Below are 57,671 nucleotides of genomic sequence, written 5' to 3' on the forward strand. Positions count from 1 at the left end.
GCGCAGCATACGTTTTGTCTCGTCAGTGATTAAGGCATAGCATTTCTCTTTCTCTTCTGCTGACACATCCGCAGTGTTCAGCCATTCCACCAGTCCTCGAATGGTGGTCAGCGGTGTTTTCAATTCGTGAGACACATCTGCGATGAATTGGCGTCTGCGCTTTTCGAGCCGATCAATTTCCTCTCTTGATTGCTGAAGACGCTTGGCCATCATATTAAAATCCTCACCAAGTGTGCCAATTTCATCAAGGTGTTTGTTTTCAAGCTTGATGTTGTAATCACCTTGCGCAATCTTTTCAGTCGCCTCTCTCAGCTTTTTGATACGGTTCACATGAAATTTAGACAGGAACAGGCTGAGAATAAAGGTGATCGTCAGCGCCACAAATACGATGATATACAGATAACGATTCATTTGGGCGATGAGCTGTTCAGCGCCTTGAATCGGGGCAATAAGGACAACTCCGCCCTTTAGCTTTCCATCCTCCATGACAGGGAGCGCCACAAGTGATGCCTCTTGATCAAGGCGGCGTGAATCACTTCGCTTCACAATGATTTGCTCTCCTTTTGAGAGTTTGGCCCATAAATCCTTTGTCAATAATACTTCATGCGGCGGCATCACTTGCTGCTGAGACAGAATATCTCCTTTTTCATCAAACACGAAAAAACGAATTTGCCTCGTCGAAAGAATATCTTCAAATGGCCGCAGACGAAAGGTCATCTCGCTTTTAGGGAGTCGTTTATAATCTTGCAAGATTTCATTCCCATAGGAGCTCATTTCATTCACTCTGTTTTGATAGGCAATATCTTTCACAAAATGAGATAAAAGGGTGCTGATAATGACAATGGCGATGAGCAATAACCCAAGGTGGCTGATCAGCAGCTGATAAAAATATTTAATCTTCATCGAACTTATACCCTACGCCCCATACTGTATACAAGAAGGGCTTAGGCCCGTCCCCAATTTTTTGGCGCAGCCGTTTAATATGAACATCTACCGTTCGTTCATCTCCATAAAATTGGTATCCCCAAATTTGCTCAAGCAATTGTTCTCGTGAAAATACTTGCCGAGGATGCTGAATAAAAAAGCACAGCAGATCGTATTCTTTCGGTGTGAGGTTCTCTATTCGCTCTCCATCCAGGAAAACTTCCCTCGTTTTCTTATCCAACTGAAAATGTGCTGTCTCCAGCCGTTCGCCCTCATTCACCTTTTCTTGAGTCTTTGTATGAGCAAAGCGTCGTTTCACCGCTTTAATTCTTGCCATCAAGGTTAGTGGACTAAAGGGCTTGGTCACATAATCATCTGCCCCAAGATCAAAACCAAGTACCTGATCAGATTCGGTTTCCTTGGCTGTCAGCATGATAATCGGAATGTCACTGATCTGGCGCACCTTTTGACAAATGGTCAGACCATCCATCGAAGGAAGCATGACATCTAAAATGAGTAGATCCCAATTCTCCTCTTGCTTAAAACGATTCAATCCTTCTAATCCATCATGAACGAATTCCGCTTGAAATCCCTCTCGTTGAAAAAACATTTCCGTCATTGTACAAACGCTCTGATTATCTTCAATCATTAATATTTTCATGATCAGCCTCCGCTGCTACCATTGTTTTTCTTTATTTTACATGTTCCCTTTCAAATCTCAATTGGATTCCACTGTTTTTATGAACTTATCATCGTTTGGTCATCTTTTATTCATACTTTTTGAAAGAACTAATACTGCGGTGAATCACATGAGGTTTTTTATATGATGGCATTGCAGAAGATGGTAAGATGTTAGTTGAAGATATGATTCAACATGACGTTACAAAATATCAAGAGAAGGACAGTGTCATTTATGGTTTTTAAACTCATGTGTCACGCATCCTGACAGTTAAAAGATGGATTAAAAAAGCTCATCTTTTGGGGTCAGTCCCCTATCGATGAGCTTTTTTATCATGCCAGCAACTTCAAATAAGCAGTGTCGTTTTCCTCTTCAACCGCCTGTAAAATCTGCTGTGCCTGTGATGCGCTTGTGACGCTGCTTAACTTTTGTATGATGTCTTCTTTCGATAACGCACAGCCTGGTGCTCCCTGCGGAATATCAACCCGCTTGCTAATGGTGGTGCCGTCAGATAAGGTGAGTTTCACAATCGTAAAGCGTCCTTTTGGAACAGCATCGGGATGGGGTTCTGTCGTTTGATCATATCCTCTGCTTACCCGCTTCATCCATGTCCGCATGTCTGATGGAATGGTTTTTTTCGTAAAGGCATCCAGCGTAAGCGTCTGTCCAAACACTGCAAGTGCGATGACGTATTCGACACTGAATCGTCCTTCTTCCCCGGTTAAAGGTGTCCGCTCAATAAGCGCTGCATCTCCGCCTGGCGGGAATATGACATCGACCTGTTTTACCTGCTCCGGCAAGAAAGACCGCTCTTTCATTAAGGATTGGATTGCATCTGCTGCATGGTGGGCAGCTGAGCAAAATGGATATACTTTGAACCACAGCCCCGGCGAAACGATACGCCATGCAGAACCATAGCCCTCTAGTAAACGGCTTTTCGCAAGTTCCAGATCTCCATAGAGTGAAAAGAATCCAAGCGCGCCATCAAGAACCGAGTCATTCCCGCTAAAACCTGAACAAGCTAAATCCATAGACCAAACGGCTGTTTTAGCAGCTAAGCCGGCTTGTAATGGTTTCATATCAGAGCCAAATTGCTTTCGCATTCCGGCTGATTGCGCTCCGGCAAAGCCGATTGCTTTCGTCAGTTCTTCCTGCGAGACTTGTTTCAAATAGCCAATCGCACACACTGCCGCAATGGCTCCGAGTGTTCCTGTATTATGCCAGCCCCGCTCATAATGCGCCTTGCCGATGGATTCGCCAAGTCTTGCCATCACTTCAACACCTGTGATGTAGGCAGCTAAAAACCGCTCGCCATACCCTTTGCCTTCTGTCAGCTGTGATAGCAGCGCTGGAATGATGACCGCGCTTGGATGTCCTCTCACATCTGAGTGCACATCATCATAATCCAGGGCATGGATGAGGTAGCCGTTCAGCATTGCTGCAGATTGGCGGCTCACCTTCTTTCCTTGTCCAATGACAGGAATCTGAGCGGCTCCGCCTTCCTGTTCAACAAGCTGCATCAGCTTTTGGATCCCTTCATCCTCTTTCGCAGCAAACGCTGATGCCGCAGCGTCTAACAGGCCATTGCTAGCCATTTGAATGGCCCGCTCATCTAGCAGTGGATCAGCAGAAAGCACTGCTTCTGCCAGATGTTTTGTTAATTCCATGATCGAGACTCCAATGCCCGAACGGCAAGCTCAGCAAAGAAAGCAGCGGCAGCTGGAAGTGCGTCTTCATTTAATGTAAACGCAGGGTGATGCCACTCCTTTGTACCACTAGTCCCCATCCATACAAAAAAGCCTGGAATGCGTTCTTGATAAAGGGCAAAATCTTCTCCGCCCGGTGACTGCTCTGCCTGCACGACATGTAAGTCAAGCGAGCCAGCCGTTTCTTCTACCACCTTTGTCAGACGCTCATCATTCATGACAGAAGGCAAATAAGGATGCCATCTCACTTCAGCCTCTGCTCCAAATCCTTCAGCAATCCCGCTGACGATTTGTTTCATAAGCTCTGGAATCATCGCTCTTACTTCAGGCTCAAACGTCCGAACGGTTCCTTCCATCTCAACACGGTCGGGAATCACATTCCATGATGTACCGCCTTGGATGCGTGTGATACTGACAACTGCATGATGCAAGGAGCTGATGCGGCGGCTGACGATTTGCTGAAGGGCGCTTGTGATCTGCCCGCTGATGGCAATCGGGTCTACCGTGTGATTTGGAATACCGGCGTGGCCACCCGTTCCTTTAATATCGATTTCAAAACGGTCCACACTCGCCATCAATGCTTTTTCTCTAATGCCAATCGTGCCAACTGGCAGGTCAGGCTTGTTGTGCATACCGAAAATCGCATCGACTCCATCTAAAACGCCTGCCTCTATGACGTGTTTCGCCCCTTGAGCAACTTCCTCAGCCGGCTGGAACAAAATACGGACCGTTCCTTTGATCTCATGTTTCCGCTCCTTTAATAAAAGAGCCGCACCAAAAATAGAAGCTGTATGGAAATCGTGACCGCACGCATGCATTTTGCCCGGTACCTTCGAAGAAAATGGTTCGCCAGATGCCTCTTCAATCGGAAGTGCATCAATATCGGCTCTCAAAGCAATTGTCGGCCCCTTTTGTTCTCCTTTGATTTCACAGACAACGCCTGTTTGAAGGGCTGGGATATCAAGTACAGTGATCCCTTCCTCTTCTAACCAGTGGCGCAGTTTCTTTGTCGTTTCAAATTCTTCAAACGCCAGCTCTGGATGCTCATGAAGCGCTCGGCGAATTTTGATCAAACGTTTGTTTAAAGCTTCATTTCCTATTGATTTCACTAGACACTCACCCCTCTAAAGAATAAAAAGCAGCTTATGCTTCTTCAGCCGCTGCTTCTTTTTGGATAAATCGTTTCGTCCGTTCATTCTTCGTTTCATCAAATAACTCAGTTGGCGTCCCCTGCTCGATAATATGACCATCCGCCATGAAAATCACATGGTCTGCCACTTCTCTTGCAAACGCCATTTCATGTGTGACGATGATCATCGTTGTTTCTTGAATCGCAATGGATTTAATGACATGAAGCACACCTGAGACAAGCTCTGGATCAAGCGCTGACGTTGGTTCATCCAGTAAAATCGCATGTGGATCAACCGCTAACGCGCGGGCAATCCCAATCCGCTGCTGCTGTCCGCCAGATAACGTGACTGGATAGCTGTCAGCCTTTTGCTCTAACCCTACCTGCTTCAGCAGTTTCATACCGATTTCATTCGCCTGCTGCTTCGTCATTTTTTTCGTCACAAGCAGTGATTCTGTTATGTTTTGCAGTGCCGTCTTGTTTTTAAATAAATTATAGTTTTGAAACACCATGGCCGTTTGTTGACGCAGGTGATGGGCTTCTTTACGTGAATATTTAGACGCATCGAGCTTCGCATCGCCAATTTCAATCGTGCCTTCATCTGGTGTTTCTAATAAATTTAAGCAGCGCAGCAAGGTGGATTTACCGGAGCCAGAAGGTCCGATAATGGCCACAACCTGCCCTTTTTGCACGTCGAGATTGATTCCGTCTAAGACGACAAGGTCGCCGAATGATTTCTTCAAATTGGTGAGCTTGATCATGTCCACACCTCCTTAATTCCGGTAAGGTTTGCTGATTTTTCGTTCAAACAGGTCTTGCAGGAAGCTATAAATAATCGTCAGCACCCAATACACAATCCCTACGGCTAAATAGGTTTCAAAGTATTTATAGTTCGCCGATGCAATCATCTTCCCTTGTGCAAACATTTCTGCCACGCCAATCGTAAAGGCAAGAGATGTTTCTTTTAAAAGACCAATAAAGGTATTCCCCGTCGCTGGAATCGCATTTCTGATGGCCTGCGGGAAAATAATTCTGACGTAAGACTGCCATCTTGTCATGCCGACAGATAAGCATGCCTCAAGCTGCCCTTCATCCACTGAGTTCAGAGCCGCTCTGAAAATTTCTGCTAAGTATGCTGAGTTTTTAATACTTAATCCGATAATGACCGCTGTTAAAGCATCCATTGAGGTCATCGCAGGGAATAGCTGCGGGAGACCAAAATAAATGAGAAAGAGCTGAACCAAGGTTGGAACCGCTCTGAAGAAAGAAATATACAGCTTGGCAAATTGGTATAAAACAGGTATCCGGTTTTTCGTAATAAGAGCGAATACCACACCAATGATAATGGCAAATACCATGGAGACAATCGCCATGAAGATCGTTATCGGCAAGTATTGAAGCAGTGTCGGAAAAACCGTCACCATATACTGCCAATCAATTTTGTTCATGTCTGCTCTTCACCGCCGCTGCTGTTATTTTTTAATTGGCACTGTGACATCGTCTTTGAAATATTTCTCAGACAATTTCTTAAGTGTCCCGTCTTCTCTTAATTCTTTGATGGCTTTGTTAAATTCTTCTCTTAGTTTGTCATGCTTTTTATCTTTCGCAAATGGGTAGCCTACTTCTTCATACACAATTGGGTTGCCTACGATTTTCAGCGGCAGACCTGTTTTTTCAATTTGAGCAAGTAATACACTGCGTCCATTGACATAAGCATCTACGCGGCCATTTGCCACTTCATTTAATACGCCGTCTTGCGTTTCATATGTTTTAATCTTGATTTTCTTATCTGGGTCTTTGCTCTCTAAGTTTTTAGCATGGTTAGAGCCAAGAACCGCCGCCACTGTTTTTCCTTTTAAATCATCAAGACCTTTGATGTCGTTGTTGTCTTTTTTCACGATGATTTGTGTTCCTGCGTATGCGTACGTATCAGTAAAGTTAAATGTTTGTTTACGCTCGTCTGTAATGGCAACTTGGTTTGACACCGTATCGAGCTTACCAGATGTCAGCTGTCCCATTAGTCCGCTGAATTCACTCAGCTGCCAGTCTAGTTTGTAGCCAAGCTTTTTCGCAATGGCTTCTGTTACTTCAACATCGAATCCGACAAGCTTGCCATTGTCTTTATAAGCAAATGGATAGCTTTGTCCAGTAGCGCCTACTTTTAATACTTTTTCGTCTTTGCCTTCACTTTGATTGTTACCGCCGCAAGCTGCTAAAACTGCCAGCATTGCTGCAAAAAGAACGACTAGCCACTTTTTGTGTTTCATGTTCGAAACCCTTCTTTCGTCTTATGGTTGTGTGATATCTGATCTTAATTGTTTTTTTAAATAAACCGTGATATGACCTTTGCCTAAATCCTTTTCTCCTGCTCTGACATAGCCTTTGCGCTCATACATTTCTACGAGCCACGGGTGCTTATCAGCTGTACCGAGTGACACGTACGGTACCTTTAGTGTATCCCTTAGCACTTCGGTTTCAACCCATTCCAGCAAGGCAGAGCCTGTCCCTTTTTTGGCGGCTGGTTCTGAGGCAAACCACCAGATGTGAGGGACGCCGAACGGTCCTGGCTGCTCTCCCCAAGGCATACGGAGTGATAAGGTGGATAGAAGCTCTCCGTTCTCTTCCATCACATAGCAAAGATTCTTTTGTACATTATTCTGAACGAGAGCGAAATCGGCATGTGCTACTTGGAACTGAATGCCGAGCTCACGAATTGGCTCATAGGCTCTTGTTGTTAGTTCAAGCAGCGCCTCTATATCTGCCTCTGTTGCCAGACGAAACGTGTATCCCAACGTTAGTCACCTCACCTTATGTCGTGTAGCGATTTTTTGGCTCTGTTAGTCCGAGATTTTCTCGTAAGGTTTGTCCTGTGTAATCGGTTTTGAATAAGCCTCGTTCCTGAAGGATTGGGACGACGCGGTCTACAAACACATCCAGCCCTTCTGGCAAGAGCGGCGGCATCACATTAAAGCCGTCTGCTGCTTCTTCAACCAGCCATGTTTCCATGACATCTGCCAGCTGCTCCGGCGTTCCAATGAAAATATTATGACCGCGTGAGCCGGCAACTGATTGATAGAGCTGGCGAATGGTCAGGTTATCCTTTCTCGCCATATTCATCACGAGATCAAAACGGCTTTTTACCGCATTTGACGTGCTCGGGTCAATCTCTGGAAGCGGTCCGTCTAACGGATACTGAGACAGATCAATCCCGCCTAAGTAATTTTGCAGAATGCTCAGTCCAATCTCAGGAACAATCAGCTCCTGTAATTCTTCATATTTCGCTCGGGCTTCTTCCTCTGTCTCAGCAATGATCGGGAAGATACCCGGCATGATGCTGACGTCCTCTCTAGCACGGCCAGCAGCCTCTACTTTCCCCTTCAAGCTTTGATAAAATTCCTTCGCTTTTTCGAGATCGTTTTGTGCAGTGAAAATGAGCTCTGCTGTTTTTGCTGCAAGCTTTTGACCATCTTCGGAAGATCCTGCTTGAATGATCACGGGCTGCCCTTGCGGCGTGCGTGATACGTTGAGAGGCCCCCTGACTGAGAAGAACTCACCTTTATGCTGGAGCTCATGAAGCTTACTAGATTCGAAGAATTCTCCTGTTTCCTTGTTTCTGACAAGGGCGTCTTCCTCCCAAGAATCCCAGAGACCTTTGACGACTTCGACGAACTCCTCTGCCCGCTCATAACGTTTATGGTGTGCTAAATGCTCTTCTCCGCTAAAATTTTTCGCTGTTTCTTCAATAGAAGATGTGACCACATTCCATGCCGCTCTTCCGCCTGATAAATGATCAAGGGAGGCAAACTGTCTTGCAATATGGAAAGGCTCACTGTATGTAGTGGATGCTGTTGCTGCTAAACCAATGGTTGAAGTAGACTCAGCAATCGATGAAAGCAGCGTAAGCGGTTCAAATCTCGTTAATACGTTCGGATGAGAGGTTTGATTAATGGATAAACTGTCAGCTAAAAAGAGCAAATCCAGCTTTCCTTCCTCTGCCTTTTTCGCTAATTGTTTAAAATAATCTAGGTTCATGGCTGCGTCTGGTACTGCATTCGGATGTCTCCAAGAGGCAACGTGATGTCCAGTTCCTGCGATGAATACGCCTAGCTTGAGCTCCCTTTTCGGCTGTGACACTTGTTCTTCATCCTTTCTATATCCTACATGTATCAAACTGAAGTCCTTAAAAGATACATTTTTCTGATTGAATTAATCGGTTTTATTAATAAAAAAAGGGCAAATGTTGCGAAAAATGAAAAATAATTATTACTATATGCCCTTTTTACAGGATTGTCAACCGCCTTCTGAACCTCCAAAATAAGGGATTTCAAACGCTCATGATGGCGTATCAATCTCAATATTTCCGATGAGCCGGTCTGTGGTATGTGTCAACAATTGACTGCGCTCCAGCATGTTGTGAGCGATGACAGAATGAGTGGAATTTGCGGTGCGGACGGCAATCGCTTTTTGAGGAGATAGATTGATGATGTTATTGCGTAGCACACGAGCTGACGAAGCCTGGTCAATAAAGATCGCTGTCGGCTGTCCGATCGATCGATTCAAATAGAAGCGGTTATCTCCAATTTGTGGTGAACCATTTTTAATATACATCACCACATATAAGGATGTTTCTTCAAAGGAATTGTCTTTAATTTCTAATGCCCCTGTCGTGCTGCTGTATACAGCGTAGTTTTGATAGTTTTTAAAGCGATTCTGCCAGATGAAAGCCTTTGCATTTCCGGTGACACTGATCGTATAGGAAGAATCTAGCTCCGGGTGTCCTTCTTGAATAAAGTGGTTGCCGTTGATCCCCGCTTCCCCTTCCTGCACCCAGATTCCTCTGCTGAATTCTTTGAATTGATTGTGCTGGATGAGGATATTCGTTCCTCTCACCACGGCCGCATCGATAACAGAATAGACCGTATTGTTTGAAAAGACGACACTATCCGATTGATAGATACGCAGCGAGGCGCTCCTTTTTCCGGTATTCGTTCCTGATTCAATATGGTTTCCTTCTATTAGAATACGATTCGCCATATAAACGGACACAGCCGCATCTTCAAAAAGACTAATTTTATTACCCGTAATGTGTACGCTGTCTCCCCTCACGTCAATCCCTTTTTCAAACCCCTCAATCATATTGCCAATAATAATCACATTGTTTTCCGTTTGACCAAGTGAGACACCTAAGCTCGTAATCCCTGCTTTTGTAACACCTCCTCCTACTGCACGAATCAAATTGTTGGCAATGATCGTTTCGGTGGAGAAGCCGTAGGAGATACTGCTATCTGTATGATTGCCTTCAATGATCACACCATAACCGTTAAAGTTATAGATGGAGCTCGCAGCACCTCCTCTGACGATGTTGTTTCGAATCTGAATATTCAGCGGTTCTTCCATATTAACGGCATTTTCTCCATAGCCTTCAATATCAATGCCCATTCTTGGCTCGACCCCATTTACTCCTGCTCTTTCCAAGAGACAGTCCTCCACAATGACCCCATCACAGCCTGTAATCGAAATATTGTTGCGTCTCGAATCTGTGATGGTGCAGCCAGAAATATCAATAGATGCAGCAGGCGAGTACGGTTCACCCTCTGTCAACAAACCGTGGGGACTGACAATAATGCCGTCTCCCGTACAATTTTTGATTTGGACATGATTCACCTCGACATGGGAGGCACCTTCAATGCACACCCCAAAGCCCCATTCATGGGTTTTTCGTTCAGAGGGGAGCGGCTTGTATACATGCTCATGACGATCCCCTTCAATACGTCCGCCTCGGATGGTCACATTCTGAACCTTTCCTATATAAAAGGCTGCATACCCCCATGAATCATTTGGTTTTACCTTTATCACAGCGTCTGACGCCATCTCAATGCATATATGACTTGGCACCCGTATACCTGCACCTCGGAAAGGAAAAAATGAATCACCTCTGTACACTGCATCTATTAAATATGTGCCGCTCGGCAGCCAGACATGGGAATACCCTTGTGCTTTTGTCCATTCTAAACATTCATTGAGCTTGGCCGTGCAATCCGTTTTCCCGTCAGCAATCACGCCAAAATCTAGTACATTGACAACAGGTTTTTTTAGATCAGCTTCATTCAATTCCCCCAACCTAAATCACTCCTTTTCACACATGTTCTCTCGTCATCCTATGCATGTGGTAAAGGTTTGCTTGTACATTGCTTCAAATTTTAAATAAATTCTTCCGGAATAACTTTCCGATAATTTTTACTTCAATGAATTTTTCATTTTTTTGAGTCTTTAAGCCTATTGAACTAACATTTTCCTGTTTTAGAATAGTTTTATATTGACACAAGAACTATACAAGAATATCATTTTTCTCATATCTCTTTTTTTAAGAAAGGATCTATGCCATGTCTACAATTGACCACGATAAAATTGTTAAAAGTGTTCCTCAAAAAGGGTTTTTTGGGCATCCAAAAGGACTTTACACACTGTTTTTCACTGAATTTTGGGAGCGTTTCTCCTATTATGGCATGCGTGCACTGCTTATTTATTATATGTACACAGAGGTGACAAAAGGCGGTCTAGGCTTTGACCAGACAACAGCCAATTCGATCATGTCTGTCTACGGTGCGCTTGTCTATATGTCAGGAGTTATTGGCGGATGGCTCGCCGACCGGGTATTTGGTTCGTCCAGTACGGTGTTTTATGGCGGAGTTTTCATTATGCTTGGCCACGTGATTTTGGCTTTGCCAAGCGGAGCAACAGCGCTCTTTATTAGTATGGGACTGATTATTATTGGGACAGGTCTTCTTAAGCCAAACGTTTCAAACATTGTTGGTGACCTGTATACAAAAACAGATCCACGTAGGGACTCTGGATTTAGTATTTTCTACATGGGGATCAACATGGGTGGCTTTATCTCCCCATTAATTGTCGGAACACTCGGTCAAAAAGTGAATTTCCACCTCGGGTTCTCACTCGCTGCCGTTGGGATGCTTGTTGGACTCATTACATTTGTAGTCACAAAAAAACCGAACCTTGGTCTTGCCGGCACTTATGTGACAAATCCATTATCAGCTGCCGAACGTAAGAACTTCAAAATTTACGGATCATTGGTTGTGATTTTGCTCGCAGTTTTTGCTGTCATTGGCATTCAAACAGGCGCGCTCACAATTAATCTATTCACTTGGTTTGTCAGTGCCCTTGGTGTACTCATTCCGATTGTTTATTTCATTGTCATGTATTTCAGTAAAAAGACGAGTGCAGTGGAGCAATCCAGGGTTCTCGCTTATATTCCATTGTTCCTTGCTGCCGTGATGTTCTGGGCGATTCAAGAACAAGGCTCAAACATTTTAGCGACATATGCAGATCAACGAACAAACTTGAATTTCCTTGGGATGACACTAGCGTCTTCATGGTTCCAATCATTGAACCCAATCTTTATTGTGCTGCTGTCTCCAGTCTTTGCTTGGTTATGGGTCAGACTTGGGAAGAAACAGCCGTCTACCCCGATTAAATTCTCACTCGGCCTTCTGTTTGCAGGGTTATCCTTCATCATCATGATCATTCCTGCATACATGTCCGGTCCGAACACACTTGTGAGCCCATTATGGCTCGTTCTGAGCTTCTTCCTCGTCGTGATCGGAGAGCTCTGCCTATCACCAGTTGGACTGTCAGCGACAACAAAGCTCGCACCTGCTGCCTTCTCAGCGCAAACGATGAGCCTTTGGTTCCTTTCAAATGCGATGGCACAGGCGATCAATGCGCAAGTAGTCAAACTGTTTGATAAAGTGCCAGAAACCGTCTATTTCGGTATCATCGGATTGCTGGCCATCGTTTTATGCGTTGTGATGCTATTACTGACACCAGTGATTAAGAAAGCGATGAAAGGCGTTCATTAATAAAAAACTGGACATGAGTACATCATGTCCAGTTTTTCACTTTATTGATAATCATCCTTCATATAGAAATTTTATATCTTACTGCATGATTCATTCGTTTTCATTGGTACTGTCTCATTTATTTCAATATTAAAATAATTCACGGCATTGTGATAACAAATATCTTTGACTATTTTCCCTATAAATTCGTAATCCCTTGGAAGCTCCCCATTTTCTATCCAAGTCCCAAATAAATTGCATAAAATTCTTCTGAAATATTCATGACGAGGGAACGATAAAAAGCTCCTTGAGTCTGTAAGCATACCTACGAAAGTGCTAAGCAAACCTATATTAGATAATGTTTTCATTTGATCTAGCATGCCGTCTTTTTGATCATTAAACCACCACCCGGATCCAAATTGAATTTTTGCTCTGGCATCAGAAGATTGAAAATTCCCTATAGTAGAGGCCACAATCGCATTATGAACGGGATTTAAATTATAGATAATGGTTTTAGGTAAAAGGTTATCTTTGTCCAATTCATTCAAAAAACCATTTAAATGTCTTGCTAGGTGGAAGTCAGACATAGAGTCGTACCCACTATCTTTTCCCGTTAACTTGAACATTCGTGTGTTATTATTCCTTAAAGCACCTATGTGTAATTGCATGGTCCAATGAAGAGAATGATATTTTTTACTCAGGTGAATAAGAGTGTTTGTTTTAAATTTATTGATATCCTCTAGGGATAGTGTTTTTCCTTGCAGAGCACGTACAAATATAGAAGACACTTCTTGTTCAGTAGCTGGTGAAAATGGAAATATTTCAAAACCATGATCAGAAATTCTGCATCCATTCGCGTGAAAATAATCAATTCGTGAATGTAATGAAGCGATAAAGTTTTCATATGTTAAAACAGCGCCGTTGATTGAATCACCTAATTTTTCTATATAGTTCAGAAAATTTGATTGTTCAATATTTAAAGCATGATCCGGTCTAAATGTAGGTAGGACCCTGGTTTTAATTCCTACATCTTTACGTATGATTTGATGAATTTCTAAAGTATCGATTGGATCATCAGTCGTACATACAACTTTTACATTAAATTTTTCTAAAATTCCATTTGTGGACATGTTACTTTCATTTAATCTCTCATTACAGATATCCCAAACTTTATGTGCATTTTTTTCTGAGAACAACTCATTTATATTGAAATAACGACTTAATTCTAAATGTGACCAATGATAAAGAGGATTTCCTATTGTATATGGAACAGTTTGGGCCCAAGCTAAGAATTTTTCCTTGTCACTTGCATTCCCCGTGATCAATCTTTCTTCTACGCCTAACCATCGCATCGCCCTCCATTTATAGTGATCTCCATTAAGCCAAATATCAGTCATATTTTCATATTTTTTGTTATTAGCAATGTCATCAGCCATTAAATGCGTATGAAAATCATAGATTGGCATATTTTTCGCGTAATCATGATAAAGAACTTTTGAACTTTCGTGATGAAGCATCATATCTTCGCTTAGGAATGTAGACAATATCGTCACCTCTATACATTTTATCGTTTCTTTATCCTTCAAACTTAATTTAGAAAATCTCAATTAAATTTAAATAAGGTGTTATTAACAAAAATAACACCTCACTTTTTTAGATCTTACTTAATTCACACTCCGTATTTACGTAGATTGCGTCTCGTTGTGCAATTAAACATAGTTCTGCGGCTTTAAAAGTATGCTCTTGAGTCATAGCATTTTCAGTATCGTTTAAACAATCTAAAATAAGTTCACCAAAGTAAGGGAATCCTACTTCTCCATTTAGAGAAAAATGTTGCTCTGTCTGTTGATTTACTAAGTATAAATGGTCTCCTATTTTATCCCTTGCTATGTCTACGTATTTACGAATTTCAATATACCCGTCTGTTCCAAGAATGAATGTGCGCCCATCCCCCCAAGTGCTAAGGCCATCAGGAGTCAGCCAGTCTACTCTAAAGTAGTTTGTAGCTCCATTATCCGCAATTAAAGTAGCATCGCCGAAGTCTTCCAATTCTGGATACTGATGATGTTTGTAATTGCCCACTTTACTATGTACAACTTTTGCATCTTTTGCGCCAGAATAGTAAAGGAATTGTTCAATTTGGTGACTACCAATATCACATAGAATACCTCCATAATACTCCTTTTCAAAAAACCAGCTTGGTCTGCTTTCTACATTACTACGATGTGGGCCAGTTCCAAGAACTTGTACCACTTTTCCAATGGCTCCTTGTTCAATCAATTGACCAGCAAATACGGCACTTTCCACGTGCAAACGTTCACTATAATAAACAGCCCATTTAAGCCCCGTTTCAGCTGTTTTTTTACGAGCAAGCTCCAATTGTTCCAACGTTGTAAAAGGTGATTTATCCGTAAAGTAATGCTTACCATGATCTAAAACACGCAGCCCTAAATCACAGCGTTTAGATGTAATGGCTGCGCCTGCCACGAGCCTTACATCTGGATCTTCGAGAATTTCTTTCTCACTTTTGGCTGCCTGTACCTCCGGATAAGCCTTACAAAATTCTTGTACTTTTTTCTGATCATGATCATACACCCATTTTAATGTAGCCCCAGCCTCAGTTAATCCATTGCACATTGCATAGATGTGTCCATGATCAAGACCAATAGCCGCCATGACGAATTGTCCTTCTGTAACGACAGGGGCACTTTTTCCCTTAGGAGCATAATTCATTCCATCACTTTTCTGCATGATTGTTCCTCCTCTAGCTAGCTTCCAGTTTATAATTTAATAACGTTAGACTCATAGTTTCTCGTAATTTCCTCCAACGGTTATCGTATCGTCTGAAAAATTTTCTACACTGCTTTGTTTTTCATAAAAATGCTTAACGTTCGCGAGCATGCCTTCACGTGTGTAAAAAGGATCGTCTGCTAAAAGAGGAAGCTTCACATGAACACCTAGGTTTGCAGATTTATAGATGGCTGTAATAAGTTCTAGTGTATTTCTTCCTTCTGTTCCATCAATTAAAAGCTTCTGGTTACCCTTGATAGCCATTAAAAAATTATTTATTTGTCCTTTATGCCCTTCAAATAGCAATTCCGGATACTGATTAAAAGCTTCCTGAATACGATTTTCTAAATCCTCATCATTTTTCTCTTGAGGAAACCCATTTTCTTTAGCTATTTGAGCATTTACTTTCCACGGGACAGATACTCTAGCTTTTTCACCTTGAAAAATCAATTGTTGTTCTTCTCCATGATGAACAACAGAACTGGTTACTTGTGCTAAGCTGCCATTTCCATAGCGAAGTACCGCAATAGAAAGGTCTTCAACCTCTGCATTATCATGCAAGGTATTACTAGTTGCTGCAAAAATGTCAGTCGGCAATCCTAACATCCATTGCAACATATCAATATGATGGACAGCATGATTAAGTGTACAACCTCCACCTTCTTTTTCCCATGTACCGCGCCACCATAAATCATAGTAACTATGACCACGCCACCAAAAAGAATCAACTTGAGTATGAGCGATTTTTCCAATGAGGTTTTGATCAAGGACATGTTTTAATCTCATAATGGGCGTCATAAACCTGTTTTGAGCAACAACGGATAAAAGCTTTTGGCTTTCAATAGATGCTTTTATCATTTCGTCACATTCTTTTAGAGAAGAAGCCATAGGTTTTTCTACTAAGACATGTTTGCCTGCTTTAAGAAAATCGATGGCAATGGTTGCGTGCATATAAGGAGGTGTACAAATGGAAACGGCATCAATCGTAGGATCATTCAATAACTCTTGGTAGTTAGCGACAACTCGTGCTTCTAGGTTATATTTTGTTGCTGCAGACATTGCTTTTTCAGGATAAATATCAGCTAAAGCTACAATCTTACTGATTTCAGGCATTGCAAGATAAGCCTCGATATGGGCAGTTGCAATAGATCCAGTTCCTATAATTGCGATGTTGGTCATATCAATCTTTCCCTTCTGCAAGAAGATAAATTTTCACTTCCAATAATGAGATAGCGCTTTCAAAAAACTGAATGATTCACCTAAATGATAGATCAGAGTACCGTTCATTTTGTTAATATTCTAGTTATACTAGTATGGTAGATCAAAAACATTATAACTCAATCTTTTTGAATTTTGTATAGTTTTTTGAATTTTCTTTTTAATATCCCACACTTTTATGATTGATCATGGCTTACATAGTGGAATCATCAAGAGATGCTCACAGTACAAGTATTCAGAAAAATGAAATGAATGTCTACCATTCTAATCTGCTTGTATGGTAGTATGTTAGAGAAAGGAGATTAGAATAATGAATATTGATTTTAAAAACCAAAACCTCTCTACTAGGGAACAAGTTTACAATATGCTAAAAGATCAAATATTAAGCCTGAAGCTTCCACCTGGGACAAATATTTCTGAAAAAGAAATATCCGTTCAATTTAATGTTAGTCGAACTCCTGTAAGAGAAAGCTTTTTAAAATTATCTCAAGAAGGATTATTAAGTATCTATCCTCAACGAGGTACATTTGTTTCTTTAATTGATTTGAACCTTGTGGAGGAAGCACGGTTTATGCGAGAACATCTCGAGAAGGCAGTGATTAGACTAGCCTGTCAGGAACCTTCTGAAGAGTTGATTAATGATTTAGATATGAATTTAAGTATGCAAAAAATTTGCGTTAAGAAAAAAGATTATAAAAAAATGTTTGAATTAGATGAGGAGTTTCATAGAACTATTTTCAAACGGTGTAAAAAAGAAAAAACATGGTTAGTTATTCAACAGATGAATGTACACTTTAATAGGAGTCGCATGTTAAGGCTAGTAACAGATTATAATTGGGATAATATTTTTTCTCAACATGTAAATATCTTCAAAGCTATACAAGATCAAGATGCTGATAAAGCTGAAACAATCATGGAAGAGCATTTGAAAATTGCACTTGTTGATAAAGAATTATTGAAGAAAGAATATCCAAATTATTTTAAATAAAAATAGGTTGTTACTTATATTTTTAGGGGTGATGGTAGATGAGGATGACATTTAGATGGTTTGGCGAAGGAAACGACACGATAACACTGGAACAAATAAAGCAGATTCCAGGAGTGGAAGGAATTGTTTGGGCACTGCATGATGTGCCCGCAGGAGAAGAGTGGCCACTAGAAAGAATTGTAGAAATGAAAAAATTAGCTGATAAACATAACCTTCATATTGAAGTGGTTGAAAGCGTGAATGTTCATGAAGACATTAAGCTCGGACTTCCAACTAGAGATCGATACATAGAAAATTATAAGAAAACAATTCAGAAGCTAGCAAAGGTCGGTGTTAAAGTCATATGTTATAACTTTATGCCTGTATTTGATTGGATCCGTACAGACTTAAATAAAACACTTCCTGATGGCTCTACAGCTCTATTTTATGAACATAGTCGAATTAAAGATATTGATCCGAAAGACTTAGTAAATAAAATTAGTGAGAACTCCAGTTTAACCATGCCAGGCTGGGAACCAGAGCGGTTAAATCACCTCCACCACCTTTTTGAAGCCTACAGAAATGTAACAGACGATGATTTATGGGACAACTTGAAATATTTTTTAGATCAGGTTATTCCAATTGCAGAACTTCATGATATTAAAATGGCTATTCATCCTGACGATCCACCTTGGCCTGTCTTTGGTCTACCGCGAATAGTAACTAACCAAAATAACATCAGAAAAATTTTACAACTAAATAATAGCCCACATCATTGTATAACGCTCTGTACAGGATCTTTAGGAGCAAACTTAGAAAATGATTTAGTTTCTATGATTCACGAATTTATTGATAGAATCCCATTTACTCATATAAGAAATGTACGTGTATATGATAACGGGGACTTTGTTGAAACATCGCATCGATCAAAAGATGGATCAGTAGATGTTTCAGCTATTATACACGCTTATTATGAAAGCGGATTCAAAGGTTATTGTAGACCCGATCATGGAAGACACATATGGGATGAACAATGCAGGCCTGGATATGGTCTTTATGATAGAGCACTTGGAATTATGTATTTGTGGGGAGCTTGGGATGCTTTACAAAATAAACATTCTGTATGAAAAGAAGCAAAGGAGGAAGCTACATGGTAAACATACAAGAAAATAAAAATTTAGCTGGTAAAGTAGCTGTCATAACAGGAGGAAGTGGCGTACTTTGCAGCGCCATGGCAAAGGAACTTGCTAGACATGGCGTGTCTGTGGCCATTTTAAATAGAACAGTCGAAAAGGGTGAAAAGGTAGCCGAAGAAATTAACCTTATGGGCGGGAAAGCGATTGCGATTAAATGTGATGTTCTGAATAAAGAGAGTGTTGAACAAGCCGAGAAGATTGTAACAGAGGAATTAGGCAATTGTACAATATTGATCAATGGAGCTGGTGGTAACCACTCCAGTGCAAATACAACCAATGAAATATTTCAAACAGACGACCTTACTAATCCTAAGGTAAATACTTTTTTTCATTTAAGTACAGATAGTGTACAAAATGTATTTGATTTAAATTTTATGGGGACTTTCATTCCTACACAAATTTTCACTAAAAATATGGTTCATCGAAAGGGAGCAGTTGTCATCAACATTTCATCTATGAGTGCCCCTTCTCCAATGACCAAAGTGCCTGCTTATAGCGCGGCAAAAGCAGCAATTGAAAATTTCACCAAATGGTTAGCTGTTCATATGGCCGAGGCAGGAATTAGAGTAAATGCCATTGCACCGGGCTTCTTTTTAACCTCACAAAATAAAAACCTTCTCCTAAATGAAGATGGAGATTATACAGAGAGGTCACATAAGATTATTTCGAACACACCAATGAGAAGGTTTGGTACGCCAGAAGATCTTCTTGGTACCCTATTATGGCTTGTTGATGATCATATGTCAGCATTTGTTACCGGCGTGACAATTCCTGTGGATGGAGGTTTTATGGCGTATTCAGGTGTTTAATATTTTTATTTTTTCCTTGTCATACATCTTTATTTTATCTGTTTTTTTAAATTTATAAGTAGGCTTGGAAAGGAGACATAAGAATGCAGACTGAGAACAGGAAACTAACACTCAAAAATTATATTGGTTATGGAACAATGGATTTATTTGGAGGGGGAGCATTCGCTATCATAGGCGCATGGATGTTATATTTTTTCATTACATACTGTGGTCTTACCCCTGTTGAAGCAGGATCTATTATTGCAATTGCTCGTATTATTGATGCGATAGCAAGCCCAATTATGGGCCATATTACTGACAATTTTGGTCGTACAAAACTTGGGAAAAAATTTGGAAGACGCAGGTTCTTTTTACTAGTTGGAAGCCCTTTGATGGTTATTTATTCTCTTCTTTGGATTTCTGATATGAATTACTGGTACTATTTAACGGTTTATATTTTGTTAGAATTCCTTGCAGCAATGGTATTAATTCCATTTGAAACACTTGGAGCTGAAATGACGAATGATTTTAATGCTCGGACCAAGCTCTCAACAATCAGATTAATCTATTCAGGACTAGGAACATTTTTAGCTACCTTTATTCCAGGCAGATTATTCGAAATATTCGGAAAAGATTCACCTCAAGTTTTTCTTTACAATGGGATTATTTTTACCTTTATTTTTATGGCTGCATTATTAATTACACATAGAACAACATGGGAACGTAAAATAGAAGAAGACATGATAGAACCTGATGGTGTAGAAAAAGTACCTGCTATAGAATCCATAAAAAAAGTCATCATTGACTTAACATCTACTTTTAGAATAAGAAGTTTCCGTCAGCACCTCACGATGTATATTTGTTCGTTTACGGCCATGGATATTTTAAACGCTGTCTTTGTCTACTTTGTTGTGTTTTCTTTAAATAAAGATGCAGTGCTGGCAGCCGATTTATTATCTATTGGTTCATTACTTCAAATGGTATGTACAATATTGTTTGGTTGGCTCGTGATTAAAATAGGTCCTGCGCCATCTTTGAAAATATCTTATATTGCTATTATTACATGTATAAGTGGTTATATATTTTTATACTTCACACAGCCAGCTTATATGATTATAGCGTTGTATGCGTTCTCTGTTATCTTAGGCATCGGAAAGAGTGGATTATATTATATACCATGGAATATTTACACTTTCATTCCTGATGTAGATGAAATGGTCACTCGTAAAAGAAGAGAAGGAATATTTGCAGGTATTATGACTTTTACACGCAAGAGTACTACAGCTTTAGCCACATTCTTGGTAGGAGTTATTTTACAGGAAAGTGGATTCGTTGCAAATGCGACGACACAGTCTACTACAGCAATAAATGGGATTGTAGGTATTCTGTTTTTCGGAACTGTAGGGCTAGTCGGTATTAGTTTAGTTATTTCATTTAGATTTAAATTATCTAAGAAAACCCATTCCATTATGATTAATGAAATTAATAGGTTAAAGAATAATGGTTCAATGGAACAGGCTGATGATGAAACAAGAAGTGTTTTGAAAGCGCTAACAGGATGGGATTACGAGAAGCTTTGGGGTAATAATAACGTAGGATATCAGAATAAGCGCCAACATTTTGAACAACAAGATTTTAAACAGCAGGATATTAACTAACTTTTGTTGTTAGTTGAGAACTACAGCTCAGTTAAATAGTCCTTCTATTGATATGAGAGGTTCCAGAATCACTTCAAGAAAAAAACACCTTCAGATTGATATCAGAGGTGTTTTAAAATATCTTATATTCTTACATTTAGTGTTTTTTGATTTTAAAACCGGATCTCATCATCTCCGCGGATCTGCAGCTTCAGCGGTTCACTTTTCGCCTGATGCTTTTTCACATAGCGGTGATAGACAACATATCCAATGATCATGAGCGGTACGCCGACATATAGCCCAATGCGCTGCTCTTGATCAAAGGCAAGGCTGACCAACACGATGGTATTCAGTGTGATCGCAATGATTGGCAGCACCGGATAAAGAGGAGTTTTAAATTTTAAGTTTTCCAGCTTTCCGCCTGCTTTCAAATATTTTCTACGGAAAAGAAGCTGTGATAATGTAATCGTGATCCAGCCTGTCTGGGCACTCATTCCGGCAATGGACACGATCCAGGCAAATACCGTTTTCTCTGCAAAAAAACCGGATAACAGCGAAATCCCTGTAAACAGGAAGGTGAGCAGTAAGGCATTCATCGGTATGCCGCGCTGATTGACGCGTCTAAATGCTTTTCCTGCCATTCCTTCCTTCGATAAGGAATACAGCATTCTCGTCGATGCATACAAGCCAGAGTTCGCAACAGATAATAAAGCAATAATAATGACAAAGTTCATGATGTCTGCCGCAAAAGGAATGCCCGTTCTCTCAAACACAGTAACAAATGGACTTTGCAGCACACTTGCTTCCTTCCAAGGCACCATACCGGCTAAGACGAAAATAGATAAGACGAAAAAGACAAGTGTACGCCATACGGTTTGATGAATCGAACGGGGAACGGTTTTCTCGGGGTTTTCACTTTCTCCTGCCGCAATACCGATCAGCTCTGTTCCCTGAAACGAAAAATTCACCGTAATCATCGTGACCACAACGGCCAGCAGGCCATTTGGAAACAGCCCATCATTCACAAAATGGCTGAAGTAAGGGGCAGGTTCACCGCTCGTTGTATCAATAAACCCAAACATCGCCGCTCCGCCTACGCCAATAAAGAGTAAAATTGCAATAATCTTAATGGTAGAAAAGAAAAATTCCGACTCCCCGAACGCTTTCGCTGACCGGGCATTTAATAAGAAAAGACAGAGTCCGAATATGAGACACCAAATCCACACATCTACTTGCGGCAGCCAGCGCCTCATCAGCTGTCCTGCTGATAAGAACTCAAGGGCGACCGTTGCCGCCCAGCCGAGCCAATAAATCCAGCCGACAGCAAAACCCGCTGCCGGGCTGACAAATTTCGTCGCATACGTATGAAACGACCCCGACACAGGAAGTGCAACAGACAGCTCCCCAAGACACAGCATGGTTAAATACATGATCAATCCGCCCACAATATATGAAAGAACGGCTCCGACTGGCCCTGCTTGTCCAATCGTATAGCCCGTTCCTAAGAAAAAGCCTGTCCCAATGACACCGCCAAGTGAAATCATAAATAAATGGCGGGAGGTCATCGCCCTTTTCAATTGTTCAGGCTGATTTTGTCCAACATCCACAATGATGCCCTCCTTCTTCTAAGGTGCTCTGTTATCAAAACATGTCTCCATGTGATTTATTCCATTTTCAAAACAACCTACTAATTATACATCTTTTATAATAAATATGCTTCCTTCTATGGTCATTGTCTCAAAGTCTTTATTTTAGTAATGTTCGCACAAATATGTGGTGGATCAAACCATTTGATAGGATGCCATATATCTAAAATATTGCACAAAAAAACCAGCATGAAACTTTATCGTTGCACACTGGTTTCGTTTCATTCTTTTCGAGTCTCATTTTAGACAGTTCTTATGATCACTTTTGTCACAAGTCATTCTGCTTTTAGCAAACACACTTTGATAAATTCATCTATTTCCTGAAAGCAGCGATTTTTAGATTCAGCGTGAAAAGCCGCAGAATAAGGATTGGCGAATCCATGCTCTCCCTCTACTATTGTCACGCAAAGCTTTTTCTTTTTCTCCAAAACACTCGCAATCTCCCTGGGATGAAAGGATGCTTCGATCTCCGGGAAAAATAACAGCGTTTTGCAGGCGGGCGCAAGATCGACGTCATCTCTGATCCTTGAACCGTAAAATCCAATAACTCCGGTAAACAGCTGATCATTTTGGCTGCATCGCCAGGCAATTGTTGCCCCCACACTAAAACCTAGCAGAAATATGTCTATCGCGGCATTCTTCGTTTTTAACTCTTTTGCCAGATTCAGTACACTCTTTACCGGCTTATCAAAACCAACTTTATTCATAAAGTAGTCGTAAGCCTCATTTTCACTGACATAAGGGAAGTGCTTCGCCTGTCCCAATAAATGAGGACAATAAACCTCAAATCCAGCTTTGTCGAAATAATGGATCATACTCTTCATATGATCATTTATTCCGTATATTTCGTGTATTAAGATCATGACAGGTTTTTGTTTCGATGTATGCAAATGTTCACACTTCCCTTTTGTTTCTTAGAAGTCAATTGAATCGATTGGAAAATTTCGTTGGGATGATCATAGCATATTTTACCCGAATCGTTTATCTAACGTTCCACCAATCAAATCATCTTGAACTTGTGTATGGTTTTATTCACCTTTTAACTTGGGTATAGTTCTATCGTTTGTCCGTTCGACCGTTTGAGGGCATAAAGTTGGTGAGATTCGCTCAAGCTAGTTTCAAATGCTTTACTTTTAGGTTGCTTCTCTGTAAGATCATATGTTGTAAATACCAACAAGAAAAGTGGGGAATAAAATGAAAAAAATGTTCTTTGCCATTATGTTAGGCGCTTGTGTTGCATTGATCACGGCATGTGGATCTGGTGCAAGCGACAACGCGAATAAACAATCTGGGTCTAAGGAATCAGGAGACCTTTGGAAATCCATTCAGGATAAAGGTGTATTAACCATCGGAACAGAGGGTACTTATGCTCCTTTCACATTCCATGACAAAAAGACAGATAAATTAACTGGCTACGATGTAGAAGTCATCACTGAAGTAGCAAAACGTCTTGACTTAAAACCTGAATTCAAAGAAACACAATGGGACAGTATGTTTGCTGGACTGAACGCAAAACGTTTTGACGTGGTAGCGAACCAAGTGGGGAAAACTGGACGTGAAAATCAATACGATTTCTCTGATAAATACACGACATCTCAAGCCATTGTTGTAACAAAATCAGATAACAACGACATCAAGAAACTATCTGATGTCAAAGGCAAAAAAGCAGCACAATCTTTAACAAGTAACTACAATAAACTAGCAACAGATGCTGGCGCTAAGATCGAAGGCGTTGAAGGTCTTGCACAATCCATTCAATTGATTCAGCAAGGACGTGCTGATCTGACGTTCAATGACAAATTGGCTGTATTGAATTACTTGAAAACAAGCGGTAACAAAAACCTAAAAGTTGCATTTGAAACAGGAGATCCTCAAGAAACATATTTCGCATTCAGAAAAGGCAGCGGCGAAGTCGTTGACAAAGTGAATGGCGCACTAAAAGAAATGAAAAAAGACGGTACACTCGCTAAGATTTCTAAGAAATGGTTTGGTGAAGATGTTACAAAATAACATCCTAGGAGTCGTCATTCCTTGGGATCTTCTTCAGCAATCTTTTTGGCCAATGGTGATGCAGGGGATTTATTATACAATTCCCCTCGCCATCATTGCCTTTATTATTGGTATTTTTATCGCGCTTGTGACAGCTCTTGCTAGAATGTCTAAAATTAAAGCCCTCAGATGGATTTTCTCCATCTATGTGTCGGCCGTTCGCGGAACGCCGCTTTTTGTGCAATTGTTTATTATTTTCTATTTCTTTCCGACATTTAATATCACACTTGATCCATATCCAAGTGCCATTATTGCTTTTTCTTTAAACGTAGGTGCGTATGCTTCGGAAATTATCCGTGCATCTGTCCTGTCTGTTCCAAAAGGACAATGGGAAGCAGGTTATTCCATTGGGATGACACATCGCAAAACGCTCGTCCGCGTGATTTTACCGCAGGCTGTGCGTGTATCGATTCCACCGCTGTCTAATTCATTCATTAGTTTGGTGAAGGATACATCCCTCGCCTCCCAAATTCTCGTGGCAGAGATGTTCCGTAAATCACAGGAAATTGCTGCGGCGAACTTGGATCAAATCTTGTTTATTTATATGGAAGCAGCCCTGATCTATTGGGTATTCTGCTTCATTCTATCGCTCGTTCAGCATCAAATTGAAAAACGACTTGATCGATATGTCGCAAGGTAAGGAGGGAACGACATGCTAACAGTCAAAGGCTTAAAGAAATCCTTTGGTGAAAATGAGATTTTAAAGTCGATTGATTTTTCGATCAACAAAGGGCAGGTTGTGGCCATCCTCGGTCCATCTGGTTCAGGAAAAACAACGATGCTTCGCTGTTTAAATGCACTTGAAATACCAAATGGCGGCTCCTTTACCTTCGATGATTTCTCGATTGATTTTTCAAAAAAAAATAAATCAGCTGATCTGCTGAAGTTACGCCGGAAATCAGGAATGGTGTTTCAGGATTATCACCTGTTTCCTCACCGTACAGTGCTTGAAAATGTGATGGAAGGTCCTGTTCAGGTGCAGCGCCGTCCAAAGGAAACGGTTCGAAAAGAAGCCATTCAGCTCTTGCAAAAGGTCGGTCTGGAAGATAAAAAGGATCTGTATCCATTCCAGCTGTCAGGCGGTCAAAAGCAGCGTGTCGGGATTGCCCGTGCACTTGCCATTCAGCCAGAGCTCATGCTTTTTGATGAACCTACCTCTGCGCTTGACCCTGAGCTTGTCGGGGAAGTCTTAAAGGTCATGAAGGATCTAGCGAAGGAAGGCTGGACCATGGCAGTTGTCACACATGAAATCAAGTTTGCCCAAGAAGTAGCAGACGAAGTGATTTTTATTGATGGCGGCGTCATCGTCGAACAAGGTCCCCCGGAAGAAATCTTCAAACGACCAAAGGAAGAACGAACAAAACAATTCTTAAACCGGATTTTGAATCCAGTATGATGAAAAAAGGCTGTTCTCACGTGGTGAGGACAGCCTTTTTTCATCTTTTTAAAAGTAAGCGATTACAATTGAGCAAAGCCATTTAAAGGGGTGTGAGAGTATGTTACGATGGAAATCGAGTGTTTAAGAAAGAAGGGAATGCTTTTGAAGCGGGAACATCTTTTACGTTGGTTTTTTTATTTTGTTGGATTGATCGTACTAGCTTTTGGACTATCGCTGACAGTGAAAGGGAAGATCCTTGGGATTGGTCCTTGGGACGCATTTCATTATGGACTGTTTCAGCATTTTGGTTTAACCATTGGACAATGGTCGATCATTATTGGTGCACTGATTGTGACACTGACTTCTGTTTTCACGAAATCATTTCCAAAGATCGGCGCCCTGCTCAATATGGTGCTGATTGGCGTGTTTATTGATTTCTTTAATGCGATATTACCTGCGCCACATGGGTATTTACCGGCTTTATATGTATTTATTACAGGTGTTGTAGTTTCTGGATACGGTGTTGGCATTTATGTTTCAGCTAATCTTGGCGCTGGGCCACGGGACTCATTAATGCTGCTCATCTCAGCGAAAACGGGACTGAACGTACAGTGGGTTCGAAATGGCATTGAGTTAACAGTGCTTTTATTTGCATGGATGCTCGGTGGACCGATTGGCGTTGGAACGATTTTGACTGCGATCTTCACAGGTCTTGTCCTTCGTTTCTCCTTGCCGCAATCAACACGGCTCCTACAGCTGCTAATTACTAAAACAGCTGAAAAACCTGTTCAAACACTGACTAGATGAGAACAAGCCATTCTATAATCAGAATGGCTTTTCTTTTGGTTAAATAAACAGACTTTTCTTTTAATTATAAGAGGAAATCAGCCTGCATCTTCCTCTCCTTTTGGGCTTTCACTGTAAGGAGGCCTCTTTCCCTTTTACGCGGCGCTCTCCAATGGTACAATCAATGTAAAAAATTAGAGGTTCGTTATGAAAATATATACTATCCAATTACAACACTTAGATGAAATTGATGCACGACAACAAATAGAGCGGCTGAAACCCTTTGTGTCATCTGAAAAGCGTGCAGCGGCTGATCGCTTTCGTTTTTTAATCGATGCCAGAAGAACCTTGTTAGGTGAGGTGCTGGTTCGTCAAACGATTCATGATATGTACGATCTGCCTATGGATCAGATCCTTTTTGAAACTGAGGACAATGGCAAGCCTGTCGTCCGGCAGTTCCCTTCTTTTCATTTTAATCTATCTCATTCTGGCGATTGGGTCGTTTGCGCAGTAGATGATGCACCTGTTGGCATTGATATTGAGGAAATCAAACCTATTGATCTGGCGATTGCCAAGCGATTTTTTTCAGCGGATGAGTATCAGGATTTACTCTCACAACCGGCAGAGCGGCAGGAGGCCTATTTCTTTCATCTATGGTCAATGAAGGAGGCCTTTATCAAACTGACTGGAAAGGGATTATCCTATGGTCTTTCGTCCTTTACAGCCCGTCTTTCAGAGGATGGACAGGCTGCATTGACATTACCTGATCATGAAACGCCTTGCTTTGTTCAAACATATTCAATTGATCCTGCCTACCAAATGGCGGTATGCACACGAAAGTCTGCTGCGGCTGATAGCGTTGAGAGACTCACTTGCAGTGATGTACTGTCCCGCCTTTAATAACGCGTAATTTGCTGAAATACCGTCTTTAATAGATCGACTCCGCGTGTGATCTGCTCTTCTTTCACCTGCCAGATGTTCAGCTGAAGAATCGGGTCCTTTTGATAAGTCTGCAAGTAATGGCGGTCAATCGGCTGAATGGAAATAGATGCCTTTTTCAGCTGCTGAATGAGCTGGTTCATTGGAATCGACCGGTCGACACGTATATGTGTATGGGTAGCTGGCTCCTGTTCTCCCAGCTGATAAGCGCTCTGATCATTTTTTAAACTTGCCACGAGCTGCTTGGAGCGGTTTCGATAGCTCGCCCGCATTCTGTCTCTATGCCGCTCAAACATCCCGCTTTTTAAATATATTTCTAAAGCTGCCTGGGACAGCATGGAGCTGTCGATATCAATGAGCCGTTTGTGTTCGCTAAAAGGAGTAATCAGTTCTTCTGGTAAGACGACCGCTCCTGTTCGCAGCCCCGGAAAAATGATTTTCGAAAAGCTTTTCAAATAAATAACCTTTCCTGCCTGATCGTATGAATAAATCGGGTCTCTTTTTGTGTCGAATTCTAAATCTGCTATATAATCATCCTCAACAATGTAGACATCATATTTCTCAGCAAGGGCTGCTATCGCTCTTTTTTCTTGCTTTGATAAACTCGTTCCAAGCGGGTTTTGAAATCGTGGCATCGTATAGAAAAAACGAATCTCCTCTTCTCGAAAGATACGCTCTAATTCGATAAGATCGATCCCTTTTTCCGTCCGCTGAATTCCGCGCACAGGCAATTGGTTTTTCTCTAAATATTGGAGATATAAGTGATAACCCGGCTGTTCGACTAGTATGGTTTGTTTTCCATTCGGAAAAGGGATAGTGCTTAAAATGGATAACGCGAGCTGAATACCAGAGGTCATGACGATCTGTTCTGGTTGAGCAAACACTTGATAATCCATTAATCGCTTTGAAATGACTGGCAGCAGAGATGGTAAACCGTTGGCTGTGCCGTAAATAAATAAGTCGTTTTGATACAAATCGATCGCTTGGTTGATGCAGTGCTGAAAATCGACATACGGAAACACAACGGGATCAGGTGCAGAGGAAGCAAAATCAATCCATGTGCCGTCCTGCTTACCTGCTGATTGCTTCGTTTTCACGACATAATAGCCGCTTCTTTCTACAGAATACAGCAGATGTTCACGCTCCAATGTGTCTAGCGCTTTGATGACAGTGCTTTTACTCACTGCATATTGAGCCGCTAAGTGGCGAATGGAGGGAATTTTCATTCCAGCGCTGTACTCCCCTGAATCCATTTTTTCTTTTAAACTCAAGACAAGCTGATCATATTTCCTCACGCCTTTTCCTCCTTGTACCGGTACAGATATCATGTTCTCTTATTGTACACGTTAGATGATCCGATTACGATAGAAGAACAGAACCGGTCAATTCATTTGAAGCATGCATGCTCATGTAAGGAGTCACGTTATGAATATTTCAAAACAAAAAGCGTATGCTGCCGCGATCGCATACGCCTCTATCATTGGTTTTTCCTTTTTGTTTGTCAAAATAGCATTAGAATCTGCAAATCCAATAGATTTATTGGCACACCGCTTTACAGTTTCCTTTGCAGCCGCTCTATTGCTGTATCCGTTTCTACGAAAGAAGAATCGCATATCCATTCAATGGCGTGATCTCATTTATATCGTACCGTTTTCCTTGCTTTATCCTGTTTTGTTCTTTGCTTTTCAAGTGTGGGGATTGATGTATACATCTTCTTCAGAGGCTGGCATCATTCAAGCAACGATTCCCATTTTAACGATGCTGCTGGCAGCCTGGTTTTTAAAGGAACGTGCGACATGGATACAAGTGCTGTTTACCCTTCTTTCTGTGTGCGGGGTGATGCTTCTCTTTGTCATGAAGGGAATTGATGTCCAGCATTCTCACTTCATCGGCTATGTGCTGATTTTATTTTCAGCCTTGTCATCCAGTGCATATAGTGTGTTTGCTAGAGTGATTACAAAACGATTCCATGTGATCGAACTCACCTTTGTGATGACCTTCTTTGGCTTTGTCTTTTTCAATGCCGCTGCGCTTATCCGGCATTCGATCAATGGCTCATTGCCGGAGTTTTTCAGCCCATTTACAGAAGCATCCTTTGTATGGTCGATGCTCTTTTTAGGTATTCTTTCATCGCTTCTCACGGCGTATTTATCAAACTATGCACTCTCGCATCTAGAAGCGGCAAAGGTCAGCATCTTTAACAATTTATCCGCGTTTATCACGGTCGCCGCCGGGGTTCTCATTTTACACGAAACGATTGATTGGTATCATTTCCTCGGAGGGGTGCTGGTCATTGGCGGAGTGATTGGCGGAAATGTGGTAAAGAAACAGCATTCATAAGAAAAAGCGGCCTCTATAAAGAGAGCCGCTTTTCTTATGTCTTATTAATTGTTTATTGTCTTGTATAAGCTTTTTCGTCCAATTATATTTAGTGATTTTATCTTGTATTTCATAGCTAGTTACTGAAGTAATGTCATTATCAATATAAAAAATACGATTTATAAGCTATTAATTCTCGAGTAATTTTACTACCTTTCCTCATATTTCATCAAAATAATACTAAATCTTTCGTTGCAGAGAAATAAAATACAGTATAAAAAACCCATTTATTTAATATCCTTTTTTTGTATAATATGGGCATATAAGCAAGGGAGGGGGTGTTAATTATGGAATTGAGTTTAAAAAATAGATTTTTTGCAATTGTAGGCTTGAGTCTTATTTTCACTCTAACTCTAACAACTATGATTTTATTGACTCTTGAACCAGTTACACCTTTTGCAAATCTAGTAGCAAACTATCCTCAAATACCTGGCTGGGCTATAACTTCTGTTAGTGCAATTCTAAATGCAGCAGGTACAGTGGGTGCTGTTGCTGCTGTCTTAGGTACTTTTGGACTTGGTGCTATTGCTTCACTGGTCATTAGTTATGCTAGAAAATACGGAGTGAAATACGCTATTTCTTTCTAAAAAAGATTTAATAGAGAAGGTGCAACAGCCTTCTCTATACACCTTTAAAATGGAAGTGTTGTAAATGCATAAATATTTAACATATACAAAAATGTTGTTAATCAATGATCTAAGAAGACACCAACGAAATAATGCTCTCATTTTTGTATTTTTTGCTTTCTTATACATAATAACACCACTATTACTAGGTATATTAACTCCTTTTTTCGTTAAGGATTTAACAATAATCTATTTATCGCTGTTTATATTTATGTTTACAGTTAATATTGATAAAAGTTTGATGAGAATACTTTTCTCTACTGATAAAAAACAGATGGCTATTTTAAAAGTTCATCTAGATCAATATATCTTCGGCAAAGATATGAGTAAGTTTTTCAGCACTATTGTGGGTGTATTATTCTTCATTTTAGGGTCTTACTTAGCAAATTTAATTATAAATGGGTATGAGGGAGCTTTTACAATCGCTGCTTTGGCAGCCTCGTCTTTTATTTTAGGTTACTTACTTAGATTACATGTCTTGTTGCTACTTTCTAACCCAAAGTTTTTCTCAATTTCATCGAGTATTGGTTATATAACTACTGGCCTTATTGCACTGTGGGTTTTCACTGTATTTAGATTCAATTTATTAACAAATTCTTTATCTAGTTATTCAATATATTTTATTTTAACCTTCACATTTATTAGCTTATTGTTATTGATGAATTGGAAGAAAAATGTTCGTAATGTACCAATTTTTAATTCCCAAAAAGAATTAAAAGAAAAACGAAAAAGAACATCTAGAGAGTTTAATCATATTTTGTTTTATGAAATTACACTTCTCATGAGAAATCCTCCTATTCAATGGTCAGTATTATTATTTATATTAACAATATCTGGGGGGTTATTTGGTCTAATTCTTTATGGTGTTAATACAAATCAACTTGAAACATTGAATATAGAAAATGATTTTTTATTTATTTTTAGTGTGATTTTTCCAATGATTATTATATCGAACGCAATACAACCATATGTCTCTTTTGATATTGATGGCCCCATTCTTCCTTTAAAACAGAATCTACCTAACTTAGTGAAAAATAAAATTAAAAACAAGATTATTTTATCTATTATATTACACTTGTTTTTTTGTATTTTATATATCATTTTTTCAAGCTTTGTATTAAAACTAGATCAGCCTTTTTACGTGATGATTACTTTAATAAACACTTGCATTCTCGTCGGTATTTGTACTGTCGGTTCTACTGTTGTATTTCCTTATTTTAATTGGGAATTTGTTTATCAAGTTCCAAGTTCTCTTAGTAAATTGACTTTAAATATTTGTTATGGTTTCATTCTAGCTTTATCCGTGATTTCCTCATATAGCACAGTATATTTTATTTTAACAAATTCTGTTATGGCTGCTTGTTCATTCATCATTTTATTTTTAATGATTAAATTGTGGGATAGAACAATCAACAAAAATTATAAATCATTTAAAACATTATTTGAGTGAGGGATTGTATGTTATCAATTCATGGTCTAATAAAAGAGTACAAAGAGTCTAACTTTAAAGTTATGATCCCTGAGATGCATTTCCAAGAGGGTAGAATTATCGGACTATTAGGTAAAAATGGTGCTGGAAAAACGACTATTTTAGAAATGGTAGCTGGATTGATAAACCCTGATGAAGGTCAAATATTAATAAATCATAGTAAGCAAAATTTTTCTTCTGTCGGATATATGGAAGACGATCCAACTCTATTTGAGAACCTAACCTGTTTTGAACTTGTAAAATATCAATCTATGCTTGTAGAACAACCTTTAGAAAATGAACAAATCAAGGATTTATTGAGCAAATATGGATTAGAAGAACAAATTCACCGCCGTTCCTCTGCTCTTTCAAGAGGTATGAGACAAAGAATGTCTTTTATTTTAACCATATTACATCATCCAAATATTATTTTATTAGATGAGCCATTTACAGGTCTTGATCCTACTAACATGGCTGACATGAAAAAACATTTAAGAAATTTCAGAGATGCCAACAAAATCATTTTGCTCTCCACACATATCATTCAATTTGCTGCAGACTTATGTGATGAAATCCTTTTTATTGATAATGGTAGTATTATTCACTCAGAAAAAAAATCTTCAGGAGTGACTTTTCATGAAGATCAGCTCGAAAAGAAGTTTTTTGAAAAATTATCTTAAAAATTTTTCAGTTTTTATCATATTATTTTTAGGAGGTTTTAGTTTAAGTATTTTTGCTTCAACATTTATAGATAGTATAGATTTTAAAAACAACATTGAGATTCATAGCTATCTAGAAATTTTTTTTAATAACCTTTTTGTGTCACTCCTAATATTAATATCTGGAATTGTTAGTTTAGGTTTGTTATCTAGCATTATTATTTTTCTAAATGGTTTTTTCTTAGGTGCATTTTTTATATCGTATACCTATATATATGGAATTGATATAGCATTATACTATATTATTTTCCACGCTCCGATGGAAATTGTCGGTTTGTTCCTTTTTTATTTTGTCTCTTTTGATATATCAAGACAGATTACAGGATATATCATATCTAAAAACAAAATTTCATTTAAAACAAAAGGGAAAATCTATGCTAGTCAGCTTATAACCGGGGTTTTCTTATTATTTATTGCTTCGATGATTGAATTTTATTTTATAAAAATTTGATATTGTTAAAGGGTGCTATTATGAAAAAACACATTTTATTAGTATGTATGCTTTCTGGTATAATAGCTTTCATCCTTTCTATATTAAAAATGGGTGAAATAAATAAAAATCTATTAGAGCTACAACATGATGGGAATCAAGATTTAATTGAAGTTAGTAAGTGGATAGGTATTTCACTTGCTGTGATTGGAGAAATATTCAAGCCAATGATTGAAGTTTTATTTTTTTCATTAGTCATTTTTTTAAGTTTTATTATTTTCGGAGTAAAAGATTCCTTTAAAAGTATTTTTAAAAAGGGGATATTAGCTTACTATTACATTTTACTAGGCAACTTGATTGTTATTATTTTATACCTGTTAAAGGTATCTAATGCTGAACGCACGATTACACTTCCATTTTTATGGAACATCAACATTTTCGTTATAGTCGCATTTAGTGTGTGGTGCTATTCTTACTTAAAAGATCAAGAAAATAGAAGTTATAAATTTTACATCCCATTCGTTTTATTATTCTTATTTTCATTAGCTATATCAGCGTTTTCAAGTATTATTCCTCAGTAAAAAACGACCCTATTGATGGGTCGTTTTTTCTTAATTCTTGATCAATTGTTGCCTGGCTGCAAGCTCAATCACATGTCTCATCTGCTCTGCAAATGGCTCGGGATGTGTGTTGATGTACATGTGGCCTCCATCGAAATCGGTGCGTTCGATGGTTTTTGCCCATTTTTGCCAGCCGCTTGCATCCTTCATGCATTTCTCATCTTGCTTTCCATTGAATAAATAAACAGGTGTGTCGATAATCGATTGATCTGTGTGCTGAAAGGTTTCTAGTGCCCTGTAATCTGCACGCAATGATGGTGTAAAGTAATCCATCATTGGTTTGTTCTCTAGTAATTCCTTTGGAATCCCACCCATTTCGGCAATATGCTGTACAAATGCTTCATTGGATAAATGCGTCAGCATCTGCCGTTTTGTTTGCGGGGGCTGAATGGCTGAGATCACCACTGCTGTCGGATAGATCCCTTCTTTTTCTAGCAGCTGGGTTAGTCTGTATACCACAAGTCCTCCCATTGAATGTCCGAACAGAATAAATGGGCGGTTCAATTTGTCCGTGAGCCCCTCTTTATACAGCTCTGCCAGCCTGTCAATGCTTGTTTCAAGCGGCATGAGATTGGTGCCGTGCCCTGGAGGCTCTGCTGCTGTGACTTCGGCCATGTCTTTTAGCTGTTCAAAGAGTGGACGGTATGAGGCGGAATATCCGCCGGCAAAAGGAAAACAAATAAGCTGAATGAAATCTGATTTTTTTTCAAAGGTTTTAAATAACTGATTCATACGTCTTTACCCCTTTATAATCGTTTGAAGAATCCGTGCCAGTTCATCTGCCTGCGGTCTTTTCATCATGGTGACATGGTCGCCTTTGATGTGGTAATACGAGCACGACCCTTTCGTATAAGCCTCCCAGTCTGAAAACTTCTTCTGGAAATCGCTTGCGTGATCACTGCTTTGGACAATATAAAATGGCACAGGGAATGGTTCTTTTTCTAATTCAATGGCTTGTGACATGATCGTATTATGCGTTTGCATTTGCAAATATTTATCTAAATATTGATCATTCATGAATTGATGAACAACTTCATCCTTTTCTGCCTCTTTGAGTATTTTCTGCTTCACTTCCTGGAAGCTCAATCCTTGTAAAGCTTCTGGCTGGATGCCGACCAGATTCCCCATTCCAAGGACAAGCGCGAGCATTTTCACTTCTTCTTCGTTCATATCGGCATGAAGTCCCTGATCTGCCTCATCTTTTAACACTGGCACCGTATCTAATATGATGAGTCCTTTCGGTGCTTTTCCTGCATGAGAGAGCCGCTGATTCATTCCGTAGGCAAGATGCCCGCCCATTGAATGCCCTGCGAGATAGTCAATCCCCGGACGGTAGAACGTCTCAATAGCTTCAATAAAAAGGGTCACAAGCTCCGTATAATGGAGAAATTGCGGCTCTTCATCCTCATATAGGCCAGGAGACTGCAAGGCGTACACAGTGCCTTGATGTGTCATGAGCTTAGCAACATCAATATAGCCCATCACCGTTCCACCAGCAGGCGGCGCGAAGAATATTCTCGGTTCGGCTGGATCGCCTTTTTTCAGCTCGATCACGTAGTCCTTCGGAGACCTTTCGACGTTCTCAGCGGCTTCTGGCACTGCGTCCAAATGTGCGGCTAATTGCGCAGGCGCCGGGTGCATGAAAATCCATTTTGGATCAACACGAACACCTTTTTCTTTTAATTTGGCCACAGCCTGAATACTCATAATGGAATCGCCGCCCAGATCAAAGAAGGAGTCATGCATACCTACTTGCTTCACACCAAGCACTTCCTTGAAAGCTGCGACAATCCGCTCCTCCGTTTCGGTGACCGGTTTGTCGTCATCATGGGAAAGGGAAATTGTTTCTGTTGGCTCTGGCAATGCTTTTTGATCAACTTTTCCGTTCGTTGTCACCGGCATTTCATCCAGTACGACAAAGTAACTTGGAATCATATAGCCTGGCAGGCTTTCCTGCAAAAAGGCTTTCCAGCCCGGAACAGGGTTTTCTCCGTTTGTTACAAGGTAGGCCGCCAGCCGTTTTGAGCTGCCATACGTTTTGGCGATGACTGTACATTCTTTGACTTGTGGATGCTTGAGCAGGGCTGTCTCAATTTCTCCGCATTCAATCCGGTAGCCTCTAATTTTCACCAGGTCATCTTTTCGGCCGAGATATTCAATGGTGCCATCTGACCGCCATGTACCAAGGTCGCCTGAACGATACAGCTTGTCTCCCTTTAGTTCAGGAAAAGGATTGTCAATAAACCGCTCCTTTGTCTGCTCTGGATCATGAAGGTAGCCTTTCGCAAGACCAGTTCCACCGATATAAATTTCTCCTTTGACGCCTGCTGGTACTGGGTTTAGCGCTTCGTCCAGTATGACAACAGTTGAGTTCGACACCGGCACACCAATTGGAACTGATTTTGCGCCTGCTGGCACGTGTGTGACTTGATGTGTTGTGGCTAATGTCGTGTTTTCTGTTGGACCGTAAGCATTGACGAGCACACCTTCCATATGCGGCAGTGCCTTTCGTGCATGCTCACTAGACATGGCTTCCCCGCCAACGAGTAATGTGCGGTAGCCTGCCACACTTTTCGGATCGTGCTCTACCAGTCGATTAAATAAAGCGGTTGGCAGACAGTTGGCTGTCACTTGATACGTTTTGATGAATTGCGTTAATTCTTCCATATTCAGTGCTGCATATTTTGGGAGCAGAATCAGCTGACCGCCATTCAGCAGCATCCCCCATAATTCAAATGTAAAAGCATCAAAAGCATAGTTTGAGAGCTGAAGCATTTTGTCATCTGGACCGAGCTTGATATAGTTTGTTTCTCTAACTAAGCGGACAACTCCTGCATGAGGGAGCATCACGCCTTTTGGTGTACCTGTTGAGCCTGATGTGTAATTGACATAGGCGATCTGGTCTTTACCTATAATCGATGATTCTCTTTGATAACCTGCATTTGTTTCTGGTATTGGCTTGTCCATGATAATCCTTGTACCTGTAAAGCCTACTAGACGATCTGCAAGATGAGACTGAGTGATGATCACATCGCTTTGCGTATCACGAACAATGAGACGGATGCGTGCATCAGGATATTCAGGTGACATCGGAACATATGCAGCACCAGATTTGATGATTCCTAGGACCGACACAATCATGTCAAAGGAGCGATCAAATAGCATCGGTACAAGGGAGCCTGGTCCAATTCCTTTTGACTGCAAGTAAGCAGCAAGCTTTGTCGCCTTCTTATCCAAGGCTTCATACGTCATGTGTTCATCCATATAGGACAAGGCAATACGATGCGGATCACGCTGCACCTGCTCTTCAAACAATTCTTGAAGCGTCCGCTTTGGATATGGCGTATCTGTTTGATTTTTTCCTAGAATCATGGCCGCCTGTTCCACTTTGTCCATTAAGCAATAATCAGCAAATGTACGCTCAGGCTGTGCCGTCATGCCATCTAGCACATGGAGATAATAGTTCATATAACGATGAATGGTCTCTTGATCAAATAAATCCGTATTGTATTCCACATGAATCGACAGCTGCTCTTCCTGTTCAAATATATGAAGGGTGAGATCAAATTTAGATACTGTATAATGGATCATCACATGTTCACTTGTCAGCCCTTTAAGGTTTACATCAAGTGAATCGGTGACATACCCCATGGCCGCCTGAAAAATAGGTGACCGGCTTAAATCTCGATCTAACGAAAGGTCATCGACAAGCTTGTCAAATGGATAATGCTGATGCTCAAACGCTTTTAATGTCATCTCTTTCACGTTTTCCAAAAGATCAGCAAACGTCTCTGCTGTTGAGACATCCTGTCTCAGCGCAAGTGTATTCACAAACATCCCAACGAGCTGCTCTGATTGCTTGGCATCCCGACCCGCGATAGGCGATCCAATGATGATATCTGTCTGTCCGGACAGTTTGTGAAGCAGGACGTAGTACGCGGACAGCATCGTCATGAACAAGGTCGTGCCCTGCTGCTTGGACAAAGCCTGCAAGCGGCGGATAAGCGGTTCATCCAGTACAATTTGCTCTGTAGCACCGTTAAATGTTTGAACCGGCGGACGAGGACGGTCAAACGGCAGCTCCAGCACTGGAAGTTCACCTTGTAACGTATTGAGCCAATAGGTTTGGTCTTCTTGATGATGCTTTAATTGTTCATTTTCCCAATGTACATAATCTGTCCATTCGATTTCTAAGGCTGGGAGCTGCGGCGTTTCATCTGCAAGCAGCGCGTCATATGCCACTTCTAATTCCTGAATGAGCAGGCTGAGTGACCATGCATCTGAAATGATGTGGTGCTGCGCGCAAAGGAGATAATACTCCTCCTTGCCCATATCTACTATCGTCCACTGCGCAAGAGGCCCTCTTTCTAAATCATAGACACGTTCTGCCTCTTGCTGAATGAGCTGCTTGAGTCTTCTCGCTCTTGTTTTTTCATTAAATAATGAGAAATTTGCCACTGTCACAGATGGCGGAAGGTCTTCACGAATAAGTTGCACCGGCTTGCCGCCAAGTGATTTAAATACTGCCCGAAGTGCTTCATGCCGCTTTGTTAAAAGGCCAATCGCTTTTGTTAATGCTTGAATGTGTAATGGTCCTGTCAGCTTCCAAGCACCTAATATATTGTAATGATGGCTCTTTTCTAATGTGGATAAGAACCAAATACGCTTCTGGGCATGTGACAGTTCATAGCTTGTTTGCTTTTCAAGCTTTGGAATTTTAGCTTCCTGAACGGCTGGCGCCCCTTTGATGTCATCAACCATTTGCGCCAGATGTGCCAGATGCTTGCTTTCAAATAATATTTTTAAAGGCGCCTTCATTGAAAATTCATGATTGATCCGGGAAATGGTTTGAGTTGCCTTTAGTGAATGTCCGCCAAGATCGAAGAATTGATCCTCTTTGTACACGCGATCTACATCTAAAATGTCCTCCCATATGGCGGCAAGAAGCTGCTCTGTCTTCGTTTCTGGTAATTGCTTTTCAAGGCTTTGGACGTTTTTGTCATGATTCAATTTGAGTGCTTCATGATCAATAGAGCCATCTTGTTTTTTCGGTATTTCCTGTACTTGCTGAATGTCCCATTTGCCTTCTGAGACGCTCGTGATCTCTTCAACATGCACTTCTTTGCCAGGCTGAACGGTGTAAAAAAGCTTTTTCTCAAAGACCGGTATTGGAGCTGGCTGAAGATACCCGGCGATGTCTGGATTTGCTCCGTCCAGACCGATAAACAGATGCGCTTCATTGAGCCGAACACCTAAACATAATGAATGGAGACCTTGTTTCTTTCCAATCAATTGAAATCCTTTGCGAACGGTGAGAGCTGCTCCGGTATGCCCCTTAGACAAACCGAGATTATCCCACATACTGAAGTTCAAAGAGATTGCTCGTCTTCCTTCTTGAAAGGTGAGAGCATGCGCGAGTCCATCTAAAAAGCTGTTGGCCGCAGAGTATGCCCCAAATGTTGTGCCGCCAAAAAAGCCATTGACCGATCCAAAAAAGACAAACGGTACTGTCGGATCATACTTAAAGGCTTCCTGCAGGACCCATGCCCCGTCTGCTTTCCCTGACATTTCTTTTGTGAAATCCTCTTCTGACGTATGAGCCAGTGAATACTTGTCCGCCTGCTGAAAATGCTCAGACACATTGCCAGCACCGGCTAAATGCAGCACACCCCGAATTGATTGTCCAAAATGCTTTTCTGCCTCATAAATCGCCTGTTCAACGTCACGTAAGTTGGTCACATCTGCTTGGATATAAATGACGTCACCAACATCTTTTAGCTGTGAGAAGGCTTCTTTCTTTTCCAAGCTGTCTTCCAGAGATGTCCGTCCGATCAAGACGAGCTTTAAGCCAAATTGGAGCATCTGTTTAGACAGCTCAAACCCAATACCGCCAAGTCCTCCAGTCAATAAATAAAGACCTTCATATTCTAAAAACCCTTCTGTTTGAGGCGCTTCGATCATATTGACTTTTTCCAGCTTTGGTACGAATCTGTCCCCATTTCGGTAGGAAACCTCTGCTTTTATATGAATCGCAGACAATTCTTCCGCAATATGCTTGGCATCCTGTTCTACATTCTCCGCTTCAATATCAAGATGAGACACCTCTGCTCCTTCCCATTCTTGCGGAATGGTTTTTAGCAGACCTACAAGGGACGTTTTCTCCACATGAAGATCGTCTTCAGGCTTCACAAATTGACCGCCTTTTGTCACAACGACAAGACGGATGGGCTCTTTATTTGCTTGTCTCAATGCTTGATACAAGTACAAAATGGATTGACCCGTGCTGGCATGCAGCTCTTTGAACTGCGCAGGATCAACGATGTCTTCTTTGTCTGACACATTCCACAGATGGAGCATGCGCCCGATCTTTAGTTCATCTGCTTCAAGTGCGGCAACGAGCCTGACGTAATCCCCCTTGATTCTCGGATTTATCTGGTACATCCCTTTGGACAGACGCAAAAATTCATGCCCTTTTCTCACAGAAATATATGGCTGATTCTTTTGCTCAAATTGTGCGTAAAGCGATTGATAAAGTCCTTTTTCATCCTCGAAAACGAGTACATGGTCAGCAATAGGCTGAGTTGGACCGATATGCTCCTTAGCCCAAATGCGTTTGAAAAACCAGTCTGGGAGTGTTTGTTCATTTTCAGAAGCAAGATCCAGTGCCTGTTCAATGTCACGGAAGGCTCCATCTTTTAGTGCTGCGCCTAACTGGGCACGCTGGATTTTCCCACTTTCCGTTTTTGGAAATTGGTCTTTTTTCACCGGAATGATGTGATCAGGCTCTATTCCGATTTTTCGAATGATAGCCTCTCTCATCTGTTGAATTATTGCGATTTGTTCCTCTATTGAATCCCTTTGTGAGACAAAAAAGACGGCAAGCGTGTCATTGCTTGATTCGGGATTATAAATGCCGTACGCAGCGGCAAAGGTGACTTCGACCCCGTCCACTTCTTCTACAACCGCTTCAATTTCGTAATTCAAATAGTTTGCGCCGTTGATCACAATGATGTCTTTTTCTCGACCTGTCAGAACGAGACGCCCTTCATGAATAAAACCTAAATCCCCTGTGTGAAACCAGCCGTTTTCCGCAAATACTTCTTGATTGGCTTCCTCATTTTGATAGTAGCCCATCATAATTGTTGGACTCTTCACCTGCAAGCGCCCAACCTGATCTTCTGGCAGCACCTCGTGATGCTCATCTACAATTCGAATCCATACAGACGGAATCGGCGTGCCGACTTCTGTAAACGTCATCTTGTTCGGATGATCGTGCGTCACATATTCGATCTCACTTGTTAACGAGGTCTGATCAATCGTCAGCTGTCCATCCTGTTCACTGTTCCGCATAAATTTCTTTGACTGAACAATGGCTGAGGATGTTTCTGACATACCGTAAGCAGGTACCATCGCATGACGGCTTAATCCGTGCTGCCCCATGATGTGCATGAAGCGCTGCGTGACTTTCGGAACAACCGCTTCGGCTGCATTCATGATATAAGTCAGAGTGGACAGGTCCCAGTTTCCCTTACGAATGTCGTCTTCATATTCATTCATCATGGCAAAGGCAAAGTTTGGTGCCCATGTCCTTGTGACACCGTATGTTTCTACCCAATCCAGCCACACCATCGGCCGCTCGATAAATTGATCGATGGATGGACTAATCTGCTGGCAGCCAAGGTAGACGTCATGTACATGAAACATAACAATTCCACCAACATGATCAAGCGGCATCCAGTTAAGCGACACATCCTCATGTGTAAAGCCGTTTACCTGCTCAAAGGCCATAATTCTAGATAAAATGCTTTGATGATGATGACGGATACACTTTGGTACACCCGTACTTCCTGAAGACAGCAGCTGCAGCACAGGCTCATCCGGCTCTGGCTCATAATGCTGTTCATCTGGTTCATACGCCAGCAACGCTTCAATTGTTAAGATAGGCATGACCTTCGCTTCAAATGCCTCACGCAGCCCAGCAATGTCCTCAGCACTTGCTTCATTCGTAATAATGAAAGGTTCATTTTGCAGCTGAAACACGCCCTTCAGCTTATTCACACCTTGATTCATTTCATCATAAACAGGCGGCACAGAGACTGGGGTCGGAATGATTCCTCCGAGAATACAGCCCCAGAACACCGTGATAAAATCTTGATGCTCTTTCAATTGAAGTAACACTTGATCGCCGTTTGACAGTCCTGCTGCCCTTAAACCGGACAGAACGCGTTCAGCGCTAGTTAGTAATTCAGGATAGGTTTGGGTCAACGTACGCCCGCCTTCTTTCAAATAAGTCACCCCGCGGTCTGGTGACATAAAGGCTGATCGAATCAGCACCTCTGTCAGCGTGACAGGTGTGCCTGGTTTTTTGATCACATCTCCGCCATACACAAGTGCAGGCGGCTTCTCATGTAGAGATGATGGTTTTGCTTCGCTCGCTTCACTTTTCGAAAGCGGTCCGTTCCCTTGAGTACGCTGTCGATCAGGAAACAGGTCATCTAGGTGATAGGGCGTGCGTTTTTCTGACTGACTTTCAAAGAAAGCGGCCGCTTCCTCTACTCCATCTATAGCTTTGGTGCGCTCTTCTATCTTTCTTAATTCCTCTTGATCTATGATTTCAATTGAAAGCAGTGCCTCTGTGTCGACTGCTCCACTTTCTGTCTTTGGCAAAGAAGGTAATAAGACGAGAGCAGCTGGCACTTCATGAGGATGAAGTGGACCTTTCTTCAGATCCTCTCTTGTCAGCGAAGGGTCCTTCGCCTGTGCAAATAGCACAAGCGATAAACTGCCTTCTTGATTTTTCTTCGGAATGATTGCACATTCCTTTAGCGGAAAATGAAGCATCATGACTTGCTCTAATGCTTTAAGATCCATCCGTTTTCCGTTGATTCTGACGATATGATTTGCTGCATGTCCTTTTCGTCTACTCATTAACATCGTTCTTCTCCTCCTACATCCAATCCAAAATCTGAATCTTGTTTTCTTCAGTCCAAACGCCGACATCCCCTGTCGGATAGAGGTATTCGCCAGTTTGATGTTTGAATGGATGCGGAATTTTATGCGTCTCCATCCAATCGGCAAGCTCTCCGCAAAGTGCTTTGATGTCCTTTGCGCCAATAAAAATATCTCCAGGAAATCCTACCGGCATGAGCTGATGCTCTTCGCTCAGGACATATATTTCCGTCTCACAGGAAGGATCATGCACACCTGAATAGACCTCTTCTTGATCTGGGTACAGCACGCTGACTTGTGCATTTTTCGCCCAATCGGTGATCATCCGCTCTTTTTCTTCATTCGTCACGATTGTGAAGGAAGAGAGGGGTGTCTCCATTTGTTCTGTCATCGCTTCAAGTGTGTGGATCAACTGCTGCATCAGCGATTGTATTTGCTTTTCTGTATATTGATTGAAGCGATATGTGACCCGAAGCTCGAGCGTATCTCCTGGAACTGCCACAAGGGTCAGGTCATAGTTCGTTTCTTCATGACTCGCAATGTCTAAAATGCGTACTCCGTATGGTTCGATAGATTCAATCGGATAGTTTTCAAACACGACAATGCTGTTAAACAATGAATCTCCATTCGGAATGTGGGTCAGCTGCTGAATATCCGGCAGTACGGTATATTCGAATTCCCGCATTTGAAAAACTGTTTCCTGCGTATGTGCCAGCAGCTTGGAAATGGTCCACTCTGGCGTGATCGGCAAACGGAGCGGCAATGTGTTAATAAAGAGCCCTGTTATGCTTTCAACCTGTGGTAAGTCCGCCGGCCGGCCAGACACTGTCACTCCGAACACGACATCCTCAGATCCTGAATGAAGATGCAAAAGCAGCCCCCATGCTGTTTGAATCAAAGTGCTCATTGTCACCTTCTGCGTGCCTGTCATCTTTTCGAGTTTCTGCTGCATCTCGGGCGTTAGTTTGATACTTAGCTGATCAACACCTGCTTCTTCATCCGAAGCATGCCCGCCGTCTCCTGGAAGCGGTGTAGCCTCCTCTACTCCTGACATATAACCTTTCCAGAACTCTAGCGCCTTCTCTTGATCCTGCTTTTGCAGCCACTCGATAAAATCTTTATATGGACGTACAGCAGGAAGATCCACCTCCCGTTCATCCACAAGAGAGCGGTATAAAGAAAAGGATTCTTCAATAAAACTGAACAAGCTCCAGCCATCGATTAAAATATGATGAAAGCTAAAAACAAACGTGCATGTGTTTTCATCACGATGGAATAAAGCAATACGAATCAGCGGTTCATCCGTATCTTCTAGTTTGAAATCCTTTAAACGATCCGTTTGCAAATATTGCTGGATGGCTTCCTTCTGATCCGTTTCACTCAGGTGGCGCACATCGTGCTGAGTGAGATGAATGCTTCCTTCTGATTGAATCAACTGAACAGGCTCCTTTAGCCCTTCCCAAGCAAATGTTGTCCGTAAAATCGAATGACGCTCTACAAGCAGATTCCAGGCCTTTTCATAGGCTGCGCCGTCCGTTAAGCCTACGAGTGTCATATGCACTTGACCAAAATACGCCTGTGACGCTTGATCTAATAGAGCATGAAACAGCATCCCTTGCTGCATTGGAGATAGTGGATACACATCCACTACATTGTCTGGCAGTTCTTCGATTTGCTTTTGCGTCAGCTGAACCATTGGAAAATCAGATGGCGTAAAGCCGCCTTTTGTCTCTACACAATGCGTCAGAATATCCTCCATTTTTTCTTTGAACCGCTCAGGTAACAAGCGCACCTCTTCATACTGAAGCAGTTCCCGATGGATCATAAAATTCATCTGAAGCTGACCGTTCACAACATATCCGTATACATCGATCAAATGCTGTCTTTCTGCTTTTGGATCATGTACAAGTCCATTTCGTTCATCTGCTAAATAAAGATGTGCTTCACCGTCTATTTGATCTAACTGTCCAAGATAATTAAAGCTCATCTGCGGCGCGGCCTCTTTGAGTAAACGAGATGCTGTCATATATTGAAGCAAGCCATAGCCGATTCCCTTTTGCGGCACAGCTCTTAAGGTTTCTTTGACATCTTTGATTTGTCTCTCAATATCGGTTTGAATAAAAGGAATAAAAATAGGATAAGAGCTTGTAAACCATCCGACTGTTCGTGACAAATCCATCTGTTCAAATAAATCCTCGCGTCCGTGCCCTTCTAACGTGATGAGCAGCGGCTTTCCAACGGCTTGCGTGAGTCCGGATAAGAGTAAATCGTTTACCTCTGTTCGGTACGCTTGTGATGCCTGCCTTAGTAAAATATCTGTTTGATCCTTCGTCAATTGAATAGACAAAATCTCTGCATGTTCTTCTATATTGAAAAGCGCAGGTGTTTGAAACGGAGAACCCTCTTCCTCTTGTCTGATGATATTTTGCCAAAAAGGAACCTGCTCTTGTAATTGATCGGTTTGTGCATATTCATAGAGAGCTTCTGCCCACTGCTGATAGGACGCAGTTTTCTTTGCAAGCGCGATTTCCTGCCCTGCCGCAAGCTGCTTCAGTCCATTTAATAGGTCTTCCTGTATGATGCGCCATGAGATTCCATCCATTACAAGATGATGGGCTGCGATAAAGAGTTCAGACGTACCATCACTTGTGTGAAAAAGAATGGCTTTGATTATTTCTCCCCGCTCTAATGACAACGTTCCTTGACAAGCGGTGGTCTCCATGCGGATTTGTTCCAGCGCTTCCTCATGAGAAACACCCGTCAAATCAAAGAAGGTGACACAAGGGGTGATGCCAGGCGCACGAATGGTTTGAATCCATGATCCATCTGCTGTTTTTGTATACATCGCTCTCAGCATATCGTGATGATCGACAATTTTTGAGAGAACCTGTGTCAGCTGCTTTAGCTGTATGGATTGCTTGAATTCCATATGCGCTGATAAATTCCAATAATCTTGGTTTGTCATTGATTGCTCAAAGAACCATGATTGGATTGGAAGCAGACGAACATCTCCTGTGACAGGCGACTGATCATAGAACGCAGCAGCATCTGACCTTTTCATAGCAAGTGCCAGCTGTGAAATCGTCTGTTTTTCAAATACATCTCTCGGCTGAATGACATAGCCTTCCTGTGCTAAGCGCGCCACCATTTGTATGACAATAATCGAATCTCCGCCAAGCTCAAAGTAGTTATCATGTACGCCAATCGAAGGCGTACCGAGCAGCTGAGTCCATACTTTTTCCAGTACGCGTTCTTCCTCACTGAGTGCCCTGTCAGCCGGTTTGTCCACTTCTTCCTGTCTCCACTCTGGCGGCGGGAGACGTTTTTGATCTACCTTGCCATTTGCCGTGAGCGGGAGTTCCTCCAGCTCTATTAATAGGCTTGGCACCATATAATCTGGCAGTATTTCTTTTAATTGATGGCGAATGTCTTGCGTGGTCATGCTGCCCTTTTGGACAAAATAACCGATCAATCGCTTATGACCACTCTCATGCTGATGCGGAATGACCGCACATTCTATGATGTCATCAAAGCGCAGCATGGCGGCTTCAATTTCTCCGCATTCGACGCGGTGTCCGCGAATTTTCACTTGATGATCGATTCTTCCAAAGCAGTCGATGATGCCGTTTGGCAGCCAGCGGCCCATATCGCCTGTTTTATATAAACGCGCTCCTTCTTGGAAAGGATGCGGGATAAATGATTGCGATGTTTTTTCTTCATCTCCAAGGTAACCGAGTGCAAGCCCTGTACCGCCTACGTAGATCTCTCCAATGACACCTTGCGGAACCGGCTGCAGCTGGTCGTCTAGTACATAGGCCTGTGAATACGCAATTGGCTGACCGATAGGAACTGTTGCCTGCCCCTCATCCACTGCTCGAATGTGATGCACACAGGAGAACGTCGTATTCTCAGTTGGTCCATAGCCGTTTAAAAGGCCTTCAGGCAGATACGACAGCGCTTTACGGATATGAGCAGCTGCCAAAGCATCACCACCGACCAATAATGTATCGAATCCAGATAAAGCTTCTGGATGTTCCTCTGTTAATCGGTTAAACAGCGGCACTGTCAGAAATCCTGTTGTGATCTTGTAAGATGTCAGCGTGTCAGCCAATGTATCCATTGATAAGATCGTATTTCGATCGGTCAGTATCAGCCTTCCGCCGTTGAGCAGGGCTCCCCATATTTCATACGTAAAGGCATCAAAGGAAAAGCTCGCGATTTGTAAAATACGCGTATGTTCATTAAGGGTGACATAATCTGTTTCACATACAAGCCGGATGACCGCTTGATGCGGAATTAAAACCCCTTTTGGCTGACCGGTTGATCCTGATGTGTAATTGATATAAGCGAGTCCATCAGGTTTTAAAGCAGCAGACTTGAGTTCTGCCTCTGATAAAAACTCTTCATACCCCTGATCAAGACAAATGAGCTCGGTTTGACTGATCGAGACTTGTTTCAGCCATTCATTTTTTGTCAGTAACAGCTGAATACCTGTATCCCTCAGCATATAATCAATGCGTGCATCTGGATATTCAGGATCAATTGGGACGTAGGCCCCGCCTGCTTTCACAATCGCTAGTACCCCAAAAATCATCTCAGGCGACCTGTCGATTAGAAGCCCCACTGGTTCATGCGGCTTCACTCCTCGCTGCTGCAGATAAGCGGCAAGCCGGTCGACTTTCTCCTGTAACTCCTGATACGTCCACTGTTTTCCCCCAGATTCGAGGGCGATCGCATGAGGTGTCTTTTTCACCTGCGCTTCAAACCGTTCTGTGATGAGAAGCGGGCCTGCTGGTTGATCTGTTGTGCCGCTCCATTCATAGAGCAGCTGATTCCTCTCTTTCTCTGGCAGGTAATTCATTTGTCTGATTGGCTGTGCTGGATTTTCACAAATACATGCAAGCAGCTGCTCGTAGTAACGAAGGAACCGTTCCATCGTGTCGTCAGAAAATAAGTCTGCATCATACTCCAGTTTTAGTTGAAGACCTTCCGCCGCTTCAAAAACAAACAGAGATAGATCGAATTTGGCCGTATCATTATCTTCAATGGCTAAAACAGATGTCGCCTCACCCATCGGAGAAGCTTCAAGGGGCAGGTTTTGCAGAACGAACATGACCTGAAACAGCGGCTGCTTCCCAGCCTCACGTACAATATTCAGCTCATCTACGACCATCTCAAACGGCACATCCTGATGTGCATAGGCACCCATTGTTGTTTCCTTCACTCGCTCTAATAGCTCTGTGAAAGCCGGATTCCCGCTATGATCGATCCGAAGTGCCAGCGTATTCACGAAAAATCCGATGAGCTGCTCCATCTCCGTCCGATTTCTCCCGGCAATGACGGATCCAATGACAAACTCATCCTGTGAAGACAATCGATGCAGCAAGGTAGAGAAAGCCGAAAGTAATGTCATATAAAGGGTGCTGTCTGTTTTCTGAGAAAGAGCAGCCAGCTGGTCAGACAGCGGCTTCGACAAGCGGTATTTTTTCGTTTTTCCCTTATAGGATTGAACGGCCGGACGCGTGTAGTCATACGGCAGCATCAACTCTTCCACAGGTACCGCAAATTGCTCCTTCCAATAGGAAAGCTGCTTCTGCAGTGTTTCTCCCGTCAAATACTCCTTCTGCCAAAGTGCGTAATCTGCATATTGAATCGGCAGCGGTGAGAGATCAGGCTCCCTCCCCTCGATCATTGCTGTATACCATTCGGACAGCTCCTTTGCGGCAATGCCAATCGACCAGCCATCTGACACGATGTGGTGAATGGACATCAGCAGCAAATGATCTGTTTCTGACAACCGAATTAGTTTCACCCGAAAGAGTGCATCATGCTCTAAGCGGAAAGGTGTGCCCGCTTCTTTTTTCGCCCACTCAGCCGCTTTTTGTTCTTTTTCTTCCTGTGATGCCAAATCTGATACATCGACCACCTCAAGCGCTGGAAGAGTCATATGCTCATGTATGATCTGTACCGGTTCATCGCCGTTCATTGCAAAGGATGTTCTGAGTGATTCATGCCTTTGCACCATTTGCTGCAGGCTGCGCTGAAGCACCTTTACATCTAAAGGTCCATTCATCCGAAAGGAAATCGTATTATTGTATAATGGCAGATCAGGCTGTAATTGATAGAGAAACCACTGTCTTTGCTGAGCATAGGACATCGGAAGCTCCTGACCCTTTTCTATTTTCCGTATCGGAATCGCTTCATCGGCTTTGGCATGTGAATCAATCCAGTCCGCTAACTCTCCAAGTCTCGTGTGCTCAAAAAGAACGGCGAGTGGCACGTCAAATCCCGTTTTCTGCCTAACAGCAGACAGCATTTGCGTTGCCTTGAGCGAATGACCTCCGAGTAGAAAGAAATGATCACCACAGCTGATGTTTGAAACATCAAGCAGTTCGGACCAAATATGTGCCAAAAGTTTTTCCGTCTCGGTTTGAGGTGCTCTGTCCTCTGCAGCATGTCCGCTTTCCTCTATTAATTCATTGAAATACTCTTCGTCCGGCATCCCATCCTCTGTTTCTTTCCAGTATTCTTCAGGATATAGATGGACGGAATATTCACCAGATAGCCGAGACTGTATACATGTATAAATGGATTGATACAGTCTTTCTTCAATAGCCTTTGTTTGATCAGTTTTGAAAAAGACATATACGGCCTGCTCTGTTAGGATCCCCCCCTGTATCATCTCTTGAATTTCCTGCTTCGACCGATCCAGCCCGATATAAATGAGGGGAGCATCTGTCATCAAGCATGCCAGCATTGTTTGAATGCCCGCCCGCTTTGGAATCGGGAGATAGCCCCTTTCTTTTAGCATGCCTTTGATCATTGAGCCTTCACTCATTCCGGTCTCATCCCACATGCTAAAGCTAAAGCAATACGGCTTTACAGTAGATGTCAGCCTCTGATAATGAGCAAATTGTTCAACGAACTCATTGGCCGCGCAATAAGCGCCAACGGTCATCCCGCCCTTTAACGTTCGAGCTGACGAGCTAGAAAGGAATAAGACATTGTGCCGTTTAGAGGCTGCTTCATGAAGCGCAATCGTGCCATATACCTTCGTTTCGTACATCGCATGTAATGACACAGACGTCATGTCACGAAGCAGCTCTTCTTGAATGATGCCAGCGAAATGAATAACGCCATGAAGCCTTTCACCTAAAGCCGCCTCCTGTTTTGAGATCAACGCTTCAATGGCTTTTGCGTCAGTGATGTCCACTTTTTCATAAAGAACTGTGCCGCCGCGCTTTTCCGCTAATGTCTCAAGTGAAATCAATACGTCTTGCTGCTCCATAGATAAAGCCTCTCTCGCCTTTCTTCCAACTAGCACTAGATGCGCTTGATAGGATGTCAGCAGGTACTCACTAAGCATCCTCCCAATGCCGCCAAGCCCGCCTGTCATCACATAAAGCCCGGATGATTCAAATGGCGGTTTCTTCATCCTTTGTTCTTTTTCCAGATGAAACGGTATTAAAAGAGGAATATAACGAACACCTTCGCGATAAGCGGCGATATGATGGCTTGTGTCATGTGTGAGCTCTGTCATGATCAATGATGCATGTGAACGGCCAGCATCCGGTTCTATCAGAGAAAAATCAAGACACCGCACCTTGATAAACGGCCATTCATGCTGAACAGCTGTCATCAATCCTGCTGTCGTTGCTTTCTCCACATCATGTGTTTGATCTTCCGGCAAATTCATCGCATGAGCAGAGACAAACGTGATCTCTACCGGCTCCTCATAGGCAGCGATCGCTTTTGTTACATATAATGCACTCATACTGCCAGTTTTCTGCGCTTCTTTTGCCAACGCTGCATGAAGTGTGTCTTCTTGAGTTGTGTAGTTCCAAAGGTGAATGATTTGTTTCACCGAAACGCCATACGAACGGAGCGTCTCAAAGAGTTGTTCGTAGTCAGACGGCCGATTCGGGTGGATGATGAAGTGTGTATGTGTAAGTTGTGTGAATGCTTGACCCGGTTCAACCGTAATATACGTTTGCTCATTGCCTGAAAGGGATTTTAATTGATCTGCCAGCCCTAATGTGTCTGCAAAGATCACCATGTTCCCTGCTGTTCGTTTTTCCGCTTCATGAAGCGGAGCAGGTGTCCACTTCTTTTGTAGACTCCAATCAGGCAAGGTGTGCTCATTTTCAAGTCTGATGTCCAGCTCCTTGATGATTTCATCGAATTCGCCTTCCTGCCATCGCTTCTTGAGCTGTGCCCTTTCTATTTTTCCAGAGCTTGTTTTCGGAAAGGCATGCTTCTGGACAGGGATCACCCGTGATGCAGACAACCCCATTTTTGTTGCAATATGGAATTTGATATTCTGACTTGCCCTCATGATATAAGAAGGTTCATACAGCTTCGGTGTAAAAAAGAGAATCAGCTCGTCGGATGCAGATGCTTCCATCCGAGCGGAACAAGCAGCTACAAAGCTCGTTTCGACGCCGGGTACTTCCTCTGCAATGACTTCTATTTCATAGTTGTGATAATTTTTCCCGTTGATGATGATCATGTCTTTTTCTCTACCGGTTAATGTCAGCCTTCCTTCGTGCAGAAAACCTAAATCCCCCGTGTGAAACCAGCCGTCTGTTTGAAAGACTTCTTGATTCGCTTCGTTATTCTTGTAATAGCCCTTCATTGTCGTCGGCCCTTTAATTTGCACACTGCCAATATGATCTTCGGGAAGAAGCTCATGCTGATGATTCACGATACGAATCGTGATCCCCGGAATTGGTCTTCCCAGCTCTGTAAAGCTGACGGTTCCTGTCTCACGTGCCTCTGCTGGTGTTAGCTGCTCTGTGAGTGATGTTTCCTCAAAGGTTAGAACCCCGCTGCTTTCATCTCCCCGCTCTATCGCAAAAGAGAAGACAACGGCTGAAGAGATTTCAGACATGCCGAATGCCGGTCTAATGACGTCTCCCTTTAAGCCGTGCGGAGCAAGCAAGTGTAAAAATCGGTGAATCGTCTTCGGTACGACCGCTTCTGCCCCATTGATCATACAGGTCATAGCAGAAAGATCCCAAGATCCTGATGAAATGTCTTTCTCATAATCATTGATCATCGCAAATGCGAAGTTAGGCGCCCATGTCTTCGTTGCACGGTAGCGGTCCATCCAGTCAAGCCAGCGCAGCGGCTGTGCGATAAAATCATCTGTTCTTGCCCGAACCTGCTCACAGCCCGTGTATACATTGACAAGGTGAAACATCACAATGCCGCCAATATGATCTAAAGGCATCCAGTCTAACGATACATCCTCTTGTGTAAACCCATTGGCTGCCACTGTTCCTTTGACATTCGCCAGCACGCTTCGATGAGAATGCTCTACGCATTTGGGCATCCCTGTACTTCCAGACGTTAAGATAAAAAAGACTGAATCATCCGGTGACGCGGGATAAGCTTCTATGTCTCTTTCTAAAGAAAGCATCGGCTCAACGGCTGCGACACGTAACTTGTCTGTATGCCACAATAAAGCTAAGCCTTGCACCTCATCAATCAGCGAGTCATCTGTTAAAATGAGCGGATGCTCCAGCAGCTGCCACGCATGATGAAGTTTCTTCACGGAGGCATTCATTTCCCGATAGGTCGGTGCAGCGGACACTAGCGTTGGAACAAATCCGCCTAACACACACGCCCAAAAGGCGGTTACCATCGCATGATTGGATGAAAACTGAAAGAACACAGGATCACCCGGTTTAAGTCCGAGCGCCCTTAAACCTGTCAGAACCCGCTCTGCATCCTCCTTTAACTGCGCATAGGATTGTGTGAGTTCATTTTCACTATTGACGATATAAGTCAGCCCATTTGTCGTTTTTGCCGCCTCTGTTAAGGCGTCCTGCAAGGTTTGGGCTCCTGCCTTAACATCTAGATCCCCTCCATAGGAAAGGGCAGGCGGCATGTCCGCTAAAGCAGGGGAAGCCGTGTGCTTCTGTATCGATTCAGATGCGGCCTCCTGCTCCATGTGATTGTCGAGAAATAAATGAGAGAGGTGATATGGCCGCGGTCGAATGGTTTTTTCCCGAGAAAAAACAGCGAAGCGTTCGATTTCGTTGGTTTGTAAAATGGTTCTCTGTACATCTTGTAAAATCGTATCCATTGATTCATGTACATTTAATTCATTCTTAATTGATGGTTTCATATGAGTTCCTTTCCTTTTTTGACAGGCAGGGCTGCTAATGTGCACCCCTGCCTGATCTAAAGTTTACAAAACGGCTTCTCTATTTTTTTGATTGACGATCTTTTGGATCAGCTGGGCATTTTGGGCTGCGCATTCTTTGTTTTTGAACATGTCAGCATGCTGACCATAGCCTTGATAATAGCGATAAGCACCGGTCGTCGCTTCTTCCCAATGATCCATCCAGTCTGGAACATCAATTTGCTCTTCTGATTGGATGAAATCGATATCTGCTTGTATCTTTCCTTGATTCACCCCCTTAACAAATGTTTCATAATAGGCCCTAGTTTTTTGAGCAAGCGCTTCTTGAACGAGCTCTTCTTGGGCAAGTTCACTTTGCTTTGATTGTTGGACAATCGCTGCGATATCGTCATCAATGGATCGTCCTTCTAAATCACTTTCACCAATTTTCTTATAGGAATCGATCATGATGACCTTTTCCACCGTCCGTCCTGCTTGTTCAAGCGATTGAACGAGATCAAAGGCTAGGTAGCACCCGCCAGAGTAGCCCATCAAAGTCAGCGGCCCTTCAGGCTGAAGGTGCTGAATATGCTGAACGTATTGCGTCATGCGTTGATCAGCTTCAATAAAGTCAAAGGCGATCAAACGAACGCTATCAAGCGTTTTGGCAGCTTCCTGATAGATAAAGCCATAGCCCGGTAATGGCGGAAGAGCAAAGACTGTTGAAGTTTGAGATTCATTGAATACAAGATAGCCGGCAGCTTCATGATCCTGCTGTTGAATATAACGGCTGATGGCTTCAATTGTCGGCGTCTCAAACAGCAAGTGAATAGGCACCTGAACATCGAATTCCTTCGACACCTTTGATAAAAGCGACATCGCTTTTAAAGAATGTCCGCCAAGCTCAAAGAAATGATCATCTGTACTGATATCATCTCGTTCAAGCACTTCACGCCACATGACAAGCAGCTTTTGTTCTACCTCATTGGCCGGAAGCTTCACATGGCGGTTTCCTTGAGGCGTCTCCGGCTTTGGCAGCTGACGTTTATCAACTTTTCCATTTGGTGTCAGCGGCATTTTCTCAAGTCTGATCAGCTCATGAGGCTGCATGTAAGCCGGAAGTTTCTCCTTCAGCCCTGACTTGATCACATCCACTTTGTCCTTCCACTCCTCCTCACACGTCATATAGGCGAGCAGTCTTGTATGCTGCGAGCCATGCTGATCCGTTATAAGGGCAGCTTGCTTTACGCCTGGATGCATGAGAAGGTGGGCTTCAATTTCTGTCAGCTCAATTCGGTGGCCGCGAATTTTCACCTGATCATCCACTCTGCCTGCATACTCAATCAGACCGTCTGCTCGAAAATAAGCCAAATCACCCGTACGATACAGCCTTTCTCCCGTAGCAAATGGATGTGTGATAAAGGCTTCTTTTGTCAGATCAGGACGATTCAAATACCCCTTCGCAAGTCCTTTGCCGCTGAGACAAAGTTCTCCGACCATTCCAATCGGCTGAAGCTGTCCGTGCTGGCTCAATATATAAGCACCCGTTTGGTTAATCGGCTTTCCGATTGGAATAGAATGCGCTTCGATCGGAGGAGCTTCATCTACAGGATAATAGGTGGCGAAAACCGTTGATTCAGTTGGGCCGTAGACATTGATTAGCCTGCCTTGCCCCATGACATCAAAGGCTTTTCTCACATGCTGTACAGATGCACGCTCACCTCCGAACAGCACCTTGCGCACACTGCGCATCCAATCAGTTTCTTCATCAACGAGAAGATTAAATAAAGCAGTTGGAACAAACATGACAGAAATGCTTTCTCTTTTAATCAGCTCCGTCAGCTCATGCATATCTAAAATGGTGTCTTTTTTCGGCAGGACAAGCTTTGCTCCGTTTAAAAGTGCACCGTATACATCAAAGGTAAAGCCATCAAATACGCTGTTGGATAGCGACAGTAGTGTATCTGTTTCTGAAATGGTTAAGTAGTTCGTATTTTTGACCACCCGGGCAATATTGGAATGGGTTGTCATGATGCCTTTTGGCTGACCCGTTGTGCCTGATGTATACATGATATAAGCCGTATCGTGTAAACCTGCTTCCAGCGGCAGATTCTCTGAGCTCATTAGTGAAATCTCCTGATCATCTGCAAACAGATACGTGCCAGCAAACCCGAGTCCCTTCGCCTGACCAATAAAGGATGAGTGAGTCAGAAGATGCGTCGCTCCGCTGTCTTTAAGCATGTATTGAATGCGGCTTTCTGGATAGTCGGGATCAATTGGCACATAGGCTGCGCCTGCTTTTAAGACAGCAAGCAGACTGACAATGAGTTCAGGCGTTCGATCGGCTAAAATGGCGATGACCGTTTGATGTTCGGTCCCATTTTTTTGCAAATGCCTTGCCAATCGATTGGCCTGTTCATTCAGCTCGGCATATGTCATCGTTTGCTCTTCTGCTGATAGCGCCACTGCATTTGGCTGTTTGCGGACATTATGCTCAAACCATTTCGATAAATACAGCTGGTCATGCTCAAGCTCAGGTGCATTCCATTCCTCAAGAATCAGCTGTTTTTCCTGTTTTGTGACGAGTGGGAGTGTATGAACCGATTGATCAGGATGCTTGACCGCCTCAATGATCAATAGGCTGAGCTGTTCCTTTAACTTATGAACAAATTGAGGATCAAACGCTCTTTGGTTAAAGGCCAGCTTCAATAGTAATTCTTCTCCAGGCGACGCGAGCAGATTGAGATCATAGTTTGATTTTTCATAGACATTCATGTCCTCCACCGTGAACCCTAACCGTGCCTCTTGCTCGTCCTTCTTTGCAGCTGGGACATTTTCAAACACGACAATATGATCAATGAGCTGCTGCTGACCTGTCTTTGCCTGAATATCGTAAATCGGAATATATTGGTGCGGCTCGGCTGCAAGAGAATGCTGCTGTGTTTCTGACAGGAGCGCACGAAATGTCATGTGATCTGTCAGCTGAATTCTTCTTGGGATGACATTGATGAACAACCCAACCATCCTGTCAACGCCAGCCAAATCTGCCGGACGTCCTGACACAACTGTTCCAAACAGCACATCATTTGACCGCTGATACCTGCTCAGCAGAACCGACCAGACTGATTGAAGCGCACTGCTTAACGTCGCATTTTGCTGCAGCGCTAACTCTGATAAAGCGGCCGTTTCTTCTTTGCTCAAGGACCATTCAATTTCGCCTAATTCATGTTCATTCGTTTGTTTCCGCTGCTTTTTAAAGGTCGATTGTCCATCAAATCCTGCTAATGATTGCTGCCAATATTGAAGTGATGCTTGCTTATCTTGTTTTTCCAGCCACTTTATATATTCTTTATATGGTTTGACCGGTTCTAACTTGTAAGGAACGTCATGTAAAAGTGCATGGTAAATCGCAAATAACTCCTGCACCACAAGTCCAAAGCACCAGCCATCCAGAAGGATATGATGATAGCTCCATATCCAGCGATAGCTGGCAGGGCCCGTTTGGAAAACAGATGCCCGCATGAGAGAATCCTTCGAGAGGTCAAATCCTCTCAGTTGATCCTGTTGTTTGAATTTCTCTATACGTTCAAGCCGTTCGTCTTCAGAAAGATCTTGCAAGTCCACAACATCAAGTGTAAAAGGACGTTCCTTTAGTACAACTTGGACAGGGCGCTTTACTTTTTCGTGGAGAAACACGGTACGAAAAATATCGTACCGCTCCACGATGATATTCATGCTTTTCTCAAGTAAGTCATAACGCAGTGTGCCCTTAACGTTCATATCCATTTGCTCTACATAAAAGCCCTTTTCCTGATGGTGGAGGGTATGAAACAGCATTCCTTCTTGCATCGGTGACAGATAATACATGTCTTGAACTTGATCCCTTTTAAATTGACTCATCTATTTCATCCTCCCTTCCTTTTTTATGATTCATCTCGTGTTGTTAAGTCAATTTCTCCTCAAGCATGTCAAAAATGTCGTCCATTTCATCCATTTCAAGGTCAGCCGCAGAGAAGTCACTTGGCGTAAATTCCCGTTCTTGCTGCGCTAAGCAATGGGTGATGATGGATTGAATTTTCCCCTTCAACAATGCCATGAACTGCTGTATCGTCTGTTCTTCATATTCACTTGCACAATAGGAACAAGACAAAATGAATCGATTTTGTTGAACAAGACCACTAAGGTTTAGCTTATAAACAGCTTCCGAATCAGGGCTTGCTTGTCGTCCCATATCATAAGTCGACGGCCCAAAGAGTTCTGTCGTCACTTCCTGATCAATCTGTCCAAGATAGTTCAAGCTGATTTCAGGATGTACGTGCTGCCCTGACGGTTCAGTGGCTGTCATGTATTTTAAGATTCCGTAGCCAATTCCTTTATTTGGCACACGCCGCAGCATTTCTTTCGTTCCTTTAATAGCATCAGCTATGGTCTGATCCGGCTTCGCTTCAAGAACAACTGGATACATACTTGTAAACCAGCCAATCGTGCGAGAGACATCCAGCCCTGATAAAATATCCTCTCTACCATGACCTTCAAGCTGCACATGTACATGGGACTCACCTGTCCACTCTTGTACAGCAAGACCGAGAGCACATAAAAGAATATCGTTCATTTCTGTTGTGTACGGCAGATGAATATCGGTCAAAAGATGCTCAGTTTCTGT

37 protein-coding genes (2 of these 37 cut by a window edge) are annotated in these 57,671 nt (G+C 42.3%); 16 read left to right on the forward strand and 21 right to left on the reverse strand.

Features of this window, described 5'->3' with window-relative positions:
• The 10 genes from AWT60_RS04370 to AWT60_RS04415 form a co-directional block, all read right to left on the reverse strand.
• A protein-coding gene (locus AWT60_RS04370) for a sensor histidine kinase (protein WP_218676944.1) crosses the window boundary here: on the reverse strand, positions 1–903 show its 5' portion. 525 nt of this gene lie to the left of the window's left edge; the window shows 903 of its 1,428 coding nt (coding positions 1–903); its start codon is at positions 901–903; its stop codon lies off the left edge, out of view.
• Entirely contained in the window at positions 893–1,585 is a 693-nt protein-coding gene (locus tag AWT60_RS04375; RefSeq protein ID WP_218676945.1) for a response regulator transcription factor, read from the reverse strand. Before AWT60_RS04375 ends, AWT60_RS04370 begins: the two co-directional genes overlap by 11 nt.
• Before the next feature lie 350 nt (positions 1,586–1,935).
• Entirely contained in the window at positions 1,936–3,270 is a 1,335-nt protein-coding gene (locus tag AWT60_RS04380; RefSeq protein WP_218676946.1) for an MmgE/PrpD family protein, read from the reverse strand.
• Positions 3,261–4,418 carry an amidohydrolase gene (locus AWT60_RS04385; RefSeq protein WP_373272895.1) on the reverse strand — a complete coding sequence of 386 codons (1,158 nt, stop codon included), beginning with the start codon at positions 4,416–4,418 and terminating at the stop codon, positions 3,261–3,263. The genes AWT60_RS04380 and AWT60_RS04385 overlap by 10 nt, the downstream gene beginning before the upstream one ends.
• Positions 4,419–4,452: 34 nt before the next feature.
• Positions 4,453–5,199, reverse strand: coding sequence for an amino acid ABC transporter ATP-binding protein (locus AWT60_RS04390; protein WP_218676947.1), 747 nt, complete (start codon positions 5,197–5,199; stop codon positions 4,453–4,455).
• 12 nt (positions 5,200–5,211) lie between these two features.
• Positions 5,212–5,886: an amino acid ABC transporter permease gene (locus AWT60_RS04395; RefSeq protein ID WP_041089072.1), complete on the reverse strand. Its 675-nt coding sequence runs from the start codon at positions 5,884–5,886 to the stop codon at positions 5,212–5,214.
• A gap of 24 nt (positions 5,887–5,910) precedes the next feature.
• Complete coding sequence (locus tag AWT60_RS04400) at positions 5,911–6,705, reverse strand: amino acid ABC transporter substrate-binding protein (protein ID WP_041089070.1); 795 nt, start codon at positions 6,703–6,705, stop codon at positions 5,911–5,913.
• A 21-nt stretch (positions 6,706–6,726) separates the two neighbouring features.
• Positions 6,727–7,230 (reverse strand): GNAT family N-acetyltransferase, encoded by a 504-nt coding sequence (locus AWT60_RS04405; RefSeq protein ID WP_218676948.1) that lies wholly within the window; start codon positions 7,228–7,230, stop codon positions 6,727–6,729.
• Between the two features lie 16 nt (positions 7,231–7,246).
• Complete coding sequence (locus AWT60_RS04410) at positions 7,247–8,572, reverse strand: LLM class flavin-dependent oxidoreductase (RefSeq protein WP_218676949.1); 1,326 nt, start codon at positions 8,570–8,572, stop codon at positions 7,247–7,249.
• 198 nt (positions 8,573–8,770) lie between these two features.
• Positions 8,771–10,558, reverse strand: a complete 1,788-nt coding sequence (locus AWT60_RS04415) for a right-handed parallel beta-helix repeat-containing protein (protein WP_218676950.1) — start codon at positions 10,556–10,558, stop codon at positions 8,771–8,773.
• 263 nt (positions 10,559–10,821) lie between these two features.
• Here AWT60_RS04415 and AWT60_RS04420 point away from each other — a divergent pair, with 263 nt between their 5' ends.
• Entirely contained in the window at positions 10,822–12,315 is a 1,494-nt protein-coding gene (locus AWT60_RS04420; protein ID WP_024425520.1) for a peptide MFS transporter, read from the forward strand.
• 71 nt (positions 12,316–12,386) lie between these two features.
• Here the strand turns inward: AWT60_RS04420 and uxaC are convergent, their stop codons facing one another.
• The 3 genes from uxaC to AWT60_RS04435 all read right to left on the reverse strand — a co-directional run bounded on the left by uxaC (position 12,387) and on the right by AWT60_RS04435 (position 16,263).
• Entirely contained in the window at positions 12,387–13,838 is a 1,452-nt protein-coding gene (uxaC, locus tag AWT60_RS04425) for a glucuronate isomerase (RefSeq protein ID WP_218676951.1), read from the reverse strand.
• Positions 13,839–13,947: 109 nt separating this feature from the next.
• Positions 13,948–15,045 (reverse strand): Gfo/Idh/MocA family protein, encoded by a 1,098-nt coding sequence (locus tag AWT60_RS04430; RefSeq protein WP_218676952.1) that lies wholly within the window; start codon positions 15,043–15,045, stop codon positions 13,948–13,950.
• A gap of 51 nt (positions 15,046–15,096) precedes the next feature.
• Positions 15,097–16,263, reverse strand: a complete 1,167-nt coding sequence (locus tag AWT60_RS04435; RefSeq protein WP_218676953.1) for a Gfo/Idh/MocA family protein — start codon at positions 16,261–16,263, stop codon at positions 15,097–15,099.
• A 349-nt stretch (positions 16,264–16,612) separates the two neighbouring features.
• Between AWT60_RS04435 and AWT60_RS04440 the strand changes: the two genes are divergently transcribed.
• The 4 genes from AWT60_RS04440 to AWT60_RS04455 all read left to right on the forward strand — a co-directional run bounded on the left by AWT60_RS04440 (position 16,613) and on the right by AWT60_RS04455 (position 20,911).
• On the forward strand, positions 16,613–17,290 hold the full coding sequence (locus AWT60_RS04440; protein WP_218676954.1) for a GntR family transcriptional regulator: 678 nt from the start codon (positions 16,613–16,615) through the stop codon (positions 17,288–17,290).
• 38 nt (positions 17,291–17,328) lie between these two features.
• Positions 17,329–18,396, forward strand: a complete 1,068-nt coding sequence (gene uxuA / locus AWT60_RS04445) for a mannonate dehydratase (RefSeq protein ID WP_218676955.1) — start codon at positions 17,329–17,331, stop codon at positions 18,394–18,396.
• Positions 18,397–18,419: 23 nt separating this feature from the next.
• A complete protein-coding gene (locus AWT60_RS04450; protein WP_218676956.1) occupies positions 18,420–19,274 on the forward strand; it encodes an SDR family oxidoreductase in 855 nt (284 codons plus the stop codon).
• Positions 19,275–19,357: 83 nt separating this feature from the next.
• Positions 19,358–20,911: an MFS transporter gene (locus AWT60_RS04455; RefSeq protein WP_218676957.1), complete on the forward strand. Its 1,554-nt coding sequence runs from the start codon at positions 19,358–19,360 to the stop codon at positions 20,909–20,911.
• A 152-nt stretch (positions 20,912–21,063) separates the two neighbouring features.
• On the opposite strand, the gene AWT60_RS04460 is transcribed toward AWT60_RS04455, so the two are convergent.
• Both AWT60_RS04460 and AWT60_RS04465 read right to left on the reverse strand, forming a co-directional pair.
• Positions 21,064–22,497: an amino acid permease gene (locus tag AWT60_RS04460; RefSeq protein ID WP_218676958.1), complete on the reverse strand. Its 1,434-nt coding sequence runs from the start codon at positions 22,495–22,497 to the stop codon at positions 21,064–21,066.
• A 314-nt stretch (positions 22,498–22,811) separates the two neighbouring features.
• On the reverse strand, positions 22,812–23,426 hold the full coding sequence (locus tag AWT60_RS04465; protein WP_041106580.1) for a dienelactone hydrolase family protein: 615 nt from the start codon (positions 23,424–23,426) through the stop codon (positions 22,812–22,814).
• Positions 23,427–23,730: 304 nt separating this feature from the next.
• On the opposite strand from AWT60_RS04465, the gene tcyA reads away from it, so the two are divergent.
• The 5 genes from tcyA (at position 23,731) to AWT60_RS04490 (ending at position 27,649) form a co-directional block, all read left to right on the forward strand.
• Positions 23,731–24,546 (forward strand): cystine ABC transporter substrate-binding lipoprotein TcyA, encoded by an 816-nt coding sequence (gene tcyA, locus AWT60_RS04470; protein WP_046313883.1) that lies wholly within the window; start codon positions 23,731–23,733, stop codon positions 24,544–24,546.
• Positions 24,533–25,225, forward strand: coding sequence for an amino acid ABC transporter permease (locus tag AWT60_RS04475; protein ID WP_024424286.1), 693 nt, complete (start codon positions 24,533–24,535; stop codon positions 25,223–25,225). Before tcyA ends, AWT60_RS04475 begins: the two co-directional genes overlap by 14 nt.
• Before the next feature lie 12 nt (positions 25,226–25,237).
• Positions 25,238–25,981 (forward strand): amino acid ABC transporter ATP-binding protein, encoded by a 744-nt coding sequence (locus tag AWT60_RS04480; protein WP_024424287.1) that lies wholly within the window; start codon positions 25,238–25,240, stop codon positions 25,979–25,981.
• A 144-nt stretch (positions 25,982–26,125) separates the two neighbouring features.
• Complete coding sequence (locus AWT60_RS04485; RefSeq protein ID WP_087975296.1) at positions 26,126–26,770, forward strand: YczE/YyaS/YitT family protein; 645 nt, start codon at positions 26,126–26,128, stop codon at positions 26,768–26,770.
• Between the two features lie 186 nt (positions 26,771–26,956).
• On the forward strand, positions 26,957–27,649 hold the full coding sequence (locus AWT60_RS04490; RefSeq protein WP_218676959.1) for a 4'-phosphopantetheinyl transferase family protein: 693 nt from the start codon (positions 26,957–26,959) through the stop codon (positions 27,647–27,649).
• Here the strand turns inward: AWT60_RS04490 and AWT60_RS04495 are convergent.
• A complete protein-coding gene (locus AWT60_RS04495) occupies positions 27,646–28,983 on the reverse strand; it encodes an aminotransferase-like domain-containing protein (protein ID WP_218676960.1) in 1,338 nt (445 codons plus the stop codon). The two genes, AWT60_RS04490 and AWT60_RS04495, sit on opposite strands and share 4 nt — an antisense overlap.
• 130 nt (positions 28,984–29,113) lie before the next feature.
• Between AWT60_RS04495 and AWT60_RS04500 the strand changes: the two genes are divergently transcribed.
• From AWT60_RS04500 to AWT60_RS04525, 6 genes are all read left to right on the forward strand, one after another.
• Complete coding sequence (locus AWT60_RS04500) at positions 29,114–30,028, forward strand: DMT family transporter (RefSeq protein WP_218676961.1); 915 nt, start codon at positions 29,114–29,116, stop codon at positions 30,026–30,028.
• Between the two features lie 326 nt (positions 30,029–30,354).
• Complete coding sequence (locus AWT60_RS04505; RefSeq protein ID WP_024427284.1) at positions 30,355–30,654, forward strand: hypothetical protein; 300 nt, start codon at positions 30,355–30,357, stop codon at positions 30,652–30,654.
• 64 nt (positions 30,655–30,718) lie between these two features.
• Positions 30,719–32,143 carry a hypothetical protein gene (locus tag AWT60_RS04510; RefSeq protein WP_041089039.1) on the forward strand — a complete coding sequence of 475 codons (1,425 nt, stop codon included), beginning with the start codon at positions 30,719–30,721 and terminating at the stop codon, positions 32,141–32,143.
• 8 nt (positions 32,144–32,151) lie between these two features.
• Positions 32,152–32,841, forward strand: coding sequence for an ABC transporter ATP-binding protein (locus AWT60_RS04515; protein ID WP_133744749.1), 690 nt, complete (start codon positions 32,152–32,154; stop codon positions 32,839–32,841).
• Positions 32,798–33,331 carry a stage II sporulation protein M gene (locus AWT60_RS04520; RefSeq protein WP_218676962.1) on the forward strand — a complete coding sequence of 178 codons (534 nt, stop codon included), beginning with the start codon at positions 32,798–32,800 and terminating at the stop codon, positions 33,329–33,331. Before AWT60_RS04515 ends, AWT60_RS04520 begins: the two co-directional genes overlap by 44 nt.
• A 20-nt stretch (positions 33,332–33,351) precedes the next feature.
• Positions 33,352–33,891 carry a hypothetical protein gene (locus AWT60_RS04525; protein ID WP_218676963.1) on the forward strand — a complete coding sequence of 180 codons (540 nt, stop codon included), beginning with the start codon at positions 33,352–33,354 and terminating at the stop codon, positions 33,889–33,891.
• Positions 33,892–33,921: 30 nt separating this feature from the next.
• On the opposite strand, the gene AWT60_RS04530 is transcribed toward AWT60_RS04525, so the two are convergent.
• The 5 genes from AWT60_RS04530 to AWT60_RS04550 all read right to left on the reverse strand — a co-directional run.
• Positions 33,922–34,662 (reverse strand): thioesterase II family protein, encoded by a 741-nt coding sequence (locus AWT60_RS04530; protein ID WP_218676964.1) that lies wholly within the window; start codon positions 34,660–34,662, stop codon positions 33,922–33,924.
• 6 nt (positions 34,663–34,668) lie between these two features.
• The gene (locus tag AWT60_RS04535; protein WP_218676965.1) at positions 34,669–42,864 is read right to left on the reverse strand and encodes a non-ribosomal peptide synthetase; all 8,196 of its coding nucleotides are present in this window, start codon (positions 42,862–42,864) and stop codon (positions 34,669–34,671) included.
• 13 nt (positions 42,865–42,877) lie between these two features.
• Entirely contained in the window at positions 42,878–53,011 is a 10,134-nt protein-coding gene (locus AWT60_RS04540) for a non-ribosomal peptide synthetase (RefSeq protein WP_218676966.1), read from the reverse strand.
• Positions 53,012–53,074: 63 nt separating this feature from the next.
• Positions 53,075–56,908 (reverse strand): non-ribosomal peptide synthetase, encoded by a 3,834-nt coding sequence (locus tag AWT60_RS04545; protein WP_218676967.1) that lies wholly within the window; start codon positions 56,906–56,908, stop codon positions 53,075–53,077.
• 43 nt (positions 56,909–56,951) lie between these two features.
• Positions 56,952–57,671: part of a condensation domain-containing protein coding region (locus AWT60_RS04550; protein WP_256928220.1), annotated on the reverse strand (this coding region is incomplete at its 5' end). 834 nt of the annotated region lie beyond the right edge of the window; the window shows 720 of its 1,554 annotated nt.

It is taken from the genome of Bacillus sp. F2HM (assembly GCF_019266135.1).
Classification (GTDB): domain Bacteria; phylum Bacillota; class Bacilli; order Bacillales; family Bacillaceae; genus Bacillus; species Bacillus safensis.

Bases quoted from the DNA above. Each gene is read 5' to 3' on its own strand.
- tcyA (WP_046313883.1), top strand. From the start codon at position 23,731: ATGAAAAAAATGTTCTTTGCCATTATGTTAGGCGCTTGTGTTGCATTG.
- AWT60_RS04450 (WP_218676956.1), top strand. From the start codon at position 18,420: ATGGTAAACATACAAGAAAATAAAAATTTAGCTGGTAAAGTAGCTGTC.
- AWT60_RS04490 (WP_218676959.1), top strand. From the start codon at position 26,957: ATGAAAATATATACTATCCAATTACAACACTTAGATGAAATTGATGCA.
- AWT60_RS04435 (WP_218676953.1), bottom strand. From the start codon at position 16,263: ATGACCAACATCGCAATTATAGGAACTGGATCTATTGCAACTGCCCAT.
- AWT60_RS04505 (WP_024427284.1), top strand. From the start codon at position 30,355: ATGGAATTGAGTTTAAAAAATAGATTTTTTGCAATTGTAGGCTTGAGT.
- AWT60_RS04395 (WP_041089072.1), bottom strand. From the start codon at position 5,886: ATGAACAAAATTGATTGGCAGTATATGGTGACGGTTTTTCCGACACTG.
- AWT60_RS04455 (WP_218676957.1), top strand. From the start codon at position 19,358: ATGCAGACTGAGAACAGGAAACTAACACTCAAAAATTATATTGGTTAT.
- AWT60_RS04380 (WP_218676946.1), bottom strand. From the start codon at position 3,270: ATGGAATTAACAAAACATCTGGCAGAAGCAGTGCTTTCTGCTGATCCA.
- AWT60_RS04400 (WP_041089070.1), bottom strand. From the start codon at position 6,705: ATGAAACACAAAAAGTGGCTAGTCGTTCTTTTTGCAGCAATGCTGGCA.
- AWT60_RS04515 (WP_133744749.1), top strand. From the start codon at position 32,152: ATGTTATCAATTCATGGTCTAATAAAAGAGTACAAAGAGTCTAACTTT.
- AWT60_RS04510 (WP_041089039.1), top strand. From the start codon at position 30,719: ATGCATAAATATTTAACATATACAAAAATGTTGTTAATCAATGATCTA.
- AWT60_RS04430 (WP_218676952.1), bottom strand. From the start codon at position 15,045: ATGCAGAAAAGTGATGGAATGAATTATGCTCCTAAGGGAAAAAGTGCC.
- uxuA (WP_218676955.1), top strand. From the start codon at position 17,329: ATGAGGATGACATTTAGATGGTTTGGCGAAGGAAACGACACGATAACA.
- AWT60_RS04535 (WP_218676965.1), bottom strand. From the start codon at position 42,864: ATGTTAATGAGTAGACGAAAAGGACATGCAGCAAATCATATCGTCAGA.
- AWT60_RS04540 (WP_218676966.1), bottom strand. From the start codon at position 53,011: ATGAAACCATCAATTAAGAATGAATTAAATGTACATGAATCAATGGAT.
- AWT60_RS04475 (WP_024424286.1), top strand. From the start codon at position 24,533: ATGTTACAAAATAACATCCTAGGAGTCGTCATTCCTTGGGATCTTCTT.
- AWT60_RS04420 (WP_024425520.1), top strand. From the start codon at position 10,822: ATGTCTACAATTGACCACGATAAAATTGTTAAAAGTGTTCCTCAAAAA.
- AWT60_RS04530 (WP_218676964.1), bottom strand. From the start codon at position 34,662: ATGAATCAGTTATTTAAAACCTTTGAAAAAAAATCAGATTTCATTCAG.
- AWT60_RS04500 (WP_218676961.1), top strand. From the start codon at position 29,114: ATGAATATTTCAAAACAAAAAGCGTATGCTGCCGCGATCGCATACGCC.
- AWT60_RS04440 (WP_218676954.1), top strand. From the start codon at position 16,613: ATGAATATTGATTTTAAAAACCAAAACCTCTCTACTAGGGAACAAGTT.
- AWT60_RS04545 (WP_218676967.1), bottom strand. From the start codon at position 56,908: ATGAGTCAATTTAAAAGGGATCAAGTTCAAGACATGTATTATCTGTCA.
- AWT60_RS04520 (WP_218676962.1), top strand. From the start codon at position 32,798: ATGAAGATCAGCTCGAAAAGAAGTTTTTTGAAAAATTATCTTAAAAAT.
- AWT60_RS04390 (WP_218676947.1), bottom strand. From the start codon at position 5,199: ATGATCAAGCTCACCAATTTGAAGAAATCATTCGGCGACCTTGTCGTC.
- AWT60_RS04480 (WP_024424287.1), top strand. From the start codon at position 25,238: ATGCTAACAGTCAAAGGCTTAAAGAAATCCTTTGGTGAAAATGAGATT.
- AWT60_RS04525 (WP_218676963.1), top strand. From the start codon at position 33,352: ATGAAAAAACACATTTTATTAGTATGTATGCTTTCTGGTATAATAGCT.
- AWT60_RS04375 (WP_218676945.1), bottom strand. From the start codon at position 1,585: ATGAAAATATTAATGATTGAAGATAATCAGAGCGTTTGTACAATGACG.